This is a genomic window from Bradyrhizobium sp. cf659 (assembly GCF_900113725.1).
Classification (GTDB): domain Bacteria; phylum Pseudomonadota; class Alphaproteobacteria; order Rhizobiales; family Xanthobacteraceae; genus Bradyrhizobium.
The window spans coordinates 57,672-113,335 of record NZ_FOQJ01000016.1 but is presented as its reverse complement, the minus strand read 5'-3'; the positions used below and the strand labels follow the sequence as shown (position 1 = coordinate 113,335).

Here is a 55,664-nt window from a genome sequence, read left to right as displayed (position 1 = left end):
CACGCCAGGCGCGTTTGGCAGGATCGGCGGATTCGTTGCCACCGTCGCGCGAGATCTCGAACTGCGCCATGGCGGTGCCCTGTGGGGTCGCAAAGGGAATCTCGAAATTCCACTGCGGCACGGCCGGATCGATGCGATGGCCGGAGGCATCGGTGCGATCGGGGAGCGAGGCGACCTGGAGCAAGGTCTGCCGCGCGATCGCGGCATCGGTGTCGTCGAGCAGACGGTGCACGGTCGCAGCCAGCGGCGCATCCGGCACGAGCGACGGTGAGGCGATGGACTGCGGCGACGGCAGGGCGCCGCGGAATGGCGGTGGCGTCGCGCGCGCGGCGGCCTCGAAGATGTGGCCATCGGGCACGGCCTTGTTCGAGCCCGGCAAATTGCCGATCATGCGCGGCAGATTTTGCGTGACCTCCTGCAAGAGGCTCGCGGCAAGGCCAGCGGACATGGTTCGCGAGCCCGCCGCCTGCGGCGTTGCGCCCGCCATGTCTGCCAGCACGGCGGCTGCGAGCGCAGCGCCGCGCGGCATTTGCGTCGGCTGGGCGATCTCCGCCTCGGGCGACGGCAATGCCGCCTGCGCGGCCTCGCCCGCCGCCTGAAGTGCGGACGTTGCGGTCTGCGGCGCGACGCCTGTCGGCGGCGCGGTGCCTTGCGCCGGTGCCTGCGGTACGCCGGTCTCGAGCGTTCCCGAGGTCGCGGCCAGTGTCTGGCGCAGCACCAGGAGCGCCGCCTTCAGGTCCGGCACGGCGCCTGGCGACGGCGTCGCGCCCGCGGCAAGCGAGGCCTCGAGAAACAGGCCGGACTTCTGGAAGGCGGATTCGATGTCGCCGCCGTCGAGCTCGGTATTGAGCGGCGTCTGCTGCGCCAGCACGTCGAGCACCGCCTGCTTTAATCCCGCCGGCAGATCGCTGCCGGTCACGACGGAGGCCAGATTGGCGAACAGCGGCGCCTGGCTGCCCTGCTTGCTCGCGGCCTCGGCCGAAGCCATTGTGACCGCGACCTGCTCCGATGACGTCAAGGTGTTGCGCGCCGCGCTCGCGGATGGCGCAAGCGACGGGCTGTCGACCAGCGAAGCCGCGGCCGGCGTCAGCGTGACCTGGTCGGCGGCTGCCTCGCCTGCGCCGCCCACGACGGCGAGGCGGATGGTGCCGTCGTTCTGCGACACCGCAAGCTGGAGATTTTGTCCCGGCGACAGCGCGACTTCCGACATCACGTCGAGGGTGAGATTTGCAATCGCGATCCGCACCAGATTGTCGGCGAGCACGCTGACGACTCTGGCGTCGACGACGCTGCCGGCCTGGAGCACGATGTCAGGCGTCGCCGCATCAGCCGCGGGGCTGGCAGCACTGACGGGAGTAATGGAACTGATCGGCGTCGCCATCTCAGGGGCCCAGGAGCACGGGCCACCCTAACGCCGGCGTCGTAAACCTCTCGTTAAGGACCTTCGGCCGCGGACGGCTTGACCGCCGCCAGAACTGCGACGGCAGCGTTGAAATCCCGCGCGCGGGCGGCCCGGCGTGCCGCGGCCTCCTCGTCCACGCCCCATTGGTCGGCGTTCCAGTCCTCATCGACATGGGCGGCGGCCCAGACCTGGTCGGCCTCGCGCACGCCATGGGCCAGGGCCAGCGCCAGCAGCGCCGAGCCGGTCAGGGTCGTCACCACATGGAGTGCCGCGACCGACCAGGCATCCCCGGGCAAGGCTGCGCGGGCGGCCTGAATGGCCTCGTCCGGCTGCTTCACATGCATGACGCCCTCGGACAGGATGAAATGCGCCCCCAGTGCCTCCGCGGCCCAGAACAGCACGGGGTCCCAATGCGTGGCCTCGCGGGCCACGAGCGCCTCGGGATGGCCGGCGCGATAGAACAGCAGGTCGGACTCGAAATATTTTGCAAGGTCGTCCCTGACGAGCCCGACGCGATCGACCACGCCTTCGACCACGCTGTTGGCGATCCGCGTCAGCGGCATGGTCACGGGATCGATCGTCTCGCCCTGGGCCGCCCATTCGGCGGCGACCGCGTCCGCCAGCGCGCGCGAGGGGATCACCACCTGGCGACCGGACGGCGTGCGGATCGGCTTGCCGCCGAGCGTGATGGCGAAGCCACCTTCGGCCTCGGCGACGCCGGCCTCCTTGTAGAAGCGCTTGCGCTGCGGCGTGCGCGCGGACTGGCGGGCCGCCTCGCGTGGATCGCGCGGGGATTGCCCCGCAACCTCGTCGAACAATTCGCGCATGTCAGTTTTCGGCCCTACTCGCTCAGTGCTAGGCTTGTACGACAAGACCGGCGCCCGATAAAGCGAGCGGCAGGCATGAGGGAACTTGCGGGCATTGTGACCCTGGTCGCCGGCTTTGGGCTGGCCGCGGCGGAGGCCGGATTTCGTAGCCCGGAATCGCTGGTCCGCAACGTCTATGCCCATTACGGCCAGGGCGTGCCGGAGCTGTCAAAAGGCCTGCCGCGGGATGGCGCCACCGCCCGGCAGTTCTTCGATTTCCCGCTGCGCAAGGCCTGGAGCACGCCGAGGGCCGAGCCCTATGATTTCCTGGTGCAGAGCGCGAGCTGGAAGCTCGGCCCGGTCGCGATCGCGGTCGTGCGGAGGCAATACGACAAGACCTATGTCGCGGCGAATTTCGACAATCACGGCCGCCGCGTGACGCTGAACTTCATCCTCGTCAACGGCCCGGAAGGCTGGCTGATCACGGATGTCGAGACCCCGCACGACAGCTTGCGCATGTTTCTGGAGCAGTTTCGGAATTGAGGGGGCTGTGGACGCGCCCACAACCATCGCTGTCATGCCCCGCGAAGGCGGGGCATCCAGTACGCCGCGGCGGATGTGGTGAGAGCGAGCTCTCTAACGCCGGCCTCTGGAATACTGGATCGCCCGCCTTCGCGGGCGATGACAGCGAGAACGTGGCTAGTCCCGCGCCTTACTCGTTCGCGCGCCCCTACTCTTCCGGCGCGTTCTCGATCGGATCGAACCGGCTTGCATCGAGCCCGAGCAGATTCCACGACTGCTGCATGTGCGGCGGCAGCGGGGCGGTTGCGTCGATCACGCCGCCGCGCGGATGCGGAATGACGATGCGGCGCGCGAGCAGATGCAGCCGGTTTTGCAGGCCGCCCGGCAGCTGCCAATTCTCGATGTTGAAATATTTGGGATCGCCGACGATGGGGTGGCCGATGTGCTCCATATGCGCGCGGAGCTGGTGGGTGCGGCCCGTCACCGGTTTCAGCGACACCCAGGTCAGCTTGTTGCCCGCGGTCTCGACCACGGCATAGTAAGTCACCGCGTGGCTGGCGCCCTCATCGCCGTGCTGGGCGATGCGCATGATGGTGTCGTCCTCGCTCTCCTCCTTGGCAAGGAAGGTCGAGATGCGGCCCTGCTTCGGCTTCGGCAGCCCCGGCACCAAGGCCCAATAGACCTTTCGCGCCGACCGCGAACGGAACGCGCCGGTCAGATGCGAAGCGGCAAAGCGCGTCTTGGCGATCAGGAGACAGCCCGACGTCTCCCTGTCGATGCGGTGCACGAGGCGCGGCTTCTGGCCCTTGGCATCGCGCATCACCTCGAGCATCTGGTCGATGTGCCGCGTCATGCCCGAGCCGCCCTGCACGGCAAGTCCGGCCGGCTTGTTCAGGACGAGGACGTCGTCGTCCTCGTAGATCGTCATCTCCTTCAGCGCCTTGAGCGTCTTCTGCGCAGCCTCCGAGAGCTCGCCGACGGCCTTCGGTACGTCGAGCTTCAGCGGCGGGATGCGGACGCTCTGCCCCTCCTCCAGCCGGTCCTTGCTGTCGACGCGCTTGCCGTCGACGCGGAGCTCGCCTTTGCGGACGACGCGCTGGATGTGGGAGAACGACAGGCCGGGAAAGCGCGCCTCGAGGAAGCGATCGACGCGCATGTTGTTCTCGTCGGCCGTCACGGTGACGGTCTGCACCTTGGTCGGCAGCAGCGCCTCGACGGGCTTGGCCGGTGCAGGCTTTTCCAGCGCTGCCTTTTCCAACGCTGCCTTGGGCGGGCGCCGCTCGGCACGCTCGGCCGCAAAACGCGGCGGCTTCGCGCCCGGCTTGGCCCCAGGCCGCGGCCCTGCCTTCTTGGCGCTGCGCGCCTTGAACGGACGCGCGTCATCGCGCTCGTCACGCGAACGGGGCTTTGGGTTCATTCTCTTGATGCGACGGCTCATGGTTGCCTGCGTACCCTAAAAGCCGGCTCCCGTCACGGCGAAATGGCCGATTCTAGCGCGAGCCGCCCCGCTCCTTGCGCAGCTTGGCCCAATAGTCCAGCCGCTTCCTGATCTCCCGCTCGAACCCCCGCTCGGGCGGGTCGTAGAAGGTCTGGCGGCCCAGGGCGTCCGGGAAATAATCCTGGCCGGAGAAGGCGTCGGGGGCGTCGTGGTCGTATTCGTAAGCTGCGCCGTAGCCTTCCGACTTCATCAGCTTGGTCGGGGAATTGAGGATGTGCTTTGGCGGCAGCAGCGAGCCGGCCTGCTTTGCGGTCTGCATGGCGGCACCGAAGGCGGTGTAGACCGCGTTCGATTTCGGCGCAGTGGCGAGATAGACCACCGCTTGCGCGATGGCGAGCTCGCCTTCGGGATGGCCGAGGAAGTCGAAGGCGTCCTTGGCGGCATTGGCGATGACGAGCGCCTGCGGATCGGCAAGGCCGATGTCCTCGACCGCCATGCGCACGACGCGGCGGGCCAGAAACAGCGGGTCCTCGCCGGCATCGAGCATGCGCGCGAGGTAATACAGCGCAGCGTCGGGATCGGAGCCGCGCACCGACTTATGCAGCGCCGAGATCAGGTTGTAATGACCGTCGGCCGACTTGTCGTAGATCGGCGCGCGGCGTTGCAGGATATCCTGCAACTGCGCGGCATTGAAAATCTCATCAGCCCGCGCCGAACGCCAAACCTCCTCGGCGAGCGTCAGCGATGCCCTTCCGTCGCCGTCGGCCATGCGCACCAGCACCGCGCGTGCTTCCGCATCGAGCGGCAGCTTGCGGCCCTCGACCTCCTCGGCATGCGCAAACAGCTTTTCGATCGCGGCCGCATCGAGCGAGCGAAACACCAGCACGCGCGCGCGCGACAGAAGCGCCGCGTTGAGCTCGAAGGACGGGTTTTCGGTGGTGGCGCCGACCATGACCACCGTGCCGTCTTCCATGACAGGAAGAAACGAGTCCTGCTGGGCGCGGTTGAAGCGGTGTACCTCGTCGACGAACAGAAGCGTGCCCTTGCCCATCTCGCGGCGGGCACGCGCGGCGTCGAACGCCTTCTTGAGATCGGCCACGCCGGAGAACACCGCGGAGATCTGCTCGAAATGCAGGTCGGTCGCATCCGCCAGCAGCCGTGCGACCGTGGTCTTGCCGGTGCCGGGCGGGCCCCAGAACACCAGCGAGCCGAGCGTGCGCGTCTCCAGCATACGCGTCAGCGCGCCGTCGGGCCCGAGGATATGATCCTGCCCGACGACCTCCGACAACGCGCGCGGCCGCAGCCGATCCGGCAGCGGATGCGGGGCCTCGTGATCGAGCCCCGCCGCGGCAAAGAGAGTTGGCGTCTCCTGTGGTCGCTTCGGACTCATCCGCCCAGCGTAACGTTGATCTGCTGGCCACCGCGCACCAGCGTGATGCGCCAGATCCGCGGGCGCTCACCTGCGGCCTTCTCGAGGTCGCCGGTCCTGCCGATCTTCTGGTTGTTGACCGCCAGGATGATGTCGCCCTTCTGGAAGCCGACCTGAGCGGCCGCGCTGTCGCCGCCGAGATCGGTAATCACGACGCCTTCAGTGTCGGCATCCAGATGCAGCTCGTCCGCAACCGCCGGCGTGATGGTCGAGACCTTCGCACCCTGGAACGGCGAACGCGCGGTGACGACGAGCTCGTTGCGGCCGGTGTCGGGCGCGGTCTCCAGCGCCACCGTCAGCTTGACCGGCTTACCGCTGCGCTGCACGTCGATCTGCGCGGTGCCGCCGAGCGGACGCGTCGCGAAGCGGTAGTCGAAGGCATTGGGATCATCCACGGTCTGGCCGTCGATCCCGGTGATGAGATCGGAGGATTTCAGGCCGGCCTTCGCTGCGGGGCCGTTCGAGACCACGCTCGCGACCAGCGCACCGGTCGGCGAACGCAAGCCGAGGCTTTCGGCGATCTCGGGCGTCACCGTCTGCAATTTGGCGCCGAGCCAGGGACGCTTCACCGCCTTGCCGCCGCCCTTGGCGGAGGCGACGACCACGCGCACCATGTTGGCGGGGATCGCAAAGCCGATGCCCTGCGAGCCGCCGGAGCGCGAATAGATCGCGGTGTTGATGCCGGCAAGCTTGCCGCTCATGTCGACCAGCGCGCCGCCGGAATTGCCGGGATTGATCGCCGCATCGGTCTGGATGAAGAACTGGTAGTCGGTGATGCCGACCTGCGTGCGCGCCAGCGCCGAGATGATGCCGTGGGTCACGGTCTGGCCGACGCCGAAGGGATTGCCGATCGCGAGCACGACGTCGCCGACCAGCAGCTCGTCCGAATTGGTGAAGTCGAGCGTCGGGAATTTCTCCTTGGTGTCCTTCAGGCGCAGTACGGCGAGATCGGTGCGGGAATCCTTCAGCAGGATCTCGGCCTCGAACTCGCGCTTGTCCGACAGCGACACCTTGACCTGGTCCGCGCCCTCGATGACGTGGACGTTGGTGACGACGAGGCCCGTCGTATCGACGATGACGCCGGAGCCGAGCGAGCGCTGCATCTGCTCGGGCTGCTGGCCCGGCACGCCGAAGAAACGGCGGAAGACCGGGTCGTCGAGCAGCGGATTACGGTTCTGCACCACCTTGGCGGCATAGACGTTGACGACGGCCGGCTGCACCCGCTGTACGATCGGCGCATAGGACAGCCGCAGCTCGGCCGGCGACGACGGGACCCGACGGTCCTGCGCCGCAGCCGGATTGAAGTGGGCCGAAAAGGCTATGCACAATGCCGTGACGACGGCGGTCCAGGTCGATCGAAACATTCCTACCTCTTGGAAAAGACGCCGGAATATAGGCGCGTTCGCCCCCCAATAGAAGGGCGCGGAACGGCAATATTCACCCCCTTCCGCCGCCTGCCGCATACAGGCCCCGCGTACGAAATGGCAATTTGCCCGGCGCTGTGGATTGGCATGATGCGCGTCATCTTGCATGGTGATGCAAGGCGGATTCGGTTGCGGCGAATTTGCATCAGTGGGAACCGCGCAACCGGAGCGCGCCGTCGCGGGGCAGTCATCGATCGTTCCTAGGCTCTCCGCCTGCGACTTGGGGAAGTTCGTCAAACAATGGAGGCGTGATGTGAGCAGGACAAGAATTGCAGCCACGGCGATGGGTCTCGCCGGCGTGCTTGCGGCCGCACAGGCCCAGGCCCAATCGGCAAGCAGCAGCGAGCAGGAGATCGCGCTGCTGAAGCAGCAGCTGAAGATGCTGGAGCAGAAGCTCGACAAGCTCCAGAGCCAGACCGCGGCGAACACGGCGGCGACGGCGAAAGCCAAGGCCGAGGCGAAGGCCGAAGCCAAAGCCGAAGCGCGCTCGGAAGCGAAAGCGGTCGTGGCCAATGCCAACGCTGCGATCCCGCTCAAGGGGCCCGCGCCGGCGTCGGGCGTCGTCGTGACGATGCCGAACAACCGGCCGACCATCTGTACTGCCGATGGGGCGAACTGCGTCGGCATCACCGGCCGCGTGCACTACGATGTCGGCGGCTATGATTATCGTCCCAACACCGCGGCCACCGTGCCGCAGAAGCTCGACAGCGGCGAGAACGTCCGCCGCGCGCGCATCGGCCTTGCCGGCAAATTCTTCAACGACTGGAATTTCGCGCTGGTCTACGACTTCGGCGGCACCTCCGATGGATTTGGCGGCGCAGCTCCCGGATCGCTGCCCGGCGGCGGCGTCTCCGGCGTGGAGAACGCCTATCTCAGCTACACCGGCCTGAAGCCGTTCGGCGGACGGATGGCGATCGAGGCCGGCATCATGGACCTGCCCTACACCATGGACGAAGCCACGAGCTCCAACGACATCATGTTCATGGAGCGCGCCTCGGCGGGCGTCATCGCGACCAATATCGCCGCCGGCGACTTCCGCTCGGCGGCCGGCACGCGCTGGTACAACGACCAGCTCTGGATCGGCGGCTATGTCACAGGACCGTCGACGGGGGCGATCCATTCCGCCTCGAGCGCGGCGCCGGCGGGCACGAGCGAGCAATATGGCGCGGTGGCGCGCGTTGCCGGAAATCCCATCAGCGGCAAGGACTACTCGGTGCATATCGGCGCCGACGCGCAGTGGCTGATCCAGCCGCCGCGCAATCTCATCGCCAATACGCAGACGGTGACGCTGAGCGATCGGCCTGAGTTGCGTCTCGATCCGACGACGCTGATCTCGACCGGCGCGATCGCCAATGCCTCGGGCGCGCAGGTCTACAGCGTCGAAGCGGCGGCGACCTATGGACCGTTCATCGTTCAGGGCGAGTACTTCTGGTACAACATCGACCGCACCGCCAACACCGGCGTGCCGCTGGTCGGCGCACCGAGCCTGAAATTCCAGGGCGGCTATGCGCAGGCCGGCTACGTGCTGACCGGCGAGGGCCGGACCTACAATGCGGCGAACGCGGCCTATAACGGCGTCAAGCCGGCGCATCCGTTCTCGCTCGACGGCGGCGGCTGGGGCGCCTGGGAAATCGCGGGACGCTTCTCGACGATCGACCTCAACGACCAGCTCGCGACCGCCAACGGCATCGCCGGCGGCCGGCAGACCGTCTACACGCTGGCGCTCAACTGGTACGTCAACGGCAACGTCCGCTTCATGCTCGACTATCTGCACGGCACGGTGTCGCGGCAGGCCTCGCCCGTCTCGACCGCCGATGTCGGCTCGAAATTCGACGCCGTCGCGATGCGCACGCAGTTCGCGTTCTGACGCAATCTCTTCCGGGAGCGGCACGATCCGCTCCCGGATATCTACGCCGCGCGCTTCGGCTTCTTCACCACCACCGGCGGCGGCGCGCAGGAGAGCCGCTGCTGATGGCTCTCGCCCCAGGCCTTCAGGATGTCGATCACCGGCTTGAGGCTCTCGCCGAGCTCGGAGAGGCAATACTCCACCCGCGGCGGCACCTCCGCGTAGACCTTGCGGATGACGAGCCCGTCCTCCTCCAGCGCGCGAAGCTGCTTGGTCAGCATGCGCTGGGTGATGGCGGGCATCAGGCGGCGCAGCTCGCCGAAGCGCTGGGTGCCGCTCTGGAGGTGGTAGAGGATCACGCCCTTCCATTTGCCGTCGATGAGGTCCAGCGTCGCCTCGACCGAGCAGCCGGGGCGGCGGGCAAAATTGCGCCGTTTCATGCGTGTTTTCCCAATAGTATCCAAACGGGGACTATATCCCCGAATTTACAGTACTTGCCAAATGGAGGCCAGCGGGACAGTTAGCAGGCCGGGCGCACATCACAAGCTGCGCGCCATCTGATGGAGACAAGCCATGAAGGCCGTCGGCTACAAGAAGTCGCTTCCGATCGAGGATCAGGACGCGCTGTTCGATTTCGAGACTGCAAAACCCGAGCCCAAGGGACGCGACATCCGCGTCGCCGTGAAGGCGATCTCGGCCAATCCGGTCGATTACAAGGTGCGCAAGCGCGCCGCCCCGCCCGAGGGCGAGGTCAAGATTCTGGGCTATGATGCCTCCGGCGTGGTCGACGCCGTCGGGCCCGAGGTCACGCTGTTCAAGCCGGGCGACGAGGTGTTTTACGCCGGCTCGATCCAGCGTCCGGGCACCAACGCCGAATTCCACCTGGTCGACGAGCGCATCGTCGGCAACAAGCCGAAGTCGCTCTCGTTTGCGCAAGCAGCCGCCCTCCCCCTCACCTCCATCACTGCGTGGGAATTGCTGTTCGATCGCCTCGGCGCGGTGCCGGGCAAGAGCGTCGATCCGCGCACGCTGCTGATCACGGGCGGCGCCGGCGGCGTCGGCTCGATCCTGATCCAGCTCGCCCGCCGCCTCACCGGGCTGACGGTGCTCGCGACCGCGACGCGGCCGGAATCGCAAAAATGGTGCCTCGATCTCGGCGCGCATGCGGTGATCGACCACGGCAAGCCGATGAAGGAGCAGATCGAGAAGCTCAAGCTGCCGCCGGTCGCGCTGGTGGCGAGCCTTACCTTCACCGATCAGCACTACAAGAGCATCGCCGAATTCATGGCGCCGCAGGGCAAGTTCGGCCTGATCGACGACCCGCCGGAGTTCGCTGTGAGCGCGTTCAAGGGCAAGGCGATCTCGGTGCACTGGGAATCGATGTTCACGCGCTCCTCGTTCCAGACGCCCGACATGATCGCGCAGCATCATCTGCTCAATGACGTCGCCGACCTCATCGACAAGGGCGTGCTGCGCACCACGCTCGACCAGACCTTCGGCACGATCAACGCAGCCAACCTCAAGCGCGCGCACGCACTGCTCGAGAGCGGCAAGTCGCGCGGCAAGATCGTGCTGGAGGGGTGGTAGCAGCCAAAGGCTCCGTCATGCCCGGGCTTGACCCGGGCATCCACGTACATCCTCATACGCGGTGATGCGTGGATGGCCGGGACAAGCCCGGCCATGACGAGGCTCGCTACGGAGCGACGCCCTCGACGAACATCAACCGCCGCTCCAGCGCCGTCTGCCGCAGCTTCAACGCCTCGGCATATTCCGCCGACGCGTACCATTCGCGCGCCCGCGCCATCGACGGAAACTCGACGATGATGATGGTCTTGGGCGGCGGGCCGCCCTCCACCACCTCGGCGGCACCGCCGCGCGCGAGGTAGCGGCCGCCGTATTGCGCGATAGTCTGCGCCGCAAGCGCGCGATAGGCCTCCATCGCACTCCTGTCGCGCACCTCGACCTCGGAGATCACGTAGGCCGGCATGTGCGTAGCCGCCTCAGGCAATCGTGTTGACGATGCCGCCTTCCGCGCGCAACGCCGCGCCGTTGGTCGCGGACGCTTCCTTCGACGCAACATAGACCACCATGTTGGCGATCTCGTCGACGCTGGCGAAGCGCTGGATCAGCGAGCTCGGGCGATGCTGCTTGACGAAATTGGCTGCGGCTTCATCCACCGACTGACCGTTTTGTTTCGCGAGATCCTTCACGAAGGTCTCGACACCCTCCGACATGGTCGGGCCCGGCAGCACGGAATTGACGGTGACGCCGGTGCCGCGGGTGAGCTGCGCCAGACCGCGCGCAACCGAGAGCTGGGCGGTCTTGCTCATGCCGTAGTGAATCATCTCGACGGGAATGTTGAGGCCGGATTCCGAGGAGATGAAGACGATGCGGCCCCAGTTGCGCTTGAGCATGCCCTTCATATACGCCCGCGACAGCCGCACGCCGCTCATGACGTTGACCTCGAAGAAGCGGCTCCAGTCCTCGTCCGGGATATCGAAAAAGTCCTTTGGCTCGAAGATGCCGGCATTGTTGATGAGGATGTCGACCTCCGGCAGTGCCGCCACAAGCGCCTTGCAGCCCGAAGCGGTCGACACGTCGGCGGCGATGCCGCGCACCTTGCCGCCCGCAGCTTCCAGCTTGCGCGTGGCGGCATCGACCTTGTCCTGGCCGCGCCCGTTGATCACGACACTCGCGCCTGAGGCGGCAAGGCCCTTGGCAATGGCGTGGCCGATGCCGGCGGTCGAGCCGGTCACCAGTGCAGTTTTTCCGGAAAGGTCGATGTTCATGTCGTATCTCCATCAGATCGATGATCGGGATATCGGGCGCGGCGGATCGGGCCGCAATCGGCGCTCACCAATCAGTGAGACGCCGAGCACTTTTCCTGCGACAACTTAGACACCCTGCCTGAACCGCCGCTGGAACGATTATTGCTAAGCAGCACGGCGTCTCATATGAACACGGAAGAACTATGCGATGAAGCGTACGGCCCTCACGATTATCCTCGGACTGGTCGGCTTGATGGGCGGCAACTCGCTCGCGCCGGCTCAAACGGTCTATCCGGAGAAATCGTTGCAATTGATCGTCCCCTTTCCGCCGGGCGGCGCCTCCGACGTGGTCGCGCGCATTATCGGCGGCGAACTGGAGACGCGGCTCGGCAAGCCCGTGATCATCATGAACCGTCCCGGGGGCGGCACCACCATCGCGGCCAAGGAAGTCGCGCGCTCGGCGCCTGACGGATACACCCTGTTTTTCAGCTCAAATTCGAGCTTCACGCTGCCGGCAGCCGTGAAGGAAAGCGTGCCTTACGACGCGGCCAAGGATTTCGAGCCGCTCGGCCAGGTCGGCAAGATCACGCTGGCGCTGGTCACCTACAAGGACAATCCGGTCAACGACGTGGCTTCGCTGGTCGCCGAAGCGAAGGCCAATCCCGACAAGCTGTCGCTCGCATCATTCGGCGTCGCGACCGTCTCCCATTTCGCCGGCGAGCTGTTCAAGTCGAGTGCCGGGGTCAAGATGGTCCACCTGCCCTACAAGGGCAGTGCACCGGCGATGAACGACCTCATCGGCAAGCACATCCAATATCACGTCGACACCGTGATCGCCGTGAAGCCGCAGATCGAGGCCGGCACCGTCAAGGTGCTCGCGGTGTTCTCGGGCAAGCGCACGCCCTACCTGCCCGACGTGCCGACGCTTGCCGAACTCGGCTACACCGGCATCGACTTCGCGTCCTGGGGCGCGGTGGTCGCGCCCAAGGGGCTGCCGCCGGCCGTTCGCGACAAGCTGTCGGCGACGCTGGAGGAGATCATCAACAGCCCTTCCGTCATCGAGCGCTTCACCAAGGTCGGCTTCGAGCCCGGCTTCGTGCGCTACAGCGATTGGGCGGGAGCCATCGGCAAGGAGACCGCCGAGATGAAGGAGATCGCACAAAAGGCGGGGATCAAGGAAGAATAGTCTCGCCGATCTTCGCCGGCCCCAAAAACAAAAGCGGCGCCCGAGGGCGCCGCTTTCAATTCTGTACCTGCTGAAACGGCTTACGCCGCCTCGGCTTCCTTCTCCTGCACCGGACCGGAATCCTGGCCCTTGGCATCGACGTCGCGATCGACGAACTCGATCACGGCCATCGCGGCGTTGTCGCCGTAGCGGAAGCCGGCCTTGATGATGCGGGTATAGCCGCCCTGGCGGTCCTTGTAGCGGGTCGCCAGCACGTCGAAGAGCTTCCTGACCTGATCCTTGTCGCGCATCTCGGAGATGGCCTGGCGGCGCATGGACAGCCCGCCCTTCTTGCCGAGGGTGACCAGCTTCTCCACGATCGGGCGCAATTCCTTCGCCTTCGGGAGCGTGGTGACGATCTGCTCGTGCTTGATCAGCGCGGCCGCCATGTTGGCGAACATCGCCCTGCGGTGCTCGGCCGTGCGGTTGAGCTTCCGATGAACCTTGCCGTGACGCATGTGACTATTCCTTAGTTTGAAACTGCCGCGACGGTTCGTCGGACATGTTGCTCAGGTGGGCTGCCTGCGTTCGCCCATTTAGTCATTCCGGACGGCGCGAAGCGACGATCCGGAATCTCGAGGTTCCGGGTTCGATGCTTGCGCATCGCCCCGGAACGACGAATCTCAGTAGTGATCCTCGAAGCGCTTGGCGAGCTCGTCGATGTTCTCCGGCGGCCAGCCCGGCACTTCCATGCCGAGATGCAGACCCATCTGGGCCAGCACTTCCTTGATCTCGTTCAGCGACTTGCGGCCGAAGTTCGGGGTGCGGAGCATTTCCGCTTCGCTCTTCTGCACGAGGTCGCCGATATAGACGATGTTGTCGTTCTTCAAGCAGTTGGCCGAACGCACCGACAGCTCGAGCTCGTCCACCTTCTTGAGGAAGGCCGGGTTGAAGGCGAGGTCCGGGATGATCTCCTGGGCGACTTCCTTGCGCGGCTCTTCGAAGTTGACGAACACGTTGAGCTGATCCTGGAGGATGCGGGCGGCGTAAGCCACCGAGTCATCCGGCGAGATCGCGCCGTTGGTCTCGATCGTCATGGTCAGCTTGTCGTAGTCGAGGATCTGGCCCTCGCGGGTGTTCTCGACCTTGTAGGAGACCTTGCGGACCGGCGAGTACAGGCTGTCGACCGGGATCAGGCCGATCGGCGCGTCCTCGGGACGGTTGCGCTCGGCGGGCACGTAGCCCTTGCCGGTCGCGACGGTGAACTCCATGCGGATCTCAGCGCCCTCGTCGAGGGTGCAGATCTGGAGGTCCGGGTTGAGCACGACGACGTCGCCGACGGTCTGGATGTCGCCGGCGGTGACGACGCCCGGGCCCTGCTTCTTCACGACCATGCGCTTGGGGCCTTCGCCCTGCATCTTGATCGAGATGTCCTTGATGTTCAGCACGATGTCGGTGACGTCCTCACGGACGCCAGCGATCGAGGAGAACTCGTGCAGCACGCCGTCGATGTGCACCGACTGCACCGCCGCGCCCTGAAGCGAGGAGAGCAGGATGCGGCGCAGCGCGTTGCCGAGGGTCTGGCCAAAGCCGCGCTCGAGCGGCTCGGCGACGATGGTCGCGAAGCGGGCCGGATCGCTGCCGGGCGTGACCTGGAGCTTGTTCGGCCGAATCAGTTCTTGCCAATTTTTCTGGATCGTCACTGTTTCACCCATACAGGCCAGTCGAACTGCCGTTGCAGACACTGGCGTTGGAGAAAGGCCGCAGGTCGCACCTGCGACTTCTTGCAAAAGTCATTGCGGGCGCCGATGCGCCCGCAACTTCGTATCAAACGCGCCGACGCTTGCGGGGACGGCAACCGTTATGCGGGATCGTGGTCACGTCGCGGATCGAGGTGACGGTGAAGCCTGCGGCCTGGAGCGCGCGGAGCGCCGACTCGCGGCCCGAACCGGGACCGGCGACTTCGACTTCCAGCGTGCGCATGCCGTGCTCCTGCGCCTTCTTCGACACGTCCTCGGCGGCAACCTGCGCCGCGTACGGGGTCGACTTGCGCGAGCCCTTGAAGCCCATCGTGCCTGCGGAGGACCAGGCAATCGTGTTGCCCTGCGCGTCGGTGATGGTGATGGTCGTGTTGTTGAACGACGAGTTCACGTGCGCAACGCCGGAGGCGATGTTCTTGCGTTCACGACGGCGAACGCGGGTGGCTTCCTTGCCCATTGAGTACCTTTCCTGGAGATCTCAAACGCCGCCGTAATGCCAGCGGCTACACCTGTGGAACGAAAGGCGCGTGGCGAACGGGTATCCCCGGTTCGCCACACGCCGCGATTGGATTCGAAAACTTACTTCTTCTTGCCGGCGATGGCCTTGGCCGGGCCCTTGCGCGTGCGCGCATTGGTGTGGGTACGCTGACCGCGCACCGGCAGACCGCGACGATGACGCAGGCCGCGATAGCAGCCGAGGTCCATCAGACGCTTGATGTTGATGCCGACCTCACGACGCAGGTCACCCTCGACGAGATAGTCGCGGTCGATGACTTCGCGGATCTGGAGCACTTCGGCGTCGCTGAGCTGATTGACGCGACGATCCACCGGGATCTTCACCTTCTCCAGAATCTCACCGGCGATCTTCTGACCGATGCCATGGATGTACTGGAGCGCGATCAGCACGCGCTTGTTGGTGGGAATGTTCACGCCGGCAATACGGGCCACGGCCTTCTCTCCTGTTGCCGGTCCTCGTCAGGACCAGGCTTTAAGTGCTTGTGTTCTCGGGCAGGTGTTCACAAACGCGAACACGACGCCCACCCCCGGTCTTCCTGGGGCCCGGCATCGTCTGAAACTATCCGACTTGGATGCGGGGCTTATTAAGGGATTCCGGGGGCTTTCGTCAACCGCTGCTAGCGCTTAGCTCGCTTTTTCGTGACCTTTTTTGCGGCCTTTTTGGCACCCTTTTTGACAGCCTTCTTGGCGGTCTTTTTGGCAGCCTTTTTTACCGTCTTCTTGGCGGTCGTCTTGGCCGCCTTCTTGGCGCCCTTCACGGCCTTCTTGGCCGCCATTTTAGTGGATTTGGCGGGTTTTTTGGCCGCTTTCGCCGGCTTTTTGGCTGTTTTAGCCTTGGCCGCCCCCTTCTTGGCCGGCGCTGCCTTGGCCGCGCTCTTGGCAGTTCCCTTGGCAGGTCCCTTGGCAGTTCCCTTGGCATGCGTCTTGGGCTCGACTGCCCCGAGCGCCAGGAGCTGGCGGTGGATCGCACGGGTGACCTCGTCGATGGCCATCATGCCATCGATGGTCGAGAGCTTCCGCCGCTCGGAATAGTAGTGAATCAGGGGCTCCGTCTGGCTGCGGTAGCTGGCAAGCCGCTTGGTCAGGACCTCAGGGGTGTCGTCGAGCCGAACCTCCTCACCGCGCTCCCGCATCTGGGCGACTCGGGTCTCGACGCGACTCAGCAACGCGCTTTCGTTGACGCGAAGCTCGATCACGGCGTCGAGCTTGAGGTGCTTGTGCCTCAGCAGCTCGTCCAGCGCCTCGGCCTGCGGCACGGTGCGCGGGAAACCGTCGAGGATGAAACCGTTCCTGGCATCCGGCTGGTCGATCCGGTCGGAGATGATTCCGACCACGACATCGTCGGGCACGAGGCCGCCGCTGGCCATGATCTCCTTGGCCTTCAGCCCGACCGGCGTTCCCGCCGCCACGGCCGCGCGCAGCATCTCGCCGGTCGAGAGCTGGACGATACTATAGCGCTGCACCAGCAGCTGCGCCTGGGTCCCCTTGCCCGACCCCGGCGGTCCCAGAAGTATAATTCTCATCGGCGTACGCCCCCCGGATTGGTGAGCGATACGTCGCGCACCTGTGTTTTGATATCAAGAGCGGTGCAAACCACAACCAGCGCCCCACCGCCATTGACGACCATACTATAAGGCAGCCCGATCCCGTAAAGCTCGAAGACCTCCGGAATCAACTGCAACACCGTCAGGTAGACGGCTCCAACGACCGTCGTCAATGACACGACGCGATCGAGATATTCAGCCGTCGCCTCGCCCGGCGCGATGCCCGGAATTGTGCCATCACGCTGCGCCAAGGATTTGGCCGTGTATTCAGGGTCGACGACGTTGGCCGTGTAGACGAAGGCGAGCACGAACACGGCGATCGACACCAGGACCATGTGAGCCGGCTGCCCCAGTTGGAGATGCCGGTACACCGCGGCGACCAGAGGGTGATCGCTGCCCAAGACGAGGCCCGCAAAGGCAAGCGGTAGTAGGAATATCCACGGCGCCACGGTGACCGGAATCAGGAACCCAGCACTGTTGAGCTTGACCGGCAGCATCGCATCGCGCACCGGCAGTTGCCGCGTGCCCACGCTGACTGCGCCGAACTCGACGGGAATATTCCGCCGGGCGCCTTCGACGAGCACGATCACGGCGACGATCGCAACCCAGAACACGGCATGCGCAAGCACGAGATTGTCCGGGATAGCACCGCTCTGCACGAGCCCCACGATGCCGGCGACGTCCCGCGGAATCGCGACGACAAAGCCGACGCTCAAGATCAGCGCCAGGCCGTTGCCGATGCCATAGCGGGTGATCTGTTCGCTCAACCACACCAGCACGAAGACGCCGCCGACCATCGAGGCCGTGGCCGTCAACACGAACCAGCCGTCGGGATTCCTCACAAGGCCCGGAATGGCCGTCAGCGCTGAAGCGATGCCGTAAGCCTGAAAGGCAGCAAGACCAAGTGTGAGACCAAGCGTGGCACGGGCAAGCTTGCGCCGGCCGCCCTCGCCCGACCGCTCCAGCAAATTCAGGCCGCGCCACACCACGGACAGGAGCCGGATGAGGATCGCCGCAGTCAGATAGGGAATGAGGCCGAGCGCAAAGATCGAGAGCCGGGAGATGAAGTCCAGCGTCGGCGAAAAGGTCGAAATGTTCAATCCCGCGAGCGGGACCTGCGTACCGAGCCTGAAAAGGAGCAGCGCGCCAATCGTGAAAGCGATCCGGCGCGCAAGCTCCCTGTTCATCTACGGCGGCCCCGCAGCTTCGACTTGCGGATCAGGCCCTCATACTGATGGGCCAGCAGATAACCCTGCACCTGCGCCACCGTGTCCATGGTGACGCTGACGACGATCAGCAGCGAGGTGCCGCCGAAGTAGAACGGCACCGAGGCGTAGGAGATCAGGATCTCGGGGATCAAGCAGACGATCGCCAGATAGACCGCGCCGAGCACGGTGATGCGCGACAGCACGTAGTCGATATATTCCGCAGTGCGCTCGCCGGGGCGGATGCCCGGAATGAAGCCGCCGTGCTTCTTCAGATTATCCGCGGTCTCGGTCGGGTTGAACACGATCGCGGTGTAGAAGAATGCGAAGAACACGATCAGCGCGAGATACATGATCAGGAACAGCGGACGGCCATGGCCGAGCTGGGTGGTGATCCACTGGAACCATTCCGGCCCGCTGCCCGCATTGAAGTTCGCAACCGTCGTCGGCAGCAGCAGGAGCGAAGACGCGAAGATCGGCGGGATCACGCCCGAGGTGTTGAGCTTGAGCGGCAGATGCGAGGACTGGCCCTCGAACATCTTGTTGCCGACCTGGCGCTTCGGATACTGGATCAGCAGCCGGCGCTGTGCCCGCTCCATGAACACGATGAAGGCGATCACGGCGACCGCCATGATGATGACGACCAGGATCAGGCCGGTCGACATCGCACCCTGACGGCCGAGCTCGAGCATGTTGGCGAGCGCCGCGGGCAGCTCGGCGACGATGCCGGAGAGAATGATCAGCGAGATGCCGTTGCCGATGCCGCGCGAGGTGATCTGCTCGCCCAGCCACATCAGGAACATGGTGCCGCCGGTCAGCGTGATCGCCGTGGACAGGCGGAAGAACATGCCGGGGTCGCTGACGACGTTGCCGGCGCCTTCGAGGCCCACCGCGATGCCGTAGGACTGGAACGCCGCCAGGATGACCGTCAGATAGCGGGTGTACTGGTTCAGCGTCTTCCGGCCGGCTTCGCCTTCCTTCTTCAGCGCCTCGAGCTGCGGCGAGACGGTGGTCAGGAGCTGGATGATGATCGAGGCCGAGATGTACGGCATGATGTTCAGCGCGAAGATCGCCATGCGGTGGATGCCGCCGCCGGCGAACATGTTGAACATGCCGAGGATGCCGCCCGCCTGGGAGCGGAACACCTGCTCCCAGATGTTGGGATCGATGCCGGGCAGCGGGATGTAGGTTCCGAGCCGATAAACGAGCAGCGCACCCAGGGTGAACCAGATGCGCTTCTTCAGTTCGTCGGCCTTGGCAAAGGCGCCGAAATTGAGATTGGCTGCCAGTTGTTCCGCTGCTGAGACCATCTTGGACTTTCTCCCGCCGCCTGTTGCGCCGTCATGCCCGCGGCCGGGCTACTTTAGCGGACGCCGGACATTATCTGGGGCTCGGCTTCGATAAGTCCACGTCCCGCATGCGTAAAGGCCCGCGAGCCGCGGGCCAATGACGCAGTTGTTACGCCGCCTCGCCTTCTTCCTTGGCAGGGGCGAGAATCTTCACCGAGCCGCCGGCCTTCTCGACCGCGGCAATCGCGGTCTTGGTGGCGCCGTGCACTTCGATGTTGAGCTTGGACTTGAGCTCGCCGCGGCCGAGCAGCCGCAGGCCGCCCTTGGCGCGGCGCAACACGCCGCCCTTCACCAGGGCCTCGACGTTCACGACGCTGCCGGCGTCGATCTTCTTGGCATCGACCGCTTCCTGGAGCCGGTCGAGATTGATCTCGGCGAACTCGACGCGGAAGATGTTGTTGAAGCCGCGCTTGGGCAGACGGCGATGCATCGGCATCTGGCCGCCTTCGAAACCCTTGATGCGCACGCCCGAACGCGCGGTCTGGCCCTTGCCGCCGCGGCCGGACTGCTTGCCCTTGCCCGAACCGATGCCGCGGCCGACGCGCATACGCTTTTTGCGCGAGCCGGCGTTGTCGGCGATATCGCTGAGCTTCATCGCCCTTCTCCTTGTGTCTTGCGCATGATCTTCACCGAAAACCGGCACCCAGTTTCGGGATCATACGCCCTGCTTACTTCTCGTCGACGATACGGACGAGATGGTGAACCTTCTCGATCATGCCGCGCACGGCCGGAGTGTCCGGCAGTTCGCTGGTGCGGCCGATCTTGTTGAGCTTGAGCCCGATCAGCGTCGAACGCTGCGAGTGATGGCGGCGGATCGCGCTGCCGGTCTGCTCGAGCTTGATCGTCTTTGCGGCCTTGGCCATCTTGGTCTACTCCGAAAAGCTTCCGTTAGTCGGCAGCCGCCTCGGCGTCGCCGCCGATACGGCGGGACTGGAGGGTGGACACCTTGATATTGCGGCGGGCGGCGACCGAACGCGGCGAATCCTGGTGCTTCAGCGCGTCGAAGGTCGCGCGCACCATGTTGTACGGGTTCGACGAGCCGATCGACTTCGCCACCACGTCCTGGACGCCGAGCGTCTCGAACACGGCGCGCATCGGGCCGCCGGCGATGATGCCGGTACCGGCCGGAGCGGCACGCAGGTAGACACGGCCCGCGCCATGACGGCCGGCGATGTCGTGATGCAGCGTGCGGCCCTCGCGCAGCGACACGCGGGTCAGGTTCCGCTTGGCGGACTCGGTTGCCTTGCGGATCGCCTCAGGCACTTCGCGCGCCTTGCCGTGACCGAAGCCGGCGCGGCCCTTCTGGTCGCCGATCACGACCAGCGCTGCGAAACCGAAGCGCTTGCCGCCCTTGACGACCTTGGCCACGCGGTTGATGTGGACGAGCTTGTCGACGAACTCGCTGTCGCGCTCCTCGCGCTCCTTGCGGTCGCGTCCGCCGCCGCGTTGATCGCGTCCACCACGTTGTTCGCGTTCTGCCATTTTTCCAATCCTTCTGAGGCTTGCGCCTCAATCCTCAAATTCTGTTAGAAGCTCAGCCCGCTCTCACGCGCCGCATCGGCAAGAGCCTTGACGCGCCCGTGATAGAGGTAGCTGCCGCGATCGAACACGACTTCCTTGACACCCTTCTCGGCGGCGCGCTCGGCCAGCAGCTTGCCGACCGCCTTCGCCGCATCGATGTCGGCGCCGGTCTTGCCGCCGTCGCGCATCGACTTCTCGAGCGAGGAGGCAGAGGCCAGCGTCTCGCCCTTCAGGTCGTCGATGACCTGGGCGTAGATGTGCTTGGACGAGCGGAACACCGACAGGCGCGGACGGCCACCACCGGAGCGGCGCAGCTTCAGCCGCACACTCCGCTTGCGCCGGGCATTCGTAACCTTGGCTTTCGACATGACCGGCTCCGTTACTTCTTCTTGCCTTCCTTGCGGAAGATGAATTCGCCAACATACTTCACGCCCTTGCCCTTGTAGGGCTCCGGCGGGCGGTATGAGCGGATTTCGGCCGCGACCTGGCCGACGCGCTGGATGTCGCTGCCCGTCACCGTGATTTCGGTCGGCTTGGGCACCGTGATCGTGATCCCCTCGGGGATCGCGTAGACCACGTCGTGGCTGTAGCCGAGCGCGAGCTGCAGGTTCTTGCCCTGCATCGCGGCGCGGTAACCGACGCCGGTGATCTCGAGCTTCTTCTCGAAGCCCTTGGTGACGCCTTCGACCAGATTCGCGACCTGGGCGCGAGCGGTACCGTACAGCGCCCGCGCGCGGTTGGTCTCGACCCGCGGGTTCACCTTGATCTGCCCGCTCTCGAGCTTCACCTCGACGTCGTCATGGACGACGAACTGAAGCTGGCCCTTCGGGCCCTTCATCTTGACGGTCTGCCCATCGACGGTCGCGGTCACACCCGACGGAACCGGAACAGGCCTTTTGCCAACACGTGACATGGATCAAAAATCCTTCTCAGAACACCGTGAAGAGGACTTCACCGCCCACATTCGCGTCGCGCGCGCTGTGGTCGGCCATGATCCCCTTCGGCGTCGACAACACCGAAATGCCGAGCCCGTTGTTGACCCGCGGCAGGTTCTTCACCGAGGCGTAAACACGACGCCCGGGCTTAGAAACACGTTCGATCTCGCGGATGACGGGCTCGCCGTCGAAATACTTCAGCTCGATCTCGATCTCGCTGCGGCCCGAGGAGTGCTCGACCGTGGCGTAGCCGCGGATGTAGCCCTCGCTCTTGAGCACCTCGAGCACGTTCTCGCGCATCCGCGAGCCCGGCGTGGAGACCTTGGTCTTGGAGCGCATCTGCGCGTTGCGGATGCGGGTGATCAGATCGCTGATTGGATCGTGCGTAGACATCTAAACGACCCTCCTTACCAGCTCGACTTCACGAGGCCCGGGACCATGCCCTTGGAGCCAAGTTCGCGCAGCGCGATACGGGACAGCTTGTTCTTGCGGTAGTTCGAGCGCGGACGACCCGACAGCTCGCAGCGAAGACGCACGCGGGTGGCCGACGAATTGCGCGGCATCTCGGCGAGCTTCAGGGTCGCGGCGAACCGCTCCTCCATCGGCAGCGTCTTGTCGGCGATGATCGCCTTCAACCGCTCGCGCTTCGGGGCGGCGTTCTTCACCATCCGCTTGCGCCGGTTGTTCTTCTCGATTGAACTCTTCTTTGCCATGCTTGGCTCCTGGGTATCCGCGTTTGAGAGGCTTTAGGTCAGCGTCTCACTGCCGGAACGGGAAATTGAAAGCGGTCAACAAGGCCCTCGCCTCTTCGTCGGTCTTGGCCGTGGTGCAGACGGTGATGTCCATACCGCGGGCTTCCGTGACCTTGTCGAAGTCGATCTCGGGGAAAATGATGTGCTCCTTGATGCCGAGCGAGTAGTTGCCGCGGCCGTCGAAGCTCTTCGGGTTCAGGCCGCGGAAGTCGCGGACGCGCGGCAGCGCGACCGTGACCAGGCGGTCGATGAACTCGTACATGCGAGCCTTGCGCAGCGTGACCTTGCAGCCGATCGGCTGGTTCTCACGCAGCTTGAAGGTCGCGATCGCGATGCGCGAATAGGTCACGATCGCCTTCTGGCCGGCGATCTGGGTCAGCTCGGCAGCGGCGGTCTCGGCCTTCTTGCGGTCGTTAACGGAATCGCCAACGCCCATGTTCAGCACGACCTTGTCCAGGCGCGGAACCTGCATGACGTTCTCGTAACCGAACTTCTCGGTCAGCGCCGTGCGGATCTTCGCATCGTATTCCGCGCGCAGGCGCGGCGTGTAAGCGGCCTCAGCCATCGATCTCAGCTCCCGAGCTCTTGGCGATGCGGACCTTCTTGCCGTCCGCCAGAATCTTGAATCCGACGCGGGTCGGCTTTCCGTCCTTGCCGACATACGCGATGTTGGACAATTGGATCGGCGACTCTTTCGAGATGATGCCGCCCTCCTGGGCCTGCGTCTGCTTCTGGTGACGCTTGACCATGTTGATGCCGCGCACGAGCGCCGTGCCGGCGTCGGGGCGAACCTCGAACACTTCGCCGGTGCGACCCTTGTCGCGACCGGTCAGCACGACGACCTTGTCGCCCTTGCGGATCTTCGCAGCCATCACAGCACCTCCGGCGCGAGGGAAATGATCTTCATGTGGTTCTTGGCGCGCAGCTCGCGCGGCACGGGCCCGAAGATACGGGTGCCGACCGGCTCGGACTGGTTGTTGATCAGCACGGCTGCGTTGCGGTCGAAGCGGATGACCGAACCGTCGGCGCGGCGGATGTCCTTGCGGACGCGCACCACGACGGCCTTCATCACGTCGCCCTTCTTCACCTTGCCACGCGGAATCGCTTCCTTGATCGAGACGACGATGATGTCGCCGATCGTGGCGTAGCGGCGCTTGGAGCCCCCGAGCACCTTGATACACATGACACGGCGTGCGCCAGAATTGTCGGCCACGTCGAGGTTGGTCTGCATCTGAATCATTGATGCACCTCGTCCTCTTCTCTCTTGCGCCAGCCCAGCCGGCGCTCAACATTTCCCTGAAGGCAGTCGGCTAAAGCCAACAGATCAGGCGCTTTTCTTGTGTTCGCCCCGGATCACGATCCAGCGCTTCAACTTCGAAATCGGCTTCGATTCCTCGATCCAAACCATATCGCCCGGCTTGAACTCGTTGTTCTCGTCGTGCGCGTGGTAGTTCTTCGAACGGCGGATCGTCTTCTTGTAGATCGGGTGCGTGAAGCGGCGATCGACGCGGACAACGACCGTCTTGGCTGTCTTGTCGCTGACGACCACGCCCTGCAAAGTACGTTTCGGCATCTTCGTAAGCCTCTTACTTCTTCTTCGCGCGCGTCTGCGCGGCGACGGTCTTGATCCGGGCGATGTCGCGGCGGGCCTCGCGCAGGCGCGAGGTGTTCTCGAGCTGCCCGGTGGCGCGCTGGAAGCGCAGGTTGAAGCGCTCCTTCTTCAGGTTCAGGATGGCGTCATCCTGCTGGTCGGGGCTCATCGCGCGGATGTCTTCGATCTTCATCTGGGCCATGGCCATTACTCCGCAATGCGCTCGACGAAGCGCGTCTTGATCGGCAGCTTGGCGGCCGCCAGGGTCAGCGCCTCACGCGCCGTCTGGGTGTTGACGCCGTCGATCTCGAACAGCACCCGGCCCGGCTTGACGCGCGCCACCCACAGTTCCGGCGAACCCTTGCCGGAGCCCATGCGGACTTCGGCCGGCTTCTTCGACACCGGAAGGTCGGGGAACACGCGGATCCAGACGCGGCCGGCGCGCTTCATGTGACGCGTCAGCGCGCGGCGGGCGGCTTCGATCTGGCGCGCGGTGACGCGCTCAGGCTCGGTCGCCTTCAGGCCGTACTGGCCGAACGCCAACGTCGCGCCCGAAGACGCAACGCCGTGGATGCGGCCCTTATGCGCCTTCCGGAACTTCGTTTTCTTAGGTTGCATCATGGCTTTAAGCCCTCAAATTCCTGTGCCGGCGTTAGGCTGCAGCCGTATCGCGGCGCTGACGGCCACGATCACCACTGCCACCAGTCTCGCCTTCGGCCATTCTCTTGTCCTGGGCCATCGGATCGTGCTCGAGGATCTCGCCCTTGAAGATCCAGACCTTGACGCCGCAGGTGCCGAAGGTCGTGAACGCGGTCGCAACGCCGTAGTCGATGTCCGCGCGCAGCGTGTGCAGCGGAACGCGACCTTCGCGGTACCACTCCATGCGCGCGATTTCCGCACCGCCCAGACGTCCCGAGCAGTTGATGCGGATGCCTTCCGCGCCGAGACGCATCGCCGACTGCACGGCGCGCTTCATGGCACGGCGGAACGCCACGCGGCGCTCCAGCTGCTGCGCGATCGACTCGGCCACCAGCGTCGCATCGAGCTCCGGCTTGCGGATCTCGACGATGTTGATGACGACGTCGGACGAGGTGATGTCCGCGACCCGCTTGCGCAGCTTGTCGATGTCGGCGCCCTTCTTGCCGATCACCACGCCCGGACGAGCCGAGTGGATGGTGACGCGGCACTTCTTGTGCGGACGCTCGATCACGATGCGGGCGACGGCCGCCTGCTTGAGCTCCTTGTGCAGGATCTCGCGGATCTTGACGTCCTCGTGCAGCAGCTTGCCGTATTCCTGCTTGCCGGCGAACCAGCGGGAATCCCAGGTACGGTTGATGCCGAGACGCAGACCGATCGGATTGATCTTTTGACCCATCGTGTTCTCCTGCGCCCTTAAGCGGCTGCTTCGGCTTCGACCTGACGAACAATGATCGTCAGCTGCGAAAATGGTTTGTAGACACGGCCCGAACGGCCACGGCCGCGGGCGGCAAAGCGCTTCATCACGAGGCCGTTGCCGACGAAGGCCTGCGCCACGACGAGATCATCGACGTCGAGGTCGTGGTTGTTCTCGGCATTGGCGATAGCCGATTCCAGGCACTTCTTCACGTCAACCGCGATCCGCTTGCGCGAAAACTGCAGGTCGGCGAGCGCAGCAGCCGCCTTCCGGCCGCGAATGAGCTGGGCGACCAGGTTGAGCTTCTGCGGGCTCACCCGCAGCATCCGGGCGACCGCCTTGGCCTCGTTGTCGGCGAGGCTCCGTTCGCGCTTAGGTTTGCTCATCGTTTAATCCTCAAGCCTTCTTGGCTTTCTTGTCGCCGGAGTGGCCATGGAAGGTCCGGGTCGGCGAGAACTCGCCGAACTTGTGACCGACCATTTCCTCGTTGACGGCCACCGGCACGTGCTTCTGACCGTTGTAGACACCGAAGGTCAGGCCGACGAACTGCGGCAGGATCGTCGAACGACGGCTCCAGATCTTGATGACGTCGTGACGGCCGGACGCGCGCGCGGCATCTGCCTTCTTGAGCAGAGAACCCTCGACGAACGGGCCTTTCCAGACTGAACGAACCATGTCCGGCGTTCCTTACTTCTTCCGCTTGTGGCGGCTTAGGAGAATGAATTTGTTGGTCGACTTGTTGGAGCGGGTCTTCTTGCCCTTGGTCGGCTTGCCCCACGGAGTAACCGGGTGACGGCCGCCCGAGGTACGACCTTCACCACCGCCGTGCGGATGGTCGATCGGGTTCATCGAAACACCGCGGTTGTGCGGCTTGCGACCCAGCCAACGGTTGCGGCCGGCCTTGCCGATCGAGGTGTTCATGTGATCCGGGTTCGACACCGCGCCGATCGTGCCGCGGCAACGGCCGTGCACCAGGCGCTGCTCACCCGAATTCAGGCGGATGATGACGTAGTCCTGGTCGCGACCGACGAGCTGGGCGTAGGTGCCGGCGGAACGAGCGAGCTGGCCGCCCTTCCCGATCTTGACCTCGATGTTGTGGATGATCGTACCGACCGGCATGTTGCCGAGCGGCATGACGTTGCCGGGCTTCACGTCGACATAGTTGCCGGCCACCACGGAGTCGCCGACCGCTAGGCGCTGCGGCGCCAGGATATAGGCCTGGGTGCCGTCTTCGTACTTGACCAGCGCGATGAACGCAGTGCGGTTCGGATCGTATTCCAGCCGCTCGACGGTCGCGGGCGCATCGACCTTGTCGCGCTTGAAGTCGACGATGCGCAGGGTCTGCTTGTGACCGCCGCCGCGGAAGCGCACGGTGATGCGACCGGTATTGTTGCGACCGCCCGAGGAATGCTTGCCCTCGGTGAGCGCCTTGACCGGCTTGCCCTTGTAGAGGGCCGAACGATCGACCATGACCAGCTGGCGCTGGCCCGGCGTCGTGGGATTGAATGTCTTCAGTGCCATCGTCGTACGACCTTACAGACCGGTGGTGACGTCGATCCGGTGGCCCTCTTCGAGGGTCACGATCGCGCGCTTGGTGTTCGACTGCGAGCCGAGGTTGCCGCGGAAGACCTTGGTCTTGCCTTTGCGAACCAGCGTGTTGACGCTCTTGACCTTGACGTCGAACAGCTTCTCGATCGCTTCCTTGATCTGCGGCTTGGTCGCCTTCGCAGCCACCTTGAACAGGACCTTGTTGTGCTCGGACGCCAGCGTCGCCTTTTCGGTGACGACCGGAGCGACGATCACGTCGTAATGGCGAGGCTCGATGTTCTTCGTCATTTGAAGCGCGCCTCCAGCGCATCGATGGCGGCCTTGGTCAGAACGAGCTTCTGACGGCGCAGGATGTCATAGACGTTGATGCCCTGGATCGGCAGCACGTCCATGTTCGGGATGTTGCGGGCCGCGGCGGCAAAGCCGTTGTTGAGCTCGGCGCCGTCGATGATCAGCGCGTTGGTGAGCCCCAGGCCCGAGAAGTGACCGAGCAGCGCCTTGGTCTTGGCGGCTTCCAGCGCGGCCTTGTCGATCACCAGCAGATCACCGTCCTTGGCCTTGGCCGACAGCGCATGCTTGAGAGCCAGCGCGCGGACCTTCTTCGGCAGGTCGGTGGCGTGCGAACGCACCACCGGGCCGAAGGCGCGGCCACCGCCACGGAACTGCGGCACGCGGGCCGAGCCATGACGAGCACCGCCGGTGCCCTTCTGCTTGTACATCTTCTTGCCGGTGCGCCAGATCTCGGCGCGTCCCTTGGCCTTGTGGGTGCCGGCCTGACGCTTGTTGAGCTGCCACTGCACGCAACGCGCAATGATGTCCTGGCGCGGCTCGAGGCCGAAAATGGCGTCGGAAAGCTGGACCGAGCCGGCTTCCTTACCTTCGAGGGTGGTGACCTTCAATTCCATCTCACGCACCCTCCTGCTGGGCCGCAGCCTCGGCTTCGCCACCCGCAACCTTGAACTTGCCGGGCTTCGGAGCTTCCTTCGGCAGCGGCTTCTTGACGGCGTCGCGCACGCGGATCCAGCCGCCCTTAGAGCCGGGAACGGCGCCTTCGACGAGGATCAGGCCGCGCTCGACATCGAGCTGAACGACTCGAAGATTGAGCGTGGTGATGCGGTCGACACCCATGTGGCCGGGCATCTTCTTGTTCTTCCAGGTCTTGCCGGGATCCTGACGACCACCGGTCGAACCGATCGAGCGGTGCGAGACCGACACACCGTGCGTGGCGCGCAGACCGCCGAAGTTCCAGCGCTTCATGCCGCCGGCGAAGCCCTTACCGACCGAGGTGCCGGTGACGTCGACGAACTGGCCGACGACGAAATGATCGGCCTGGATCTCGGCGCCGACCGGGATCATGGCATCCGCGGTGACGCGGAATTCCTCGACCCGGCGCTTCGGCTCAACCTTGGCGACCGCGAACTGGCCGCGCTCCGCCTTGGGCATGTAAACGGTCTTGCGGCTGCCAGAACCGAGCTGGAGCGCGACGTAACCGTTCTTCTCTTCGGTGCGGTGGCCTACGACCTGGCAATTGCCGAGCTTCAGCACGGTCACGGGGATATGTTCGCCGGCCTCCGTGAAGACCCGCGTCATCCCGACCTTTTGTGCGATCACTCCGGAGCGCATCGGCTTGCTTCCTGTTCTTTCTGTCCGCTTACGCGAACGGGATCCAAAAATCTTAGAGCTTGATCTCGACGTCGACACCGGCGGCCAGATCGAGCTTCATCAAAGCATCGACGGTCTGCGGGGTCGGATCGACGATGTCGAGCAGGCGCTTGTGAGTGCGCATCTCGAACTGTTCGCGGCTCTTCTTGTCGACGTGGGGCGAACGGTTGACGGTGAACTTCTCGATGCGGGTGGGCAGCGGAATGGGTCCGCGGACCTGCGCGCCGGTGCGCTTCGCCGTGTTCACGATCTCGCGGGTCGACGTATCGAGGATACGATGGTCGAACGCCTTGAGTCGGATACGAATGTTTTGGCCGTTCATTGCCGTGGTCTCTCTTCAGTGGGTGGCGAATAGCGAATAGCGAATGTCACCATTCGCTACTCGCCGATCCCTATTCTCGTAATTACTCGATGATCGAGGCGACGACGCCGGCGCCGACGGTACGGCCGCCTTCGCGGATCGCGAAGCGGAGCTTCTCTTCCATCGCGATCGGCACGATCAGGTGCACTTCCATCGCGATGTTGTCGCCCGGCATCACCATCTCGGTGCCTTCCGGCAGATGCACGACACCGGTCACGTCGGTGGTGCGGAAGTAGAACTGCGGACGGTAGTTGGTGAAGAACGGGGTGTGGCGACCGCCCTCTTCCTTGGTGAGGATGTAGGCCTCAGCCTTGAACTTGGTGTGCGGCTTGACCGAACCCGGCTTCGCCAGCACCTGACCGCGCTCGACGTCCTCGCGCTTGGTGCCGCGGAGCAGAGCACCGATGTTGTCGCCGGCCTGGCCCTGATCGAGCAGCTTGCGGAACATTTCGACGCCGGTGACGGTGGTCTTCTGGGTCGCACGCAGACCGACGATCTCGATTTCCTCGCCGACCTTGACGATGCCGCGCTCGACACGGCCGGTCACGACGGTGCCGCGGCCCGAGATCGAGAACACGTCTTCAACCGGCATCAGGAACGGCTGGTCGATCGGACGCTCCGGCTGCGGGATGTACTCGTCGACGTTGCGCATCAGCTCGAGGATGGCGTCGTGGCCGAGCTTCTTGTCCGAATCTTCGAGAGCGGCGAGCGCCGAGCCCTTGATGATCGGGATCTTGTCGCCCGGGAATTCGTACTTCGAGAGCAGCTCGCGGACTTCGAGCTCGACGAGCTCGAGCAGTTCCGGATCGTCGACCATGTCGCACTTGTTGAGGAACACGACGAGCGCGGGCACGCCGACCTGGCGGGCGAGCAGGATGTGCTCGCGGGTCTGCGGCATCGGGCCGTCAGCGGCCGACACGACCAGGATCGCACCGTCCATCTGGGCGGCGCCGGTGATCATGTTCTTCACGTAGTCGGCGTGGCCGGGGCAGTCGACGTGGGCGTAGTGGCGGTTCTTGGTCTCGTACTCGACGTGCGCGGTCGAGATCGTGATGCCGCGCGCCTTCTCTTCCGGCGCCTTGTCGATCTGGTCGTACGCGGTGAACGTCGCACCGCCGGTCTCGGCGAGGATCTTGGTGATCGCCGCGGTCAGCGACGTCTTGCCATGGTCGACGTGACCGATGGTGCCGATGTTGCAGTGCGGCTTGTTACGTTCAAACTTTGCTTTGGCCATTTGACTCTCCGTTCAATCGTCAGCTTGAGACCGACGACAATCAGGCAAACTTCTTTTGGACTTCTGCCGACACGTTGGCCGGCGCTTCTGCGTAGTGATCGAACTGCATGGTGAAGGTTGCGCGACCCTGGCTCATCGAGCGCAGGTTATTCACGTAACCGAACATGTTCATGAGCGGCACCATCGCGTTGATGACGTTGGCGTTGCCGCGCATGTCCTGACCCTGGATCTGACCGCGCCGGGAATTCAGGTCGCCGATGACCGAGCCGGTGTAGTCTTCCGGGGTCACCACTTCGACCTTCATGATCGGCTCGAGCAGGACGGACTTGCCCTTCTGCAAGGCTTCGCGGAATGCCGCGCGCGATGCGATTTCGAAGGCGAGCGCCGACGAGTCGACGTCGTGGTACTTGCCGTCGACGAGCTGAACCTTGACGTCGACCACGGGGAAGCCCGCGACGACACCAGAGCTCATCACGCTGTTGAGGCCCTTTTCGACGCCGGGGATGTATTCCTTCGGAACCGCACCGCCGACGATCTTGGACTCGAACTCGTAGCCCTTGCCGGGCTCGTTCGGCTCGACCACGATCGACACTTCCGCAAACTGACCGGTACCGCCGGTCTGCTTCTTGTGGGTGTACTTGACCTCGGCCTTCTTGGTGACGCGCTCACGGAACGCAACCTGCGGCGCGCCGATGTTGGCGTCGACCTTGTAGGTGCGCTTGAGGATGTCAACCTTGATGTCGAGATGGAGTTCGCCCATGCCCTTGAGGATGGTCTGGCCGGACTCCTGGTCGGTCGAGACACGGAAGGACGGATCCTCCGCCGCGAGCTTGGCCAGCGCCACGCCCAGCTTCTCCTGGTCGGCCTTGGACTTCGGCTCGATCGCGATCTCGATGACCGGCTCGGGGAATTCCATCTTCTCCAGGATCACCTGCTTGTCGGGATCGCACAGCGTGTCACCGGTGCGCGCTTCCTTCAGGCCGGCCAGCGCGACGATGTCGCCGGCATAGGCTTCCTTGATGTCTTCGCGGTTGTTCGCATGCATCAGCAGCATGCGCCCGATGCGCTCCTTCTTCTCGCGGGTCGAGTTCACGACGCCGGTGCCGCTCTGGAGAACGCCAGAGTAGATGCGGCAGAAGGTGATGGTGCCGACGAACGGGTCGTCCATGATCTTGAACGCGAGCAGCGCGAGCGGCTCCTTGTCGTCGGCCCTGCGCACGACCTCGTTGCCGCGGTCGTCCGTGCCCTTGATCGCGGGAACGTCGATCGGCGACGGCAGGTAGTCGACGACGGCGTCGAGCAGCGGCTGCACGCCCTTGTTCTTGAAGGCCGAGCCGCACAGCACGGGATAGAACGCGCCGGTCAGCACCGCCTTGCGGATCAGCCGCTTCAGGGTCGCTTCGTCCGGCTCGTTACCGTCGAGGAAGGCGGCGAGCGCATCGTCGTCGAGCTCGACGGCGGCTTCCACCATCTTCTCGCGGTATTCCTTGGCCTGGTCGACGAGGTCTTCCGGAATGTCGACATAGTCGAACTTCGCGCCGAGCGATTCATCGTTCCAGACGATGCCCTTCATCTTCACGAGGTCGACGAGACCCTTGAAGTTGTTCTCGGCACCGATCGGAAGCTGGATCGCGATCGGCTTGGCGCCGAGGCGGTCGACGATGTCGGCCAGGCACTTGAAGAAGTCGGCGCCGGTCTTGTCCATCTTGTTGGCGAAGACGATGCGCGGAACCTTGTACTTGTCGCCCTGGCGCCAGACGGTCTCGGTCTGGGGCTCGACGCCCTGGTTCGAGTCGAGCACGCAGACGGCGCCGTCGAGCACGCGCAGCGAACGCTCGACTTCGATGGTGAAGTCGACGTGGCCGGGAGTGTCGATGATGTTCAGGCGCTTGCCGGCCCAGAAGGCAGTGGTCGCAGCCGAGGTGATCGTGATGCCACGCTCCTGCTCCTGCTCCATCCAGTCCATCGTCGCGGCACCTTCGTGCACTTCGCCGATCTTGTGGCTCTTGCCGGTGTAATAGAGGATGCGCTCGGTCGTCGTGGTCTTGCCGGCGTCGATATGCGCCATGATACCGAAATTACGGTAGTCCTCGATGGCATGTTGGCGGGGCATGGGTCGTTCCTTGCGAGTCCGAGTGTGTCGCCGTTACCAGCGATAGTGCGAGAAGGCGCGGTTGGCTTCCGCCATCCGGTGCACGTCTTCACGCTTCTTGACGGCGTTCCCCCGGTTATTCGATGCGTCCAAGAGCTCCGCCGAGAGCCGCTCGGTCATCGTCTTCTCGTTGCGCTCGCGCGCGGCCGAGATCAGCCAGCGAATGCCCAGGGCCTGCCGGCGGGTCGAACGAACCTCGACCGGAACCTGGTAGGTCGCGCCGCCGACGCGGCGGGAGCGAACCTCGATCGTCGGCATGACGTTCTCGAGCGCCTGCTCGAACACGCCGAGCGGGTTCTGCTTGGTCTTGGTTTCGATGATGCCGAGCGCACCGTAGACGATGCCTTCGGCGACCGACTTCTTGCCGGCATACATCACCGAGTTCATGAACTTCGTGATCACGATGTTCCCGAACTTCGGATCGGGGAGAACTTCGCGCTTTTCCGCTGAGTGGCGACGAGACATGGACGTGGTTCCCGCTTACTTCGGACGCTTGGCGCCGTACTTCGAACGACGCTGCTTACGGTTCTTGACGCCCTGGGTATCCAGAACGCCGCGGAGGATGTGGTAGCGCACGCCGGGCAAGTCCTTGACGCGGCCGCCGCGGATCATGACCACCGAGTGCTCCTGGAGGTTATGGCCCTCGCCGGGGATGTAGCCGATCACCTCGAAGCCGTTGGTCAGGCGCACCTTGGCGACCTTACGAAGCGCCGAGTTCGGCTTCTTCGGGGTCGTGGTGTAGACGCGGGTGCAAACACCACGCTTCTGAGGCGACTGCTGCAGCGCCGGCACCTTCTTGCGCGACTTCTGCACTTCCCGCGGTTGAGCGATCAGCTGGTTGATCGTCGGCATCCTGGCCTTACCCTTTGTTCTGCTGCGGCCCCTTCCGGGCCCGCTGTCTTGCCGCGGCCCGTTGCCGGAACCGCAATTCTTTTCGGGCCACCCACCCGACGAGGTCGCCCTGCACGGAACAATCCGCACAAAGCGAAATTGCGCCAACCGCTCCATCACCGAGCGGAAAGCGTTACGACGCCACAGAGGACCGCAGTTTCAGGCCAATCAGCTTAAAGCTGCGGCCCGCGCACCGAGGTCATGCATCCGAATTCGATCTCAAGAGAACGAGCTCTAGAGACCTAAAATCGCACTGGCATTGCCTAGCTATGATCGACAGCGTTTGAGCGGCATTCGTCGAGGTTGGTGCCCGTCTTCAACGACCCCTGAGGGATCAACGGGTGGCCCGTTCCGACGTTGGCGATGCTCACCGCCTGTCGTTAAGTGAGGCGCTTTCTATAAGTGGGAATCGATCAAGTCAAGGCGAAACGACAGTCACAAAGCGCTTCTCGCGCCTATGGAATTCGCCTGTTGGCCGCCCTCACCGCGCTTCCACGATGTGGGAACGACGTGCCCATTCCGCTAGCCCTAGATCTATTTGTATCCGGGTTAAAAGAACTTTTATGACCCATGCTAAGGCTTTTTTTCCTGTTGATGCGTCAAACTGCCGCCTTCGGCGGAGATTGGCGCCATGCGGTACACCGACATTGCCATTATCGGCGGGGGATTGTCCGGCTCGATCGCCGCCGCAATGCTCGGCCGCGCCGGCATTTCGACGATGCTGATCGATCCGCATGAGAGCTATCCGGCGGACTTTCGAGTCGAAAAACTCAGCGGCCAGGTGCAGGTCGAGCGATTCCTGAAGACCGGAATCGCAGAATCAGTGCTGCGCCGCGCGACCTTTGCCGGCGAAAACTGGATCGCCCGCTTCGGCCGCCTGCTCGACAAGGCGCCGAGCCGACAGTTCAACATCCTCTACGATTCGCTGGTCAACGCCGTCCGCGACGAAATCCCTGCCACCGTCGAGCGAATCTGCGCCAAGGCCGTGGCGGTCGAGACCAGTCCGGAGCGGCAGAAGATCACGCTCTCCAACGACGAGACGATCTCGGCCCGCCTGGTCGTGCTGGCCAACGGCCTGAACGTCGGCCTGCGCCACCAGCTCGGCATCGCCCGCAAGGTCGTCAGCGCCTGCCATTCGATCTCGATCGGGTTCGACGTGGTGCCGGCGGGTCGGAATTCGTTCGACTTCCCCGCACTCACCTATTTCTCGGAGCGGCCGAGCGATTGCATCCCCTACATCACGCTGTTTCCGATCGGCACGCGGATGCGCGCCAATCTGTTCGTCTACCGCGGCTTCGACGATCCCTGGCTGCGCGGGCTGCGCCGTGCACCAGCTGCGACGCTGGACGCCGCCCTGCCCCGGCTCAAGCGCATCACCGGCGCCTTCGACATCCCCGGCGAGCTGACGGTCCGACCGGTCGATCTCTACGTGAACGACCCTCGCGGCCAGCCCGGAATCGTGCTGGTCGGAGATGCCTTCTCGACCTCTTGTCCCGTCGCCGGCACCGGCTGCGACAAGGTCTTCACCGACGTCGAGCGGCTCTGCAACGTCTACATTCCGCAGTGGCTTTCCTCCGACGGGATGAATGCGGCCAAGATCGCCGGCTTCTACGCCGATCCGGTCAAGCGGGCCTGCGACGCGTGGTCGGCGGCGAAGGCGTTCGACTTCCGCTCAGTCTCGATCGCCACGAGCCCCTACTGGACGGCGCAGCGCTGGGCGCGCTTCATCGCCTGGACGGCTCAAGGGCTGCTGCGGCCGCTTGGAGGCGCCTTCGATCTGGAGCCGAACGTCCTCGGTCACTCCTCCTCGTCGTCCTCGAGGTCGTCTTCATCCTCGTCGTCACCGTCGCTGTCGTCATCGGCCTGAGCCACAGCGCCATGCGGCTGGTGGATCTGGTCGTTCCAGAGCTTGCGATAGGTGCCGTTTCTGGCGAGCAGCTCGGCATGCGACCCGCGCTCGATCGCCCTGCCCCCTGAAATCACGATGATCTCGTCCATCTCGACCACCGAGGTCAGGCGGTGGGTCGACCAGATCATGGTGCGGCCCTTGGCGACCTTGAGCAGGGTGCGGTTGATCGCAGCCTCCGTGGTCTGGTCCAGCGCCGAGGTGGCTTCGTCCAGCAGCAGCACGGACGGGTTGCGGATGATCGCGCGCGCGATTGCGATGCGCTGGCGCTGGCCGCCCGACAGGGTATCTCCGCGCTCGCCCACCGGCGTGTCGTAGCGCTGCGGCAGGCTCATGATGTAGCGGTGGATCTCGGCCTTCTTGGCCGCCTCCTCCACCTCCGCGTCGGTCGCACCCTCCTTGCCGAGCCGGATGTTCTCGCGGATCGACATGTTGAACAGCATGTTCTCCTGGAACACCACCGCCATGCTCCGGCGCAGCGAATCCAGCGTCACCTTGCGGACATCGACACCGTCGATGGTGACGCGGCCCTCGTCGGGCACGTAGAGCCGCAGGATCAGGTTGAGCAGCGTGCTCTTGCCGGAGCCCGAGGGGCCGACGATGGCGATGCTTTTGCCGACATTGAGCTTGAGGCTGAGATTGTCCAGCACCGGCGTCTGGCTGCCTTCGTACTGGAAGGTCACGCGGTCGAAGGTGATGTCGTGTGTAATGCGCGGCAGATCGGGCGCGCCGGCCCGATCGGCCCCGCGCGTCGGCTCGTCGAGCAGCTCCTGGATGTGCCGGATCGCGGCGGCCGAGGAGATCGAGACCGGGATGAAATGCATCACATGGGCGATGTTGTAGGAGACCTCCCAGAACGCGCTCTCGAAGGTGACGAAGGTGCCGATGGTGATCTGGCCCTTGGTCGCCAGATACGCACCGATCGCAAGCACCACGAGGTGCAGCAGCAGCACCGAGATGGTGACCGTCCGCTCCACCATGGTCGACAGGAACGCGGCTGAGGCGATCCTGTTGCGGGTCTCGTCGTTGCGGAAGGCGAAGAAGCCGAACATCCGGCGTTGCAGGCTGAACGCCTTGATCACGGCCTGTGCCGCCACGTTCTCCTGCACCATGCCGAGCAGCGCGGATTCATTGAGCTTCTGCTCGTAATTGGCCTGCACCGCCTTCGGCGTGAGCATGCGCGGACCGATCAGCGTGATCGGAAACACCAGCAGCGCAACCACCGCGAGCTGCCAGTTCAGGAACACCATCAGGATGATGCCGGCGAACAACTCCAGGAACGGCAGCGCCGCGCTGTTGGCGAAGGTCTTGACCGAGCTCTCGAACGCCGCGAGGTCGACGGAAAAACGCGACAGGATCTCGCCGCGCCTGGTGCGGCCGAAATAGGCCGCCGGCAGGTCCTGGACGTGCTCGAACAGGTGCTTGCGGACGTCGGAGATGATGCTGGCCGCGAGCCGCGCGTCCCAGCGCTCGTACCAGACCGCGACGATCGAGGTGAAGATGCCGGCGGCCGCGAGCACGCCGAGGATCTTGTACAGCGCCTGGAAATCCTCCTCGCCGAGCGCGTCGTCGATCAGGAACTTCAGGCTGAGCGGCATGATGACGTTGAACAGCGTTTCGACGACGACGCCGAACGCCACGAACGACAGCATCCGCTTGTAGTTGGCCAGATAGGGCTTGACGAAACCCACGATGGTCGCGAGCGCGCCGGCGGCCTCGCGCGCGGTAAAGACGACGAGGTCCTCGTCCTCATCGTCGTCATCGAGCTCCAGCTCGTCGTCCTCCTCGTCTTCCTCGTCCTCGTCGTCTTCGAGGTCCGGCTTGGCGGTGGCGGCGAGCTTGTCGAGCTCGGCCGCCTCTTCCACGGCGAGCTTCTGTTTGTCGGGAGAGGGAGGCTTGGACGCCATGAAACCAACGAATGCTGACGGCCGGCATGACCGCAGAGAAAGCCGGAAATAGCGGAAACCGCTATTGCACTGATTCTATGCGATCAGAATGAATTCGGCAAAGCAATTGGCTAGCCCGGTCCGATCCTTGCCGCTAGTCGTCGTCCTCGTCTTCGACCTTGTCGAAGAAGGAATAGCGCAGACTGTCGGCGTCGGCGTACCACTGACCCGGCCCCTTGTTGGCGGCGAGCGTCGCCTCCCAGAGCGCATCGGTGCAGTCCTTGCGGTGCATCGACAGGTCGAAGCCGTTGCCGAAGAACAGTTCGGACCATTCCCACCAGGTGCCGAGCTTCTTGACCCCGCGCAGGAGGTCGTAGCGGTCGATCACGGCGGAGGCCATGTCCGAGGTGATCGAGCCGAACACGAGGCCGGTCTTGACCACGCGGTTGAACTCGCGAATCGCGCGGACCACCTGCTTCGGGGAAACGTGGCAGAGACTGGTCTCGAACACGAAGTCGAAGGCGCCGTCCTTGAACGGCATGTCGGTGATCGAGCCGAGCTTGTTGTATTTCTTCAGCGCCTTCGGCGTTTTGGCGTGGATGGCGCGGTTGTTCTCGATGCCGAAGGCATCGATGCCGCGCTCGCGCAGCGCGCCGACCAATTCGCCGCTGGCCGAGCCCGCGACCAACAGCTTGGCGCCGTCGGCCTTGCCCCAGACGATGCTGATCAGCCTGGTGAGGTAATCGGGATCCGTGAAGTGCTGCCACGCCTCGCTATAGGGGCCGAGGCCGCGATAATTCTCGAAATAGTCGCGATCGATCTTGTCGGAGAGCGGCTTGTCGTCCTGGGCGCGCTCGCGGCGCAGGCGCATCATCTCGGTCAGGATGATGTCGGTCGCAGCGTCCGAGGAATCAAGCAGGCCATTCAGCGTCGAGTCGAACAGATAGTCGCCGACCACGACGATGCCGGGATGCTCCTTCGGCTCGGGCCGGTGATTGGTCATGACGTCGCGCACGGGCAGACCGCCGGGAATCGCGTTCACCGACGACAGCCAGCGGTGGATCTTGCCTTCCGTGAAATGCGCGCGCGCATCGCCGAGGGACGCCGGCAGCGACTTCAACGCGGCGTCGATCAGCTCCTGGTCCGAGAGATTGGCAAAGGCCAGCGCGTCGGAGCCGGGAATGAGCCAGTTCAACACGCCGTGCTTGCCGACGTCGTGGCGCGCGCCCTCGTTGTAGACGCAGCAGCCGCCGAAGGCTTCCGACATGAACCAGGCGCCGGCAATCTTGTCGCCCCAGAACGGAGAGTCGAACAGGATCGAGACGCGCAGGTAATGCGCCGGACGGTCGAAATACGAGACGTGCTTGACCATCGACTTGCGGAGCTGCTCGCCTTCCCAGCCGACGGTGGCGAGCCAGGAATGCGGCAGGCAGACCAGCACGAGATCGAAGTCGCGCGTCTCCGGCCCCTTGCCGTTCATCATCTTGAGCTGGTAGCGGCCCGTCGGCGCCTTGCCGACGGTAAGCACGCGGTGATTGAGCTGGATGTCGGCATTGACCTCCGACTGGAGGCACTCGATCAGCTGCTCGTTGCCGTTCTGGATCGAGTAGAGGCCGATATAGCCATCGACGTCCATCAGGTAGTTCTTGAGCGCGTTGAGGCCGTTGGTGTTGTGGCTCTCGGTCGCGATGTCGGAGCGCGCCATCACCTTGAAAAAGCGCTTTGCGGTCTCGTCCTCGACCTCCTCGTCGAGCACCTGCTCGGCGCTCTTGTAGGCCCAGGGATTCTCGTTGTCGTGCGCGCCGACGCCCTCGTAATACTCCACCGGCGACATCACCTCGGTGCAGCGCTGGCGGAACGCCTCGATCGCGGCCGCGGTCTTGGCGCCATATTTGCGGCGCATGCCCGGCACGTCGTTCAGCATCTCGCCGCCGAACTGCACCTGCTCGGCATCCATCGGAATGGTCTGAAGCCCGAAATGCTGGATCAGCTCGCGCAGCGGATCCGGGCCCGTCATCGAGTAGTCGTAGATCTCGGCAACGCCGGCCTCGTACATCGCGGGCGCGGAATCGAATTTGCGGGTGACGATCTTGCCGCCGAGCCGGTCGGATGCCTCGTAGATGGTGACGCGGCAAAGGTCGCCGAGCTTACGCTTCAGATACCAGGCGCTCATCAGCCCGCCGGGGCCGCCGCCTACGATTGCAAGATCAAGCATGTAAGTTCCGTGGTCTCCGGCCCTGCCCCCGTCACGGGACCACCGGTCTAAGCTCCCCTAGCAGAAGCGCTTTTACGCCTGAAGGAAAGATGAACAAAGGCTGATCCTGCATCGCAGCAAGCAAAGAAAGCAGCAAAAAGGCCGGCTTACGCCGGCCTTTTCATTGTCCTCGGTATTCCTACGGATGAACCATCATTCCGCGGGCGGCAGCGCAGGAAGCTCCGCTTCCGGCGCGGGCGACACGACGGCCGCCTGCTTCTCGCGCTCGTCCAGGATCAGCTTGTCGCGCTTCATCGCGACTTCGCGGATCTTGGCCATGGAGGCGCCGGTGCCCGCCGGGATCAGCCGGCCGACGATGACGTTCTCCTTGAGGCCTTCGAGCGGATCGACCTTGCCGTTGACCGCCGCTTCCGTGAGGACGCGGGTGGTCTCCTGGAACGAGGCCGCCGAGAAGAAGGAGCGGGTCTGGAGGCTCGCCTTGGTGATGCCGAGCAGAACCGGCGTACCCGTGGCGATCTTCTTGCCCTCTTCCTTGGCCTTCTCGTTGAGCGCGTCGAACTCGATCTTGTCGACCTGCTCGCCGGAGATCATGTCCGTATCGCCCTGGTCGGTGACTTCCACCTTCTGGAGCATCTGACGGACAATCACCTCGATGTGCTTGTCGTTGATGAGCACGCCCTGGAGCCGGTAGACCTCCTGGATCTCGTTGACCAGATAGGCCGCGAGTTCCTCGATGCCCTTGACCGCCAGGATGTCGTGCGGCGCCGGGTTGCCTTCCACGATGAAGTCGCCCTTTTCGACGACGTCGCCGTCCTGAAGGTGGATGTGCTTGCCCTTCGGGATCAGGTACTCGCGCGGCTCGTCGGTCTTGTCCATCGGCTCGATCGAGATGCGACGCTTGTTCTTGTAGTCGCGCCCGAACCGGATGGTGCCCGCGATTTCGGCGATGATCGCCGCATCCTTCGGACGCCGTGCCTCGAACAGCTCCGCCACCCGCGGCAGACCGCCGGTGATGTCACGCGTCTTGGCGCTTTCGGTCGAGACACGGGCGAGGATGTCGCCCGGATTGACCTTGGCTCCGACGTCGACCGAGAGAATGGCGTCGACCGACAGCATGTAGCGGGCATCGCCGCCACGGGCGAGCTTGAGCACCTTGCCGTCCTTGCCCTTGACCACGATGGCCGGACGCAGGTCCGAACCGCCGCGGGTCGAGCGCCAGTCGATGACCACGCGCTTGGCGATACCGGTGGCCTCGTCGAGCGTTTCCGAGATCGACTGCCCCTCGACCAGATCCTCGAAGCCGATGGTACCTTCGACTTCGGTGAGCAGCGGACGGGTGTAGGGATCCCACTCGACGATGCGCTGGCCACGCTTGACGGTGTCGCCCTCGTCGACGTGCAGGCGCGAGCCGTACTGGATACGGTGCGTCGCACGCTCGGTGCCGTCGGCATCGACGATCGCCACCACCATGTTGCGCACCATCGCGATCAGGTGACCTTCGCTGTTGCGGGCGATGGCCTTGTTCCGGATCACGATCTTGCCGTCGAAGTTGGATTCGACGAACGACTGCTCGTTGAGCTGCGCCGCACCACCGATGTGGAAGGTGCGCATGGTGAGCTGGGTACCCGGCTCGCCGATCGACTGCGCCGCGATGACGCCGACCGCTTCGCCGTGGTTGACCGGCGTGCCGCGGGCGAGGTCGCGGCCGTAGCACTTGCCGCAGATGCCGTTGACGAGCTCGCAGGTCAGCGCCGAGCGGATCTTCACCTCCTGGACGCCACCCTGCTGGATGGCATCGAGGTGGCTCTCTTCCATCAGCGTACCGCGCTTGATGATCACCTTGCCCGAGCTGTCACGCACGTCTTCGCAGGCCGTGCGTCCGAGGATGCGCGAGCCGAGCGAAGCGACCACGGTGCCGGCATCGACGATGGCGCGCATCTTGATGCCGAGCTTGGTGCCGCAATCGTCCTGCGTGATGATGCAGTCCTGCGCGACGTCGACGAGACGACGGGTCAGGTAGCCCGAGTTCGCGGTCTTCAACGCGGTGTCCGCGAGGCCCTTGCGGGCGCCGTGGGTCGAGTTGAAGTACTCGAGCACCGAGAGGCCTTCCTTGAAGTTCGAGATGATCGGCGTCTCGATGATCTCGCCCGACGGCTTGGCCATCAGGCCGCGCATGCCGGCGAGCTGGCGCATCTGGGCCGGCGAACCGCGGGCGCCGGAGTGAGCCATCATGTAGATCGAGTTGATGTCGGCATCGGCTCCGCTCGCCGTCTTCTTGGTGGCGGAGATCTCCTTCATCATCGCCTTGGCGATTTCTTCCGTGGCCTTCGACCAGGCGTCGACGACCTTGTTGTACTTCTCGCCATGGGTGATCAGGCCGTCGTTGTACTGCTGCTCGAAGTCCTTCGCCAGCGTACGGGTGGTGTCGACGATCTTCCACTTGCCGTGCGGCACGACCATGTCGTCCTTGCCGAACGAGATGCCGGCCTTGAACGCGTTGTAGAAGCCGAGCGCCATGATGCGGTCGCAGAAGATCACCGTCTCCTTCTGGCCGCAGTGACGGTAGACCTGGTCGATGACGCCCGAGATCTCGCGCTTGGTCATCAGCTTGTTGATGATCTCGTACGAAATCCGCGGGTTCTTCGGCAGCAAATTGCCGAGCATGACGCGGCCCGCAGTGGTCTCGATCCAGCGCGTCGAGACCTTGCCGGTCTCGTCCATGCCCTGCCACCGATACTTGATCTTGGTGTGGAGATGGATGACCTTCGCGTGCAGCGCGTGCTCGAGCTCGGCCATGTCGCCGAAGATCTTGCCCTCGCCGGGCAGGCCTTCGCGCATGATCGAGACGTAGTAGAGACCGAGCACGATGTCCTGCGACGGCACGATGATCGGCTGGCCGTTCGCCGGATGCAGGATGTTGTTGGTCGACATCATCAGGACGCGCGCTTCCAGCTGCGCTTCGAGCGACAGCGGAACGTGCACGGCCATCTGGTCGCCGTCGAAGTCGGCGTTGAACGCGGCGCAGACCAGCGGATGCAGCTGGATCGCCTTGCCCTCGATCAGCACGGGCTCGAACGCCTGGATGCCGAGACGATGCAGCGTCGGTGCGCGGTTGAGCAGCACCGGATGCTCGCGGATGACCTCGTCCAGGATGTCCCAGACCTCGGGCCGCTCCTTCTCGACCAGCTTCTTGGCCTGCTTCACGGTGGTGGACAGGCCCTTGGCGTCAAGCCGCGAATAGATGAACGGCTTGAACAGCTCGAGCGCCATCTTCTTCGGCAGGCCGCACTGATGCAGGCGCAGCTCGGGACCGACCACGATCACCGAACGGCCCGAATAGTCGACGCGCTTGCCGAGCAGGTTCTGGCGGAAGCGGCCCTGCTTGCCCTTGAGCATGTCGGCGAGCGACTTCAGCGGGCGCTTGTTGGCACCCGTGATGACGCGGCCGCGGCGGCCGTTGTCGAACAGGGCATCGACCGCTTCCTGAAGCATGCGCTTCTCGTTGCGGATGATGATGTCGGGCGCGCGCAGCTCCATCAGCCGCTTCAAGCGGTTGTTGCGGTTGATGACGCGGCGGTAGAGGTCGTTGAGGTCCGAGGTCGCGAAGCGGCCGCCGTCCAGCGGCACCAGCGGACGCAGGTCCGGCGGGATCACCGGGACCACGGTCATGATCATCCATTCCGGCTTGTTGCCGGAGTGGCGGAACGCTTCGACGATCTTCAGGCGCTTGGCGAGCTTCTTGTGCTTGATGTCGGAGTCGGTCTCCTGCATCTCGACGCGCAAGGAGGCCTCGAGCTTCTCGAGGTCCATGCCCTTGAGCAGTTCGCGGATCGCTTCCGCGCCGATCATGGCGGTGAAGGAATCCTGGCCGTACTCGTCCTGCGCCTTCAGATACTCGTCTTCCGACAGCAGCTGACGGTCCTTCAGCGCGGTGAGGCCCGGCTCCAGCACGACGTAGTATTCGAAGTAGAGGATCCGCTCGAGATCCTTCAGCGTCATGTCGAGCAGGAGGCCGATGCGCGAGGGCAGCGACTTCAGGAACCAGATGTGGGCGACCGGGGCTGCGAGCTCGATATGGCCCATGCGCTCGCGCCGGACGCGCGACAGCGTGACCTCGACCGAGCACTTCTCGCAGATGATGCCCTTGTACTTCATGCGCTTGTACTTGCCGCACAAGCACTCGTAGTCCTTGATCGGCCCGAAGATGCGGGCGCAGAACAGGCCGTCGCGCTCGGGCTTGAAGGTGCGGTAGTTGATGGTCTCCGGCTTCTTGATCTCGCCGTAGGACCAGGACAGAATCTTCTCTGGAGACGCGATCGAGATCCGGATCTGGTCGAAGACCTGAGCCGGAGTCGTCGGATTGAAGAGATTCATAATTTCTTGGTTCATCGTCTTCTCCTCGCGCGCCGGTCGCCTCCGGCGGCAAATTCGAAAATCACTCGAGCGGGGCGCCCTGCCCTCAAGGCCTCAGGAGGGGCGCCGATGCCCGGCCGAGACGGCCGGGCATGAATGGTCGAATTACTCGGCCGCTTCCGACGTCGGCGCCGGTCCCATCTTGGAGTTGTGCAGGTCGACGTTGAGGCCGAGCGAGCGCATTTCCTTGACCAGCACGTTGAACGATTCCGGGATACCGGCCTCGAACGTGTCGTCACCGCGCACGATCGCCTCGTACACCTTGGTGCGGCCGGCGACGTCGTCCGACTTCACCGTCAGCATTTCCTGGAGCGTGTACGCCGCGCCGTAAGCCTCGAGCGCCCACACCTCCATTTCACCGAAGCGCTGGCCGCCGAACTGCGCCTTGCCGCCCAGCGGCTGCTGGGTGACGAGCGAGTACGGACCGATCGAACGCGCATGGATCTTGTCGTCGACGAGATGGTGCAGCTTGAGCATGTAGATGTAGCCCACCGTCACCTTGCGATCGAACGGATCGCCGGTGCGGCCGTCATAGACGGTCGACTGACCCGAAGCGTCGAGACCGGCAAGCTTCAGCATCTCCTCGATGTCGGCTTCCTTGGCGCCGTCGAACACCGGCGTCGCGATCGGCACGCCGCGGCTTAAGTTGTGGCCGAGCTCGATCAGTTCGTTGTCGTTGAGCGACTTGATCGTCTCGTCCTCGCCGTAGACCTTCTTCAAGGTTTCCTTCAGCGGCTTGATGTCCTGCTTCGACAAATAGGCATCGACGGTCTGGCCGATACGCTTGCCGAGGCCGGCGCAAGCCCAGCCGAGATGGGTCTCGAGGATCTGCCCGACGTTCATGCGCGAGGGCACGCCGAGCGGATTGAGCACGATGTCGGCATGCGTGCCGTCTTCGAGGAACGGCATGTCCTCGATCGGCACGATCTTCGACACCACGCCCTTGTTGCCGTGGCGGCCGGCCATCTTGTCGCCGGGCTGGATCTTGCGCTTCACCGCGACGAAGACCTTGACCATCTTCATCACGCCGGGCGGAAGTTCGTCACCGCGCTGAAGCTTCTCGACCTTGTCGAGGAAGCGCTGCTCGAGCCCCTTCTTCGACTCGTCGTACTGCTTCCGCATGGCCTCGATCTCGGCCATCAGCTTGTCGTTGGGCGACGCGAACAGCCACCACTGCGACTTCGGGTACTCCTCGAGCACCGCACGGGTGATCTTGGTGTCCTTCTTGAAGCCCTTCGGACCCGCAATGCCCTGCCGCCCCTCGAGGAGCTCGGCAAGACGGTTATAGACGTTGCGGTCCAGGATCGCCTGCTCGTCGTCGCGGTCCTTGGCCAGACGCTCGATCTCTTCCCGCTCGATCGCCAGCGCACGCTCGTCCTTGTCGACGCCGTGGCGGTTGAACACGCGCACTTCCACGATCGTGCCCTGCACGCCGGGAGGAACGCGCAGCGAGGTGTCGCGAACGTCGGAGGCCTTCTCGCCGAAGATGGCGCGCAGCAGCTTTTCTTCCGGCGTCATCGGGCTTTCGCCCTTCGGCGTGATCTTGCCGACCAGGATGTCGCCGGCGCGCACTTCCGCGCCGATGTAGACGATACCGGCTTCGTCGAGGTTCTTGAGCGCTTCTTCCGAGACGTTCGGAATGTCGCGGGTGATTTCCTCAGGTCCGAGCTTGGTGTCGCGGGCCATCACCTCGAATTCCTCGATGTGGATCGAGGTGAAGACGTCTTCCTTCACGATCCGCTCGGAGAGCAGGATCGAGTCTTCGAAGTTGTAGCCGTTCCACGGCATGAACGCGACCAGCACGTTGCGGCCGAGCGCGAGCTCGCCGAGATCGGTCGACGGACCGTCGGCGATGATGTCGCCCTTCTTGACGATGTCGCCGACCTTCACCAGCGGACGCTGGTTGATACAGGTCGACTGGTTGGAGCGCTGGTACTTCATCAGCCGGTAGATATCGACGCCCGACTTGGTCGGATCGAGATCTTCGGTGGCGCGGATCACGACGCGGGTGGCGTCGATCTGGTCGATGACGCCCGAGCGGCGCGCCGCGATCGCGGCGCCCGAGTCACGGGCAACAACGCCTTCCATGCCGGTGCCCACGAACGGCGCCTCGGCGCGAACCAGCGGCACCGCCTGGCGCTGCATGTTCGAGCCCATCAGCGCGCGGTTGGCGTCGTCGTTCTCGAGGAACGGGATCAACGCCGCGGCGACCGAAACCAGCTGCTTCGGCGACACGTCCATGTAGTCGACCTTGTCCGGCGTCACCGGCAAGACTTCGCCGGCATGACGGCAGACCACGAGGTCTTCGGTGAAGCGGCCCTTCGGGTCGAGCGGCACGTTGGCCTGCGCGACCGTGTAGCGGCCCTCCTCCATCGCCGAGAGGTACACGACCTCGTCGGTGACGCGGCCGTCCTTGACCTTGCGGTACGGCGTCTCGACGAAGCCGTACTTGTTCACGCGCGCGAAGGTCGCGAGCGAGTTGATCAGGCCGATGTTCGGACCTTCCGGCGTCTCGATCGGGCAGATGCGGCCGTAATGCGTCGGATGCACGTCGCGCACCTCGAAGCCGGCGCGCTCGCGTGTCAGACCGCCCGGTCCAAGCGCCGACAGGCGGCGCTTGTGGGTGATCTCCGACAGCGGGTTGGTCTGGTCCATGAACTGCGAGAGCTGCGAGGAGCCGAAGAACTCGCGCACCGCGGCAGCCGCGGGCTTCGCGTTGATCAGGTCCTGCGGCATGACCGTGTCGATGTCGACCGAGGACATGCGCTCCTTGATCGCGCGCTCCATGCGCAGCAGGCCGATGCGGTACTGGTTCTCCATGAGCTCGCCGACCGAACGCACACGGCGGTTGCCGAGATGGTCGATGTCGTCGATCTCGCCCTTGCCGTCGCGAAGGTCCACCAGCGTCTTGATGACGGAGAGGATGTCTTCCTTGCGCAGCGTGCGCTGGGTGTCGGGCGCATCGAGGTCGAGGCGCATGTTCATCTTGACGCGGCCGACCGCGGAGAGGTCATAGCGCTCGGCGTCGAAGAACAGCGACTGGAACATGGCCTGCGCCGAATCCAGCGTCGGCGGCTCGCCCGGACGCATCACGCGGTAGATGTCGAACAGCGCGTCCTCGCGCGTCATGTTCTTGTCGGCCGAGAGCGTGTTGCGGATGTAGGCGCCGACATTGACGTGGTCGATGTCGAGCAGCGGCAGTTCCTTGTAGCCCTGCTCGTTGAGGGCCTTCATGTTCTTGTCGGTGATCTCCTCGCCGGCCTCGGCGTGGATCTCGCCGGTCTTGGGATTGACGAGGTCCTCGGCGAGGTAGTTGCCGACGAGCTCCTCATCCGACAGGCGCAGCGCCTTCAGCCCCTTCTCCTGGAGCTGGCGGGCGGCACGGACGGTGAGCTTCTTGCCGGCCTCGAGCACGACCTTGCCGGTGTCGGCGTCGATCAGGTCGTTGATGGTCGAGTAGCCGCGGAAACGGTTGGCGTCGAACGGAACGCGCCAGCCTTCCTTGGTCCGCTTGTAGAGGATCTTCTTGTAGAACGTGGACAGGATCGCCTCGCCATCAAGGCCGAGCGCGAACATCAGCGACGTCACCGGAATCTTGCGGCGACGGTCGATACGCGCATAGACGATGTCCTTGGCGTCGAACTCGATGTCGAGCCAGGAGCCGCGATACGGGATCACGCGGGCGGCGAACAGCAGCTTGCCCGAGGAATGGGTCTTGCCCTTGTCGTGGTCGAAGAACACGCCGGGCGAACGGTGCATCTGCGAGACGATGACGCGCTCGGTGCCGTTGACGATGAAGGTGCCGTTCATCGTCATGAGCGGGATGTCGCCCATGTAGACGTCCTGCTCCTTGATGTCCTTCACCGACTTGGCGCCGGTTTCCTCGTCGATATCGAACACGATGAGGCGCAGCGTCACCTTGAGGGGGGCGGCGAAGGTCATGCCGCGCTGGCGGCACTCGTCGACGTCATATTTCGGCTGCTCGAACTCGTAGCGGACGAATTCCAGCATCGAGGTGCCCGAGAAGTCGGAGATCGGGAACACCGAGCGGAACACCGCCTGCAGACCCTCGTCGAGACGGCCGCCCTGGGGTTCGTCGACCATCAGGAACTGATCATAGGACGCCTTCTGAACCTCGATGAGGTTCGGCATCTCGGCGACTTCCTTGATGTGTCCGAAGAACTTGCGAACGCGTTTGCGACCGGTGAATGTCTGCTGCGCCATCGTGGCCTCTCATTTCGTCGCCCGCTCTGGGCGCGCCGTCCAGGACGCGGCTGCCGCCGCTCCCCGGGTTGAATTTTTCGAACCCGTTTTGGGGACCGAAAATCCAGTTTCAGGCCGTCATGTCCTGAATCTGTTCTTCAGACCTTCAAAACGCAAAACGACGCGCGGGGCGCATAGGCACGCCCGCCCGTCTCAACGATTGTCTTCACGGACTGCAAAAGCCCGAAATAGCCTGCTCTCCCAACGGCTTACAGGGAAATCCGGAATCCCTGCCCACCGCGCTTTCGTGCTGTCGACCCGATATGGGGCGACAATAGTGCAGATTCGAGGGGTAAACCCTCCAATCCCCACACTTTTTCGTGTTCGGCCTGCGTCGGGACGTTCCGTCGCACGCCTTTTGCATCCGGCCCGCCCTCGCAAGGGTGGACCAAGATCCCGGGGCCCGCTTGACGCTCGCCCGGGATCTCGTGCCAGCAAGCTTGCGCTTACTTGAGCTCGACCTTCGCGCCAGCCTTCTCGAGCTGAGCCTTGATCTTGTCGGCTTCTTCCTTGTTCACGCCTTCCTTGACCGGCTTCGGAGCACCCTCGACGAGGTCCTTTGCTTCCTTCAGGCCGAGACCGGTGATGGCGCGGACTTCCTTGATGACCTCGATCTTCTTGTCGCCGGCGCTGGCGAGAACGACCGTGAACTCGGTCTTCTCTTCCGCCGGAGCGGCGGCAGCGCCACCACCAGCCGGGCCGGCCACGGCGACAGCCGCGGCAGCCGAAACGCCCCACTTCTCTTCGAGGAGCTTCGCGAGTTCGGCAGCTTCGAGCACGGTGAGGCTCGAGAGGTCGTCAACGATCTTCTGCAAGTCAGCCATTGTTCAGTTTCCTTACGTGTAAGTCTGGTTCGGGTTTGAGTTTTGCGAAGGGCGTCAGGCCGCTTCGCCCTTTGAGGCATGAGCCTGGATGACACGCGCGAGCTTGCCCGCGGGCGCGTTGGCGAGCTGAGCGAGCTTGGTCGCCGGGGCCACAAGCAGGCCGACGATCTTGCCGCGCAGTTCATCAAGCGACGGCAGCGAGGCAAGCGCCTTCACGCCGTCGACATTCAGGACGGTCTTCCCCATCGAGCCGCCGACGATGACGAACTTTTCGTTCGCCTTGGCGAATTCGATGGCGACCTTTGGCGCCGCTACCGGATCGTTCGAAGTGGCGATCACGGTCGGTCCCTTCAGCATGGGGCCGATGGCAACGACGTCAGTGCCTTCAAGAGCAATTTTGGCGAGACGGTTCTTCGAGACCTTCACCGAGGCACCCGCCTGCTTCATCTGCTGGCGCAGCTTCTGCATCTGGGCGACGGTGAGGCCGGAATATTGAGCAACGACCGCGACGCTCGTGGTCTTGAAGACCCCATTGAGCTGTTCGACCGCTTCTTTTTTTGCCGCTCGTTCCACAGCAAGCTCTTTCCGGTTGGCGGTCATCGCGAAAGCGGGACCGCCGGGTTGCACCCATCGTCCCACCCAAAACCTGAACCTCAGGGCCAAAACCCTTCGGACACGCGCCGGGCGAGACGACAATTCAAAGCCTGCCCTCCGGGAGCCCGCTAAGGCCCACGGCGTGTCGAGGTCCGAACCAGACCCGTTCCGCAAGCCAGCCCTTAAAGCTGGGTGCGAAGTGAAATCCGGTCTTCACCCGTCTATGCAGGCCATGCGATTAAGCCGTTGAGAAATCGAGATTTCCCGCGGGCGCCTGCAGTCTTGGACAGGACAAGGTCAGTCGGCGAACCGCCTGACCTCTGCCCACACTCCACCAACCGACGGGTTTTCCTTCCTTTTCCGGCAAATCCTCGCGGACGTCCTGAAAAGGAATGATCTCCTGTCGTGTCGGGTTTTCGGAATGCGTGCACGAACGCGCCAGCCGAGGCCGGCACGTCCGGAGGCGGTTCTTTAACCGCTCCGGGCCTGCTTGCCAAGAGCAAAATTCACACCAGTTCCAATCCGTTGCCGCAGGCGCTTGACTCGGGCTGACAAGGACCGATTCAGGCCGATTTGACCCCATAAGGCAGCGGCTTGCCCTCGAAGAACGCGCCAAAGTTGGCCAGCACGCAGTTCTGCATGGCGACGTGCGATTCGAGGGTGTGGCCGCCGAGATGCGGGGCGAACACCGCGTTGGGGAGCGCGGTCAGCGCGTCGGGGGCGTGCGGCTCCTTTTCGAAGACGTCGAGGCCGGCGCCGGCGATGGTCTTGTCGGAGAGCGCCGCGACCAGGGCCTTCTCATCGATGACCGAGCCGCGGGAGATGTTGACGACATAGCCGTCCGCCCCGAGGCGTCCCAGGATATCGGCATTGACGACGTGCTGGGTCTCGGCCCCTGCCCGGACCGCGATCATCAGCACGCTGCACCAGTCGGCGAGCGCCTCCAGCGTCGGGAAATATTGATAGGGCAGATCGTATTTGCTGCGGCTGAAATAGCCGATTTCGCTCTCGAAGGCGGCGCAGCGCGCGGCGATCTTGCGGCCGATCTCGCCCATGCCGTAGACGCCGATGCGGCGGCCGGGCATGCCGGCCTGCGGGCGCATCATCGGCGAGGGCTTTGAGGCGGCCCAATCGCCACTGCGGACATACTGGTCGGCGACCAGGATCCGCCGCGTCGTCGCCAGCATCAGGGTCATCGCAATGTCGGCAACCGAGGCCGCATTGGCGCCCGGGCTGTGGCCGACCGCGATGTTGCGTGCGGCGGCCGCGTTCAGGTCGACGCCGTCATAGCCGGTGCCGTAGCAGACGATGGCGCCGAGTTTCGGAAACAGGTCCATCGCCTCGGCCCCGAGCGCGGTGCCGCCCGCAGTGAGCATCGCGCGAATGCCGTTCAGCTCCTCCGCCGAAAACACCTCCCGCGCAGGCTTGCCGCCGGTGTCCAGCAGTTCGAACCGCTCGGCGAAGCGCGCCATCATCGTCTTGGGGAAGCGCGAGTAGATCAGGACCTTGTCAGCCATTGTTCTTGTTTCCGGTGAACGCCGCCACAAACGAAGAGGGGCGGAATCGGTTGCCCAATTCCGCCCCTCGCCTCATGCAATTTCCAAACCTCTAGCCGAGGCAAACCTTAGCCGAGAATGGTGCCCGGCTCGACCTTCACGCCGGGGCCCATCGTCGAGGACACCGCAACGCGCTGGATGTAGGTCCCCTTGGAACCGGCCGGCTTCGCCTTCGAGACAGCATCGGCGAGAGCCTTGATGTTCTCGACCAGCTTCTCCTCGGAGAACGAGGCCTTGCCGACGCCGGCCTGCAGGATGCCGGCCTTCTCGACGCGGAACTCGACCGAGCCGCCCTTGGCACCCTTCACCGCACCGGTGACGTCCATGGTCACGGTACCGATCTTCGGGTTCGGCATCAGGCCGCGCGGGCCCAGCACCTTACCGAGACGGCCGACCAGCGGCATCATGTCTGGGGTGGCGATGCAGCGGTCGAAATCGATCGAGCCGTTCTGCACCTTCTCGACCAGGTCTTCGGCACCGACGACGTCGGCGCCCGCAGCCTTGGCCTCGTCGGCCTTGGCGCCACGGGCGAACACGCCGACGCGGAGCGTACGGCCGGTGCCGTTCGGCAGGGTCACGACGCCACGGACCATCTGGTCGGCGTGACGGGGATCGACGCCGAGATTGATCGCGACCTCGATGGTCTCGTCGAACTTCGCCTTCGCCCGTTCCTTGACCATCTTGATGGCTTCCGCGAGCGGGTAAAGCTTTTCGCGGTCAACACCTTCGCGGGCTTTGTTCAAACGCTTTCCGATTGCCATGACCGCTTACCCCGCCACTTCCAGACCCATCGAACGGGCAGAGCCCTCGACCATCTTCATGGCCGATTCGATGGTGTCGCAATTCAGATCCTTCATCTTCTTCTCGGCGATCTCGCGCACCTGCGCCTTGGTCACCTTGCCGGCCTTGTCACGGCCCGGCGCCTTCGAGCCGGACTGGATTTTTGCAGCCTGCTTGAGGAAGTAGGACATCGGCGGCGTCTTCATCTCGAAGGTGAAGGAACGGTCCGCATAGATGGTGATGATCACCGGGATCGGGGTGTTCTTCTCTTCCTTCTGGGTCTGGGCGTTGAACGCCTTGCAGAACTCCATGATGTTGAGACCGCGCTGACCAAGCGCGGGACCGATCGGGGGCGAAGGATTCGCCGCACCGGCCGGGACCTGAAGCTTCAGGTATCCGGTCACTTTCTTTGCCATGTATCACTCCTGTTGTGCCGGACAGGCCGGCGGTTTCAGGTTCGTGGTCTGGGTCGGATGCGGCTGGCAACCGCCCTCTCCCTCCCACGGCCTCTCGTTGCGCGAAGCTTTTCGGCTTCACGCGCGACCCGGTCAGACCTTCTCGACCTGACCGAATTCCAGTTCGACCGGCGTGGCGCGGCCGAAGATCGACACCGCGACCTTCACGCGCGAGCGCGCCTCGTCGATTTCCTCGACCACACCCGAGAACGAGGCGAACGGGCCATCGGCCACGCGCACGTTCTCGCCGATCTCGAACGACACCGACGCCTTCGGCCGTTCCACGCCCTCCTGCACCTGGTGCAGGATGCGCATGGCCTCGGCTTCCGAGATCGGCATCGGCTTGTTTTCAGCGCCGAGGAAGCCGGTCACCTTCGGCGTGTTCTTGATCAGATGAAACGCCTCGTCGGTCAGCTTCATCTTCACCAGCACGTAGCCCGGGAAGAACTTGCGCTCGGCGTCGATCTTGCGGCCGCGGCGCACTTCCGTGACCTTCTCGGTCGGAACCAGCACCAGCTCGAACAGTTCCTCGAGCCCGCGCTGCTTGGCCTGTTCGCGGATCGATTCGGCGACCTTCTTCTCGAAGTTCGAATAGGCGTGGACGATGTACCAGCGCTTGTCGGACAATTGAGCGGTTGCTGTAGCCATCAGTGAATGCCCAAGAGGAAAGTGATGAGGTAACGGATGATCTGGTCGGCGGCGAAGAAGAAGATCGAGGCCACGGCGACCATGACGAACACCATGATGGTGGTGATCGTGGTCTCGCGACGGGTCGGCCAGGTGACCTTGGCGGTCTCCGAGCGCACTTCCTGCAAGAACTTGAACGGGCTGACTGCCATCGTTTGATGTCCAACGTCCGTCGACAGACGCGAATGAATTTCAGGGATCCGAACAGCCGCCGTTGGCCCAGCCCTCTGTCTCGAAGGATGAGCCGGAAACCGGGCTCGATTGTTCGGGGATTTCAAAGCCGCGCCGGAGATCCGCGTCTAACGGGCCGGCTGCAGGTGGCGGGTATCTACTGCGAACGGGGCCAAACGTCAAGGTAGCGGCTCATTCGCCCGGCGTCCCCTCGCCCCCGCAGGCCTCCGGCAGAGCCCATGCGGATCAACGGTTTAGCGGGCCGGGCCGCGCAGCCTTCCGACGCGCGAACCGGCCTGACCGCCCGCCTCGCGCTGACGGCGACCCCAGCCCAGCGTCAATCGGCCCGGTCGACTATGGAAATGCCCGGCAACGGCACCACGAACTTTCCGCCGTCCGCGAAATAACGGGCATGCTTGGCCCGGATCGGGTCGACGTAGCGCCAGGCGAACACGACAACGAACGCCGGCTTGCGCTCGTAAAGGGCCGCGGGCGGCAGGATCGGGATGTCGTAGCCGGGGCCGGCCATCACGTTCCCCTTCTTGGGGTCGTCGTCCACCAGGAAGTCGATCTTGCCCTCCAGGCCGAACTGCGGCAGCAGGGTCGTGGTGCCGACGGAGACGCCATAGCCGGCGACGAGTTGACCGCGCGCGTGGGCGGCATCGGCCATCGCGACCAACTCGTCACGAATGGCAGCGATCCGCTTCACGTAGGGCGCATAATAGGCCGGCTGATCGACGCCGAGCCGGTCTTCCTCGGCGATGAACCGCGCGACCTCCGCCGACGGTTTCTTCGCGCCGCCGGCGCGCTGCACCGTCACGCGGATCGAGCCGCCCTTGGTCCAGATGTGCTGGACGTCGATCACTTCCATCCCGAGCCGCGCGAAGAAGCGCGTCAGCGGCTTGATGTTAAAATACGACAGATGCTCGTGATAGACGGTGTCGAGCAGGTTCTTCTCGGTGACGTCGACGCCGTATTGCGTTTCGAAGACGAACAACCCGTCCGGCGCAAGCACGTCGCGAACCCCGATCACCAGCGGATCGAGATTGTCGACATTGGCGATCATGTTGTTGGCGATCACGACGCTCGCCGCACCGTGGCTTTTCAGGATGCGGTGCCCGACGGCGTCAGTGAAGAAATCGCCGATGGTTTCGATGCCCGCCTCGGTCGCGCGCCGCGCGATGTCGACGGCGGGATCAACGCCCAGCACCCGCATGCCACGCTCCTTGAAGAAGCCGAGCAGCGATCCGTCGTTGCTGCCGAGTTCGACCACCAGCGATCCCGGCGCGATTCCGAAGCGGCTGATGACGTCGCTGGCATAGCCTTCGAAATGCTGCCGCAGCCCGAGCGAGAGCGAGGTGGTGTAGACGTAGTTGCGGTACTGGACCTCCGGATTGCCGACATGGAGAATCTGGAGGTGGCCGCAGTCCCTGCACAGATGCAGCGCCATCGGCACCGCAGCCCTGAAGACGGGATCGTCGACGCTGGCGTCCGGCACCTGGAAGTTCGGCGTGCCAATGGGCATGCCAGCCATCGGGACGACAAGCTCTTGCTTGTCCGAATGACAGAGGCGGCAGGTATGACGGACGTAGAACAGGTTTTTCATCGTGGAACCGGAAAACGGAGAGATGTGCGCGGGTGAGGCAACCCCACCCTGTGAAGATCAAATCGACGGCAAAGGTTCAAGCGGGTCAAGGGTGGCTCGATACCTCCTCGGCCTTCGCCAGCCCGTAATTCGGCGATTGTTCCGCAGCCTTCGCCGCCTTGTCCGCCGAATACGAGCCGCGCTCCGGGCTTGCCAGCCAGATCACGCCGCCTGCAAGACCGATGATCACGCTAACGGCACCCAGCAGGAGCGAAACCGACAGCGCCTCCTCGGAAGGAACTCCGGCAAGGCCGAGGCAAGCGACCATGGCTCCCTCGCGAACGCCCCAGCCGCTGATCGAGATCGGAACGGCCGTCAACAGCACCACCGGCGGAATCAGGATGCCGGCGTCCAGCACCGAGAGCTGCGCCCCGACCCCGCGCGCGAGGGCATAGCAGGCCGCCGCCGTCACGAGATGGATGAGGAGCGCCGATCCGAGGAGCAAGCCGCGGCACGCGGACTGCACGAGAAGAAACCTGACGAGCGTCCCGAACCGAACGAAGCTTGCGATCGCGGGAGGCGCGATGAGGCGCTTCGGCAGACGATCGAGCGTCAACAGCACCACGGTGCCGGCGACGCCCGCCAGCGTCAGCCCGCCGATGGCCAGGATCGCGGCTTGATCGGACACGCGTGACATCAGGAACGGCAATCCGGCCACCATCAACACGACCAGCCCGATCAACGCCGTGAATCGGTCCGCCGCAACCCCCTTGACCGCCTCCGGCCACTGCACGCCACGCTGCCGCAACAGCCACATCCGCACCGCGTCGCCGCCGACCGACGACGGCAGCACCTGGTTGAACCAGAGGCTGATCATGAGGATCCGCCAGCCGGCGAACCAGTCCAGCGACACGCCGAGCGCGCGCATGATCAGCTCCCACCGGCCGTTGAGCACGAAGGTCTGAAAGAAGATCAGCGCCAGCGCGAGAACGAACAGGAACGGGTCGACGGAAACGAGATGAGTGCGCAACCGGCCCAGATCGAGACCGCGCGCGATGTAGGCCAGCACGGCGATCGACAGCAGCAGCTTCACCGAAAACAGAGCCGTCTGTTTG

General features: G+C 64.3%; 58 protein-coding genes (2 of these 58 cut by a window edge). 5 read left to right on the top strand and 53 right to left on the bottom strand.

The genetic code is table 11. From position 1 onward, the window contains the following. On the bottom strand, positions 1-1,381 hold the 5' portion of the coding sequence (locus BM118_RS37595; protein WP_177235038.1) for a flagellar hook-length control protein FliK. 251 nt of this gene lie to the left of the window's left edge; only the first 1,381 of its 1,632 coding nucleotides appear in the window; it begins with the start codon at positions 1,379-1,381; its stop codon lies beyond the left edge, outside the window. Between the two features lie 53 nt (positions 1,382-1,434). Continuing rightward, positions 1,435-2,229, bottom strand: coding sequence for an ATP12 family chaperone protein (locus BM118_RS37585; protein ID WP_092192708.1), 795 nt, complete (start codon positions 2,227-2,229; stop codon positions 1,435-1,437). A gap of 75 nt (positions 2,230-2,304) precedes the next feature. Here BM118_RS37585 and BM118_RS37580 point away from each other — a divergent pair, with 75 nt between their 5' ends. Further along, positions 2,305-2,751 carry a hypothetical protein gene (locus BM118_RS37580; protein WP_092192706.1) on the top strand — a complete coding sequence of 149 codons (447 nt, stop codon included), beginning with the start codon at positions 2,305-2,307 and terminating at the stop codon, positions 2,749-2,751. Between the two features lie 187 nt (positions 2,752-2,938). On the opposite strand, the gene BM118_RS37575 is transcribed toward BM118_RS37580, so the two are convergent. Genes BM118_RS37575 through BM118_RS37565 form a run of 3 tightly spaced genes read right to left on the bottom strand, consistent with a single transcriptional unit; the run spans position 2,939 to position 6,961 of the window. Further along, positions 2,939-4,168 carry an RluA family pseudouridine synthase gene (locus tag BM118_RS37575; protein ID WP_092192704.1) on the bottom strand — a complete coding sequence of 410 codons (1,230 nt, stop codon included), beginning with the start codon at positions 4,166-4,168 and terminating at the stop codon, positions 2,939-2,941. 52 nt (positions 4,169-4,220) lie between these two features. Further along, entirely contained in the window at positions 4,221-5,558 is a 1,338-nt protein-coding gene (locus tag BM118_RS37570) for a replication-associated recombination protein A (RefSeq protein WP_092192702.1), read from the bottom strand. Beyond that, entirely contained in the window at positions 5,555-6,961 is a 1,407-nt protein-coding gene (locus BM118_RS37565) for a DegQ family serine endoprotease (protein WP_177235037.1), read from the bottom strand. The genes BM118_RS37570 and BM118_RS37565 overlap by 4 nt, the downstream gene beginning before the upstream one ends. 313 nt (positions 6,962-7,274) lie before the next feature. On the opposite strand from BM118_RS37565, the gene BM118_RS37560 reads away from it, so the two are divergent. Next, complete coding sequence (locus BM118_RS37560) at positions 7,275-8,888, top strand: OprO/OprP family phosphate-selective porin (RefSeq protein WP_092192700.1); 1,614 nt, start codon at positions 7,275-7,277, stop codon at positions 8,886-8,888. A 41-nt stretch (positions 8,889-8,929) separates the two neighbouring features. Here the strand turns inward: BM118_RS37560 and BM118_RS37555 are convergent, their stop codons facing one another. Further along, positions 8,930-9,307: a winged helix-turn-helix transcriptional regulator gene (locus BM118_RS37555; RefSeq protein ID WP_092192698.1), complete on the bottom strand. Its 378-nt coding sequence runs from the start codon at positions 9,305-9,307 to the stop codon at positions 8,930-8,932. Positions 9,308-9,440: 133 nt separating this feature from the next. Between BM118_RS37555 and BM118_RS37550 the strand changes: the two genes are divergently transcribed. After that, the gene (locus tag BM118_RS37550) at positions 9,441-10,454 is read left to right on the top strand and encodes a zinc-binding alcohol dehydrogenase family protein (RefSeq protein WP_092192696.1); all 1,014 of its coding nucleotides are present in this window, start codon (positions 9,441-9,443) and stop codon (positions 10,452-10,454) included. Between the two features lie 106 nt (positions 10,455-10,560). On the opposite strand, the gene BM118_RS37545 is transcribed toward BM118_RS37550, so the two are convergent. Both BM118_RS37545 and BM118_RS37540 read right to left on the bottom strand, forming a co-directional pair. Continuing rightward, positions 10,561-10,854, bottom strand: coding sequence for a DUF1330 domain-containing protein (locus BM118_RS37545; protein ID WP_092192694.1), 294 nt, complete (start codon positions 10,852-10,854; stop codon positions 10,561-10,563). 13 nt (positions 10,855-10,867) lie between these two features. Next, positions 10,868-11,656, bottom strand: coding sequence for an SDR family NAD(P)-dependent oxidoreductase (locus tag BM118_RS37540; RefSeq protein ID WP_092192691.1), 789 nt, complete (start codon positions 11,654-11,656; stop codon positions 10,868-10,870). Between the two features lie 187 nt (positions 11,657-11,843). On the opposite strand from BM118_RS37540, the gene BM118_RS37535 reads away from it, so the two are divergent. Next, entirely contained in the window at positions 11,844-12,821 is a 978-nt protein-coding gene (locus BM118_RS37535; RefSeq protein WP_092192689.1) for a Bug family tripartite tricarboxylate transporter substrate binding protein, read from the top strand. An 80-nt stretch (positions 12,822-12,901) separates the two neighbouring features. Here BM118_RS37535 and rplQ read toward each other — a convergent pair whose 3' ends face one another. From rplQ to rpsL, 32 genes are all read right to left on the bottom strand, one after another. Beyond that, complete coding sequence (rplQ, locus tag BM118_RS37530; RefSeq protein ID WP_027549207.1) at positions 12,902-13,318, bottom strand: 50S ribosomal protein L17; 417 nt, start codon at positions 13,316-13,318, stop codon at positions 12,902-12,904. Positions 13,319-13,483: 165 nt separating this feature from the next. Continuing rightward, entirely contained in the window at positions 13,484-14,515 is a 1,032-nt protein-coding gene (locus tag BM118_RS37525) for a DNA-directed RNA polymerase subunit alpha (RefSeq protein WP_011088132.1), read from the bottom strand. Positions 14,516-14,627: 112 nt separating this feature from the next. After that, positions 14,628-15,017: a 30S ribosomal protein S11 gene (rpsK, locus tag BM118_RS37520; protein WP_007603045.1), complete on the bottom strand. Its 390-nt coding sequence runs from the start codon at positions 15,015-15,017 to the stop codon at positions 14,628-14,630. A gap of 122 nt (positions 15,018-15,139) precedes the next feature. Beyond that, positions 15,140-15,508, bottom strand: coding sequence for a 30S ribosomal protein S13 (gene rpsM, locus BM118_RS37515; RefSeq protein ID WP_008549231.1), 369 nt, complete (start codon positions 15,506-15,508; stop codon positions 15,140-15,142). A gap of 185 nt (positions 15,509-15,693) precedes the next feature. Then, positions 15,694-16,599, bottom strand: coding sequence for an adenylate kinase (locus tag BM118_RS37510; RefSeq protein WP_092192687.1), 906 nt, complete (start codon positions 16,597-16,599; stop codon positions 15,694-15,696). After that, a complete protein-coding gene (locus BM118_RS37505; protein ID WP_092192685.1) occupies positions 16,596-17,807 on the bottom strand; it encodes a preprotein translocase subunit SecY in 1,212 nt (403 codons plus the stop codon). Before BM118_RS37505 ends, BM118_RS37510 begins: the two co-directional genes overlap by 4 nt. Then, positions 17,804-19,135, bottom strand: a complete 1,332-nt coding sequence (secY, locus tag BM118_RS37500; protein WP_092192683.1) for a preprotein translocase subunit SecY — start codon at positions 19,133-19,135, stop codon at positions 17,804-17,806. Before secY ends, BM118_RS37505 begins: the two co-directional genes overlap by 4 nt. Positions 19,136-19,283: 148 nt before the next feature. Further along, positions 19,284-19,769: a 50S ribosomal protein L15 gene (gene rplO / locus BM118_RS37495; protein ID WP_011088136.1), complete on the bottom strand. Its 486-nt coding sequence runs from the start codon at positions 19,767-19,769 to the stop codon at positions 19,284-19,286. Between the two features lie 73 nt (positions 19,770-19,842). Then, positions 19,843-20,037 carry a 50S ribosomal protein L30 gene (gene rpmD / locus BM118_RS37490; RefSeq protein ID WP_011088137.1) on the bottom strand — a complete coding sequence of 65 codons (195 nt, stop codon included), beginning with the start codon at positions 20,035-20,037 and terminating at the stop codon, positions 19,843-19,845. Positions 20,038-20,062: 25 nt separating this feature from the next. Further along, the gene (rpsE, locus tag BM118_RS37485; protein WP_027549202.1) at positions 20,063-20,656 is read right to left on the bottom strand and encodes a 30S ribosomal protein S5; all 594 of its coding nucleotides are present in this window, start codon (positions 20,654-20,656) and stop codon (positions 20,063-20,065) included. 44 nt (positions 20,657-20,700) lie between these two features. After that, positions 20,701-21,063 (bottom strand): 50S ribosomal protein L18, encoded by a 363-nt coding sequence (rplR, locus tag BM118_RS37480; protein WP_007603036.1) that lies wholly within the window; start codon positions 21,061-21,063, stop codon positions 20,701-20,703. An 11-nt stretch (positions 21,064-21,074) separates the two neighbouring features. Next, complete coding sequence (gene rplF / locus BM118_RS37475) at positions 21,075-21,608, bottom strand: 50S ribosomal protein L6 (RefSeq protein WP_092192681.1); 534 nt, start codon at positions 21,606-21,608, stop codon at positions 21,075-21,077. 16 nt (positions 21,609-21,624) lie between these two features. Then, on the bottom strand, positions 21,625-22,023 hold the full coding sequence (gene rpsH / locus BM118_RS37470) for a 30S ribosomal protein S8 (protein WP_011088139.1): 399 nt from the start codon (positions 22,021-22,023) through the stop codon (positions 21,625-21,627). A 14-nt stretch (positions 22,024-22,037) separates the two neighbouring features. After that, entirely contained in the window at positions 22,038-22,343 is a 306-nt protein-coding gene (gene rpsN, locus BM118_RS37465) for a 30S ribosomal protein S14 (RefSeq protein ID WP_011088140.1), read from the bottom strand. A 46-nt stretch (positions 22,344-22,389) separates the two neighbouring features. Then, complete coding sequence (rplE, locus tag BM118_RS37460) at positions 22,390-22,947, bottom strand: 50S ribosomal protein L5 (protein WP_018647250.1); 558 nt, start codon at positions 22,945-22,947, stop codon at positions 22,390-22,392. Then, a complete protein-coding gene (gene rplX, locus BM118_RS37455) occupies positions 22,940-23,254 on the bottom strand; it encodes a 50S ribosomal protein L24 (protein ID WP_007603031.1) in 315 nt (104 codons plus the stop codon). Before rplX ends, rplE begins: the two co-directional genes overlap by 8 nt. Further along, entirely contained in the window at positions 23,254-23,622 is a 369-nt protein-coding gene (gene rplN, locus BM118_RS37450) for a 50S ribosomal protein L14 (protein ID WP_007603030.1), read from the bottom strand. Before rplN ends, rplX begins: the two co-directional genes overlap by 1 nt. Before the next feature lie 84 nt (positions 23,623-23,706). Next, positions 23,707-23,955: a 30S ribosomal protein S17 gene (rpsQ, locus tag BM118_RS37445; protein WP_027549198.1), complete on the bottom strand. Its 249-nt coding sequence runs from the start codon at positions 23,953-23,955 to the stop codon at positions 23,707-23,709. A gap of 13 nt (positions 23,956-23,968) precedes the next feature. Beyond that, entirely contained in the window at positions 23,969-24,175 is a 207-nt protein-coding gene (gene rpmC / locus BM118_RS37440; RefSeq protein WP_011088144.1) for a 50S ribosomal protein L29, read from the bottom strand. Between the two features lie 5 nt (positions 24,176-24,180). Next, positions 24,181-24,594 (bottom strand): 50S ribosomal protein L16, encoded by a 414-nt coding sequence (gene rplP, locus BM118_RS37435; RefSeq protein WP_008549252.1) that lies wholly within the window; start codon positions 24,592-24,594, stop codon positions 24,181-24,183. Between the two features lie 31 nt (positions 24,595-24,625). Then, positions 24,626-25,348: a 30S ribosomal protein S3 gene (gene rpsC / locus BM118_RS37430; protein ID WP_092192679.1), complete on the bottom strand. Its 723-nt coding sequence runs from the start codon at positions 25,346-25,348 to the stop codon at positions 24,626-24,628. Positions 25,349-25,365: 17 nt separating this feature from the next. After that, positions 25,366-25,752 (bottom strand): 50S ribosomal protein L22, encoded by a 387-nt coding sequence (rplV, locus tag BM118_RS37425; RefSeq protein ID WP_028137020.1) that lies wholly within the window; start codon positions 25,750-25,752, stop codon positions 25,366-25,368. A 10-nt stretch (positions 25,753-25,762) separates the two neighbouring features. Then, positions 25,763-26,041 (bottom strand): 30S ribosomal protein S19, encoded by a 279-nt coding sequence (gene rpsS / locus BM118_RS37420; protein ID WP_008136357.1) that lies wholly within the window; start codon positions 26,039-26,041, stop codon positions 25,763-25,765. A 12-nt stretch (positions 26,042-26,053) separates the two neighbouring features. Then, positions 26,054-26,887 carry a 50S ribosomal protein L2 gene (gene rplB / locus BM118_RS37415; protein ID WP_011088148.1) on the bottom strand — a complete coding sequence of 278 codons (834 nt, stop codon included), beginning with the start codon at positions 26,885-26,887 and terminating at the stop codon, positions 26,054-26,056. A gap of 12 nt (positions 26,888-26,899) precedes the next feature. Then, positions 26,900-27,202, bottom strand: a complete 303-nt coding sequence (locus tag BM118_RS37410) for a 50S ribosomal protein L23 (protein ID WP_011088149.1) — start codon at positions 27,200-27,202, stop codon at positions 26,900-26,902. After that, positions 27,199-27,819, bottom strand: coding sequence for a 50S ribosomal protein L4 (gene rplD, locus BM118_RS37405; protein WP_011088150.1), 621 nt, complete (start codon positions 27,817-27,819; stop codon positions 27,199-27,201). Before rplD ends, BM118_RS37410 begins: the two co-directional genes overlap by 4 nt. Before the next feature lies 1 nt (position 27,820). After that, positions 27,821-28,537 carry a 50S ribosomal protein L3 gene (gene rplC, locus BM118_RS37400; RefSeq protein ID WP_027549196.1) on the bottom strand — a complete coding sequence of 239 codons (717 nt, stop codon included), beginning with the start codon at positions 28,535-28,537 and terminating at the stop codon, positions 27,821-27,823. 52 nt (positions 28,538-28,589) lie between these two features. Beyond that, positions 28,590-28,898, bottom strand: a complete 309-nt coding sequence (gene rpsJ, locus BM118_RS37395; protein ID WP_002712302.1) for a 30S ribosomal protein S10 — start codon at positions 28,896-28,898, stop codon at positions 28,590-28,592. A gap of 82 nt (positions 28,899-28,980) precedes the next feature. Further along, positions 28,981-30,171, bottom strand: a complete 1,191-nt coding sequence (gene tuf, locus BM118_RS37390) for an elongation factor Tu (protein ID WP_011088152.1) — start codon at positions 30,169-30,171, stop codon at positions 28,981-28,983. A gap of 40 nt (positions 30,172-30,211) precedes the next feature. Further along, positions 30,212-32,284 (bottom strand): elongation factor G, encoded by a 2,073-nt coding sequence (gene fusA, locus BM118_RS37385; RefSeq protein WP_092192677.1) that lies wholly within the window; start codon positions 32,282-32,284, stop codon positions 30,212-30,214. A 33-nt stretch (positions 32,285-32,317) separates the two neighbouring features. Continuing rightward, positions 32,318-32,788, bottom strand: a complete 471-nt coding sequence (gene rpsG, locus BM118_RS37380) for a 30S ribosomal protein S7 (protein WP_011088154.1) — start codon at positions 32,786-32,788, stop codon at positions 32,318-32,320. A 15-nt stretch (positions 32,789-32,803) separates the two neighbouring features. Next, positions 32,804-33,175, bottom strand: a complete 372-nt coding sequence (gene rpsL, locus BM118_RS37375) for a 30S ribosomal protein S12 (protein ID WP_007603006.1) — start codon at positions 33,173-33,175, stop codon at positions 32,804-32,806. Between the two features lie 670 nt (positions 33,176-33,845). On the opposite strand from rpsL, the gene BM118_RS37370 reads away from it, so the two are divergent. Then, positions 33,846-35,081 carry an FAD-dependent oxidoreductase gene (locus BM118_RS37370; protein WP_092192675.1) on the top strand — a complete coding sequence of 412 codons (1,236 nt, stop codon included), beginning with the start codon at positions 33,846-33,848 and terminating at the stop codon, positions 35,079-35,081. Here the strand turns inward: BM118_RS37370 and BM118_RS37365 are convergent. From BM118_RS37365 to BM118_RS37305, 13 genes are all read right to left on the bottom strand, one after another. Further along, positions 35,012-37,027, bottom strand: coding sequence for an ABC transporter ATP-binding protein (locus BM118_RS37365; protein ID WP_092192673.1), 2,016 nt, complete (start codon positions 37,025-37,027; stop codon positions 35,012-35,014). The two genes, BM118_RS37370 and BM118_RS37365, sit on opposite strands and share 70 nt — an antisense overlap. Positions 37,028-37,160: 133 nt before the next feature. Next, positions 37,161-39,221 carry an FAD-dependent oxidoreductase gene (locus BM118_RS37360; protein ID WP_092192671.1) on the bottom strand — a complete coding sequence of 687 codons (2,061 nt, stop codon included), beginning with the start codon at positions 39,219-39,221 and terminating at the stop codon, positions 37,161-37,163. Positions 39,222-39,413: 192 nt separating this feature from the next. Further along, positions 39,414-43,610 (bottom strand): DNA-directed RNA polymerase subunit beta', encoded by a 4,197-nt coding sequence (gene rpoC / locus BM118_RS37355; RefSeq protein WP_092192670.1) that lies wholly within the window; start codon positions 43,608-43,610, stop codon positions 39,414-39,416. A gap of 129 nt (positions 43,611-43,739) precedes the next feature. After that, positions 43,740-47,858 carry a DNA-directed RNA polymerase subunit beta gene (gene rpoB / locus BM118_RS37350; protein WP_011088159.1) on the bottom strand — a complete coding sequence of 1,373 codons (4,119 nt, stop codon included), beginning with the start codon at positions 47,856-47,858 and terminating at the stop codon, positions 43,740-43,742. 485 nt (positions 47,859-48,343) lie between these two features. Next, positions 48,344-48,721, bottom strand: coding sequence for a 50S ribosomal protein L7/L12 (rplL, locus tag BM118_RS37345; protein ID WP_027549190.1), 378 nt, complete (start codon positions 48,719-48,721; stop codon positions 48,344-48,346). A 54-nt stretch (positions 48,722-48,775) separates the two neighbouring features. Further along, positions 48,776-49,294, bottom strand: a complete 519-nt coding sequence (gene rplJ / locus BM118_RS37340; protein WP_092192758.1) for a 50S ribosomal protein L10 — start codon at positions 49,292-49,294, stop codon at positions 48,776-48,778. A 584-nt stretch (positions 49,295-49,878) separates the two neighbouring features. Continuing rightward, positions 49,879-50,832 (bottom strand): 2-hydroxyacid dehydrogenase, encoded by a 954-nt coding sequence (locus tag BM118_RS37335; RefSeq protein ID WP_092192668.1) that lies wholly within the window; start codon positions 50,830-50,832, stop codon positions 49,879-49,881. Positions 50,833-50,939: 107 nt separating this feature from the next. Continuing rightward, entirely contained in the window at positions 50,940-51,632 is a 693-nt protein-coding gene (rplA, locus tag BM118_RS37330) for a 50S ribosomal protein L1 (protein WP_011088163.1), read from the bottom strand. Between the two features lie 6 nt (positions 51,633-51,638). Beyond that, positions 51,639-52,067 carry a 50S ribosomal protein L11 gene (gene rplK / locus BM118_RS37325; protein ID WP_011088164.1) on the bottom strand — a complete coding sequence of 143 codons (429 nt, stop codon included), beginning with the start codon at positions 52,065-52,067 and terminating at the stop codon, positions 51,639-51,641. Positions 52,068-52,199: 132 nt separating this feature from the next. Continuing rightward, the gene (nusG, locus tag BM118_RS37320) at positions 52,200-52,754 is read right to left on the bottom strand and encodes a transcription termination/antitermination protein NusG (RefSeq protein WP_007602985.1); all 555 of its coding nucleotides are present in this window, start codon (positions 52,752-52,754) and stop codon (positions 52,200-52,202) included. After that, positions 52,754-52,945, bottom strand: a complete 192-nt coding sequence (secE, locus tag BM118_RS37315; RefSeq protein WP_007611620.1) for a preprotein translocase subunit SecE — start codon at positions 52,943-52,945, stop codon at positions 52,754-52,756. The genes nusG and secE overlap by 1 nt, the downstream gene beginning before the upstream one ends. A gap of 356 nt (positions 52,946-53,301) precedes the next feature. Further along, positions 53,302-54,570 carry a class I SAM-dependent methyltransferase gene (locus BM118_RS37310; protein WP_092192666.1) on the bottom strand — a complete coding sequence of 423 codons (1,269 nt, stop codon included), beginning with the start codon at positions 54,568-54,570 and terminating at the stop codon, positions 53,302-53,304. An 85-nt stretch (positions 54,571-54,655) separates the two neighbouring features. Next, positions 54,656-55,664 carry the 3' portion of a lysylphosphatidylglycerol synthase transmembrane domain-containing protein gene (locus BM118_RS37305; protein WP_092192664.1) on the bottom strand. Its footprint extends 14 nt past the window's final position, so the window shows 1,009 of its 1,023 coding nt (coding positions 15-1,023); its start codon lies beyond the right edge, outside the window; the stop codon is at positions 54,656-54,658.

Coding starts and splice junctions, on each gene's coding strand:
- fusA (WP_092192677.1), bottom strand. CDS start 32,284: ATGCCCCGCCAACATGCCATCGAGGACTACCGTAATTTCGGTATCATG.
- BM118_RS37365 (WP_092192673.1), bottom strand. CDS start 37,027: ATGGCGTCCAAGCCTCCCTCTCCCGACAAACAGAAGCTCGCCGTGGAA.
- rpmC (WP_011088144.1), bottom strand. CDS start 24,175: ATGGCCCAGATGAAGATCGAAGACATCCGCGCGATGAGCCCCGACCAG.
- tuf (WP_011088152.1), bottom strand. CDS start 30,171: ATGGCCAAAGCAAAGTTTGAACGTAACAAGCCGCACTGCAACATCGGC.
- rpsH (WP_011088139.1), bottom strand. CDS start 22,023: ATGTCTACGCACGATCCAATCAGCGATCTGATCACCCGCATCCGCAAC.
- BM118_RS37510 (WP_092192687.1), bottom strand. CDS start 16,599: ATGAGAATTATACTTCTGGGACCGCCGGGGTCGGGCAAGGGGACCCAG.
- rplC (WP_027549196.1), bottom strand. CDS start 28,537: ATGCGCTCCGGAGTGATCGCACAAAAGGTCGGGATGACGCGGGTCTTC.
- rplE (WP_018647250.1), bottom strand. CDS start 22,947: ATGGCTGAGGCCGCTTACACGCCGCGCCTGCGCGCGGAATACGATGCG.
- BM118_RS37525 (WP_011088132.1), bottom strand. CDS start 14,515: ATGGGTGAAACAGTGACGATCCAGAAAAATTGGCAAGAACTGATTCGG.
- rpoB (WP_011088159.1), bottom strand. CDS start 47,858: ATGGCGCAGCAGACATTCACCGGTCGCAAACGCGTTCGCAAGTTCTTC.
- rpsS (WP_008136357.1), bottom strand. CDS start 26,041: ATGGTTCGTTCAGTCTGGAAAGGCCCGTTCGTCGAGGGTTCTCTGCTC.
- rplV (WP_028137020.1), bottom strand. CDS start 25,752: ATGAGCAAACCTAAGCGCGAACGGAGCCTCGCCGACAACGAGGCCAAG.
- rplL (WP_027549190.1), bottom strand. CDS start 48,721: ATGGCTGACTTGCAGAAGATCGTTGACGACCTCTCGAGCCTCACCGTG.
- rplB (WP_011088148.1), bottom strand. CDS start 26,887: ATGGCACTGAAGACATTCAATCCCACGACGCCGGGCCAGCGCCAGCTG.
- rpsG (WP_011088154.1), bottom strand. CDS start 32,788: ATGTCTCGTCGCCACTCAGCGGAAAAGCGCGAAGTTCTCCCCGATCCG.
- BM118_RS37370 (WP_092192675.1), top strand. CDS start 33,846: ATGCGGTACACCGACATTGCCATTATCGGCGGGGGATTGTCCGGCTCG.
- rplK (WP_011088164.1), bottom strand. CDS start 52,067: ATGGCAAAGAAAGTGACCGGATACCTGAAGCTTCAGGTCCCGGCCGGT.
- rplA (WP_011088163.1), bottom strand. CDS start 51,632: ATGGCAATCGGAAAGCGTTTGAACAAAGCCCGCGAAGGTGTTGACCGC.
- rpsE (WP_027549202.1), bottom strand. CDS start 20,656: ATGGCAGAACGCGAACAACGTGGTGGACGCGATCAACGCGGCGGCGGA.
- rpoC (WP_092192670.1), bottom strand. CDS start 43,610: ATGAACCAAGAAATTATGAATCTCTTCAATCCGACGACTCCGGCTCAG.
- rpsC (WP_092192679.1), bottom strand. CDS start 25,348: ATGGGTCAAAAGATCAATCCGATCGGTCTGCGTCTCGGCATCAACCGT.
- BM118_RS37550 (WP_092192696.1), top strand. CDS start 9,441: ATGAAGGCCGTCGGCTACAAGAAGTCGCTTCCGATCGAGGATCAGGAC.
- nusG (WP_007602985.1), bottom strand. CDS start 52,754: ATGGCTACAGCAACCGCTCAATTGTCCGACAAGCGCTGGTACATCGTC.
- BM118_RS37335 (WP_092192668.1), bottom strand. CDS start 50,832: ATGGCTGACAAGGTCCTGATCTACTCGCGCTTCCCCAAGACGATGATG.
- secE (WP_007611620.1), bottom strand. CDS start 52,945: ATGGCAGTCAGCCCGTTCAAGTTCTTGCAGGAAGTGCGCTCGGAGACC.
- rplQ (WP_027549207.1), bottom strand. CDS start 13,318: ATGCGTCACGGCAAGGTTCATCGGAAGCTCAACCGCACGGCCGAGCAC.
- BM118_RS37535 (WP_092192689.1), top strand. CDS start 11,844: ATGAAGCGTACGGCCCTCACGATTATCCTCGGACTGGTCGGCTTGATG.
- rplF (WP_092192681.1), bottom strand. CDS start 21,608: ATGTCACGTGTTGGCAAAAGGCCTGTTCCGGTTCCGTCGGGTGTGACC.
- rpmD (WP_011088137.1), bottom strand. CDS start 20,037: ATGGCCAAGGCCGCAAAGACGATCAAGCTCGAGCAGACCGGCAGCGCG.
- BM118_RS37580 (WP_092192706.1), top strand. CDS start 2,305: ATGAGGGAACTTGCGGGCATTGTGACCCTGGTCGCCGGCTTTGGGCTG.
- BM118_RS37410 (WP_011088149.1), bottom strand. CDS start 27,202: ATGACGAAGAACATCGAGCCTCGCCATTACGACGTGATCGTCGCTCCG.
- rplX (WP_007603031.1), bottom strand. CDS start 23,254: ATGGCTGCGAAGATCCGCAAGGGCGACAAGGTCGTCGTGCTGACCGGT.
- rplR (WP_007603036.1), bottom strand. CDS start 21,063: ATGTCGAAAGCCAAGGTTACGAATGCCCGGCGCAAGCGGAGTGTGCGG.
- rplN (WP_007603030.1), bottom strand. CDS start 23,622: ATGATTCAGATGCAGACCAACCTCGACGTGGCCGACAATTCTGGCGCA.
- BM118_RS37540 (WP_092192691.1), bottom strand. CDS start 11,656: ATGAACATCGACCTTTCCGGAAAAACTGCACTGGTGACCGGCTCGACC.
- rpsQ (WP_027549198.1), bottom strand. CDS start 23,955: ATGCCGAAACGTACTTTGCAGGGCGTGGTCGTCAGCGACAAGACAGCC.
- rpsK (WP_007603045.1), bottom strand. CDS start 15,017: ATGGGCAAGGAAGCCACCCGCGTTCGCCGTCGTGAACGCAAGAACATC.
- rpsN (WP_011088140.1), bottom strand. CDS start 22,343: ATGGCAAAGAAGAGTTCAATCGAGAAGAACAACCGGCGCAAGCGGATG.
- secY (WP_092192683.1), bottom strand. CDS start 19,135: ATGGTCTCAGCAGCGGAACAACTGGCAGCCAATCTCAATTTCGGCGCC.
- BM118_RS37545 (WP_092192694.1), bottom strand. CDS start 10,854: ATGCCGGCCTACGTGATCTCCGAGGTCGAGGTGCGCGACAGGAGTGCG.
- rplO (WP_011088136.1), bottom strand. CDS start 19,769: ATGAAGCTCAGCGATATCGCCGACAACGCCGGCTCGCGCAAAAAGCGT.
- BM118_RS37570 (WP_092192702.1), bottom strand. CDS start 5,558: ATGAGTCCGAAGCGACCACAGGAGACGCCAACTCTCTTTGCCGCGGCG.
- BM118_RS37585 (WP_092192708.1), bottom strand. CDS start 2,229: ATGCGCGAATTGTTCGACGAGGTTGCGGGGCAATCCCCGCGCGATCCA.
- rplP (WP_008549252.1), bottom strand. CDS start 24,594: ATGATGCAACCTAAGAAAACGAAGTTCCGGAAGGCGCATAAGGGCCGC.
- BM118_RS37565 (WP_177235037.1), bottom strand. CDS start 6,961: ATGTTTCGATCGACCTGGACCGCCGTCGTCACGGCATTGTGCATAGCC.
- rpsJ (WP_002712302.1), bottom strand. CDS start 28,898: ATGAACGGCCAAAACATTCGTATCCGACTCAAGGCGTTCGACCATCGT.
- BM118_RS37310 (WP_092192666.1), bottom strand. CDS start 54,570: ATGAAAAACCTGTTCTACGTCCGTCATACCTGCCGCCTCTGTCATTCG.
- BM118_RS37555 (WP_092192698.1), bottom strand. CDS start 9,307: ATGAAACGGCGCAATTTTGCCCGCCGCCCCGGCTGCTCGGTCGAGGCG.
- BM118_RS37360 (WP_092192671.1), bottom strand. CDS start 39,221: ATGCTTGATCTTGCAATCGTAGGCGGCGGCCCCGGCGGGCTGATGAGC.
- BM118_RS37575 (WP_092192704.1), bottom strand. CDS start 4,168: ATGAGCCGTCGCATCAAGAGAATGAACCCAAAGCCCCGTTCGCGTGAC.
- rpsL (WP_007603006.1), bottom strand. CDS start 33,175: ATGCCGACGATCAACCAGCTGATCGCTCAACCGCGGGAAGTGCAGAAG.
- BM118_RS37505 (WP_092192685.1), bottom strand. CDS start 17,807: ATGAACAGGGAGCTTGCGCGCCGGATCGCTTTCACGATTGGCGCGCTG.
- rplD (WP_011088150.1), bottom strand. CDS start 27,819: ATGGAATTGAAGGTCACCACCCTCGAAGGTAAGGAAGCCGGCTCGGTC.